This is a genomic window from Flavobacterium petrolei (assembly GCF_003314435.2).
GTDB classification, from domain to species: Bacteria; Bacteroidota; Bacteroidia; order Flavobacteriales; family Flavobacteriaceae; genus Flavobacterium; species Flavobacterium petrolei.
In genome coordinates, this window is record NZ_QNVY02000004.1 from 288,358 (window position 1) to 346,028 (window position 57,671).

Annotated in this window: 47 protein-coding genes (2 of these 47 only partly in view); 14 read left to right on the top strand and 33 right to left on the bottom strand. The window is 36.0% G+C overall.

All coding sequences use genetic code 11. The features are described 5' to 3' along the window. The 3 genes from DR871_RS13030 to DR871_RS13040 all read left to right on the top strand — a co-directional run. Window positions 1–814, top strand: the 3' end of a protein-coding gene (locus DR871_RS13030) for a SusC/RagA family TonB-linked outer membrane protein (protein WP_129752545.1). The gene continues 2,180 nt to the left of window position 1, outside the view; only the last 814 of its 2,994 coding nucleotides appear in the window; its start codon lies beyond the left edge, outside the window; the stop codon is at window positions 812–814. An 18-nt stretch (window positions 815–832) separates the two neighbouring features. Next, a complete protein-coding gene (locus DR871_RS13035) occupies window positions 833–2,242 on the top strand; it encodes a RagB/SusD family nutrient uptake outer membrane protein (RefSeq protein WP_113667157.1) in 1,410 nt (469 codons plus the stop codon). 64 nt (window positions 2,243–2,306) lie between these two features. Continuing rightward, window positions 2,307–4,829 carry a S9 family peptidase gene (locus DR871_RS13040; protein WP_165355338.1) on the top strand — a complete coding sequence of 841 codons (2,523 nt, stop codon included), beginning with the start codon at window positions 2,307–2,309 and terminating at the stop codon, window positions 4,827–4,829. A 43-nt stretch (window positions 4,830–4,872) separates the two neighbouring features. Here the strand turns inward: DR871_RS13040 and DR871_RS13045 are convergent, their stop codons facing one another. The 4 genes from DR871_RS13045 to DR871_RS13060 form a co-directional block, all read right to left on the bottom strand. Then, on the bottom strand, window positions 4,873–5,151 hold the full coding sequence (locus tag DR871_RS13045; RefSeq protein ID WP_086452579.1) for a DUF6520 family protein: 279 nt from the start codon (window positions 5,149–5,151) through the stop codon (window positions 4,873–4,875). 89 nt (window positions 5,152–5,240) lie between these two features. After that, the gene (locus DR871_RS13050) at window positions 5,241–6,725 is read right to left on the bottom strand and encodes a MauE/DoxX family redox-associated membrane protein (protein ID WP_113667155.1); all 1,485 of its coding nucleotides are present in this window, start codon (window positions 6,723–6,725) and stop codon (window positions 5,241–5,243) included. A gap of 87 nt (window positions 6,726–6,812) precedes the next feature. After that, window positions 6,813–7,733: an AraC family transcriptional regulator gene (locus DR871_RS13055; protein WP_086452581.1), complete on the bottom strand. Its 921-nt coding sequence runs from the start codon at window positions 7,731–7,733 to the stop codon at window positions 6,813–6,815. 37 nt (window positions 7,734–7,770) lie between these two features. Beyond that, on the bottom strand, window positions 7,771–8,154 hold the full coding sequence (locus DR871_RS13060; RefSeq protein WP_086452582.1) for a DUF7793 family protein: 384 nt from the start codon (window positions 8,152–8,154) through the stop codon (window positions 7,771–7,773). Window positions 8,155–8,376: 222 nt separating this feature from the next. Between DR871_RS13060 and DR871_RS13065 the strand changes: the two genes are divergently transcribed. From DR871_RS13065 to DR871_RS13105, 8 genes are all read left to right on the top strand, one after another. Next, window positions 8,377–10,806, top strand: coding sequence for a bifunctional aminotransferase class I/II-fold pyridoxal phosphate-dependent enzyme/GNAT family N-acetyltransferase (locus DR871_RS13065; RefSeq protein ID WP_086452583.1), 2,430 nt, complete (start codon window positions 8,377–8,379; stop codon window positions 10,804–10,806). Window positions 10,807–10,837: 31 nt separating this feature from the next. Next, window positions 10,838–11,671, top strand: coding sequence for an RteC domain-containing protein (locus DR871_RS13070; protein WP_113667154.1), 834 nt, complete (start codon window positions 10,838–10,840; stop codon window positions 11,669–11,671). A gap of 484 nt (window positions 11,672–12,155) precedes the next feature. Then, window positions 12,156–12,464: a helix-turn-helix domain-containing protein gene (locus tag DR871_RS13075; RefSeq protein ID WP_113667153.1), complete on the top strand. Its 309-nt coding sequence runs from the start codon at window positions 12,156–12,158 to the stop codon at window positions 12,462–12,464. A gap of 83 nt (window positions 12,465–12,547) precedes the next feature. Next, complete coding sequence (locus tag DR871_RS13080) at window positions 12,548–14,002, top strand: DUF3945 domain-containing protein (protein ID WP_113667152.1); 1,455 nt, start codon at window positions 12,548–12,550, stop codon at window positions 14,000–14,002. Window positions 14,003–14,023: 21 nt separating this feature from the next. After that, complete coding sequence (locus DR871_RS13085) at window positions 14,024–16,114, top strand: type IA DNA topoisomerase (RefSeq protein WP_113667151.1); 2,091 nt, start codon at window positions 14,024–14,026, stop codon at window positions 16,112–16,114. After that, window positions 16,056–16,334, top strand: a complete 279-nt coding sequence (locus DR871_RS13090; protein ID WP_086452588.1) for an ORF6N domain-containing protein — start codon at window positions 16,056–16,058, stop codon at window positions 16,332–16,334. Before DR871_RS13085 ends, DR871_RS13090 begins: the two co-directional genes overlap by 59 nt. Window positions 16,335–16,495: 161 nt before the next feature. Beyond that, on the top strand, window positions 16,496–16,933 hold the full coding sequence (locus tag DR871_RS13100) for a DUF1896 domain-containing protein (RefSeq protein ID WP_074590612.1): 438 nt from the start codon (window positions 16,496–16,498) through the stop codon (window positions 16,931–16,933). Further along, window positions 16,920–22,316 (top strand): N-6 DNA methylase, encoded by a 5,397-nt coding sequence (locus DR871_RS13105; RefSeq protein WP_113667150.1) that lies wholly within the window; start codon window positions 16,920–16,922, stop codon window positions 22,314–22,316. The genes DR871_RS13100 and DR871_RS13105 overlap by 14 nt, the downstream gene beginning before the upstream one ends. Before the next feature lie 16 nt (window positions 22,317–22,332). On the opposite strand, the gene DR871_RS13110 is transcribed toward DR871_RS13105, so the two are convergent. The 28 genes from DR871_RS13110 to mobA all read right to left on the bottom strand — a co-directional run bounded on the left by DR871_RS13110 (window position 22,333) and on the right by mobA (window position 53,381). Next, entirely contained in the window at window positions 22,333–23,160 is an 828-nt protein-coding gene (locus tag DR871_RS13110; protein ID WP_074590618.1) for an RteC domain-containing protein, read from the bottom strand. A gap of 242 nt (window positions 23,161–23,402) precedes the next feature. Further along, window positions 23,403–24,197: a cation transporter gene (locus tag DR871_RS13115; protein ID WP_113667149.1), complete on the bottom strand. Its 795-nt coding sequence runs from the start codon at window positions 24,195–24,197 to the stop codon at window positions 23,403–23,405. A 5-nt stretch (window positions 24,198–24,202) separates the two neighbouring features. Continuing rightward, window positions 24,203–26,374, bottom strand: a complete 2,172-nt coding sequence (locus DR871_RS13120; RefSeq protein ID WP_074590625.1) for a TonB-dependent receptor — start codon at window positions 26,372–26,374, stop codon at window positions 24,203–24,205. Between the two features lie 87 nt (window positions 26,375–26,461). Then, window positions 26,462–26,773 (bottom strand): hypothetical protein, encoded by a 312-nt coding sequence (locus DR871_RS13125; protein ID WP_113667148.1) that lies wholly within the window; start codon window positions 26,771–26,773, stop codon window positions 26,462–26,464. A gap of 82 nt (window positions 26,774–26,855) precedes the next feature. Beyond that, window positions 26,856–28,892 (bottom strand): heavy metal translocating P-type ATPase, encoded by a 2,037-nt coding sequence (locus tag DR871_RS13130; protein WP_113667147.1) that lies wholly within the window; start codon window positions 28,890–28,892, stop codon window positions 26,856–26,858. Continuing rightward, the gene (locus DR871_RS13135; RefSeq protein WP_113667146.1) at window positions 28,892–29,491 is read right to left on the bottom strand and encodes a methyltransferase family protein; all 600 of its coding nucleotides are present in this window, start codon (window positions 29,489–29,491) and stop codon (window positions 28,892–28,894) included. The genes DR871_RS13130 and DR871_RS13135 overlap by 1 nt, the downstream gene beginning before the upstream one ends. 11 nt (window positions 29,492–29,502) lie before the next feature. Beyond that, window positions 29,503–30,786 (bottom strand): efflux RND transporter periplasmic adaptor subunit, encoded by a 1,284-nt coding sequence (locus DR871_RS13140; protein ID WP_113667145.1) that lies wholly within the window; start codon window positions 30,784–30,786, stop codon window positions 29,503–29,505. A gap of 6 nt (window positions 30,787–30,792) precedes the next feature. Next, on the bottom strand, window positions 30,793–35,160 hold the full coding sequence (locus DR871_RS13145; RefSeq protein ID WP_113667144.1) for a CusA/CzcA family heavy metal efflux RND transporter: 4,368 nt from the start codon (window positions 35,158–35,160) through the stop codon (window positions 30,793–30,795). 234 nt (window positions 35,161–35,394) lie between these two features. Then, complete coding sequence (locus DR871_RS13150; RefSeq protein WP_129752546.1) at window positions 35,395–35,721, bottom strand: DUF6660 family protein; 327 nt, start codon at window positions 35,719–35,721, stop codon at window positions 35,395–35,397. 59 nt (window positions 35,722–35,780) lie between these two features. Then, window positions 35,781–36,188, bottom strand: coding sequence for a Fur family transcriptional regulator (locus tag DR871_RS13155; protein WP_113667142.1), 408 nt, complete (start codon window positions 36,186–36,188; stop codon window positions 35,781–35,783). Between the two features lie 205 nt (window positions 36,189–36,393). Then, window positions 36,394–38,664 (bottom strand): multicopper oxidase family protein, encoded by a 2,271-nt coding sequence (locus DR871_RS13160; RefSeq protein ID WP_113667160.1) that lies wholly within the window; start codon window positions 38,662–38,664, stop codon window positions 36,394–36,396. A 23-nt stretch (window positions 38,665–38,687) separates the two neighbouring features. Beyond that, the gene (locus tag DR871_RS13165) at window positions 38,688–39,137 is read right to left on the bottom strand and encodes a heme-binding domain-containing protein (protein ID WP_113667141.1); all 450 of its coding nucleotides are present in this window, start codon (window positions 39,135–39,137) and stop codon (window positions 38,688–38,690) included. Window position 39,138: 1 nt separating this feature from the next. Further along, the gene (locus DR871_RS13170; protein WP_113667159.1) at window positions 39,139–39,798 is read right to left on the bottom strand and encodes a DUF3347 domain-containing protein; all 660 of its coding nucleotides are present in this window, start codon (window positions 39,796–39,798) and stop codon (window positions 39,139–39,141) included. 39 nt (window positions 39,799–39,837) lie between these two features. Continuing rightward, entirely contained in the window at window positions 39,838–40,359 is a 522-nt protein-coding gene (locus DR871_RS13175) for a DUF305 domain-containing protein (RefSeq protein WP_113667140.1), read from the bottom strand. 19 nt (window positions 40,360–40,378) lie between these two features. Next, a complete protein-coding gene (locus DR871_RS13180; protein ID WP_092908326.1) occupies window positions 40,379–41,257 on the bottom strand; it encodes a DUF3347 domain-containing protein in 879 nt (292 codons plus the stop codon). A gap of 95 nt (window positions 41,258–41,352) precedes the next feature. Continuing rightward, window positions 41,353–41,733, bottom strand: a complete 381-nt coding sequence (locus DR871_RS16495; RefSeq protein ID WP_177190293.1) for a hypothetical protein — start codon at window positions 41,731–41,733, stop codon at window positions 41,353–41,355. A 455-nt stretch (window positions 41,734–42,188) separates the two neighbouring features. Continuing rightward, a complete protein-coding gene (locus DR871_RS13195; RefSeq protein ID WP_113667139.1) occupies window positions 42,189–44,729 on the bottom strand; it encodes a heavy metal translocating P-type ATPase in 2,541 nt (846 codons plus the stop codon). 86 nt (window positions 44,730–44,815) lie between these two features. Further along, on the bottom strand, window positions 44,816–45,379 hold the full coding sequence (locus tag DR871_RS13200) for a helix-turn-helix domain-containing protein (RefSeq protein ID WP_074590661.1): 564 nt from the start codon (window positions 45,377–45,379) through the stop codon (window positions 44,816–44,818). Between the two features lie 215 nt (window positions 45,380–45,594). Continuing rightward, window positions 45,595–46,638 carry an ACR3 family arsenite efflux transporter gene (gene arsB / locus DR871_RS13205; RefSeq protein ID WP_074590663.1) on the bottom strand — a complete coding sequence of 348 codons (1,044 nt, stop codon included), beginning with the start codon at window positions 46,636–46,638 and terminating at the stop codon, window positions 45,595–45,597. Between the two features lie 3 nt (window positions 46,639–46,641). Then, window positions 46,642–47,232: an arsenate-mycothiol transferase ArsC gene (locus DR871_RS13210; RefSeq protein WP_113667138.1), complete on the bottom strand. Its 591-nt coding sequence runs from the start codon at window positions 47,230–47,232 to the stop codon at window positions 46,642–46,644. Between the two features lie 43 nt (window positions 47,233–47,275). Continuing rightward, on the bottom strand, window positions 47,276–47,740 hold the full coding sequence (locus tag DR871_RS13215) for a DUF6428 family protein (RefSeq protein ID WP_074590668.1): 465 nt from the start codon (window positions 47,738–47,740) through the stop codon (window positions 47,276–47,278). A gap of 59 nt (window positions 47,741–47,799) precedes the next feature. After that, window positions 47,800–48,129 carry an ArsR/SmtB family transcription factor gene (locus DR871_RS13220; RefSeq protein WP_074590670.1) on the bottom strand — a complete coding sequence of 110 codons (330 nt, stop codon included), beginning with the start codon at window positions 48,127–48,129 and terminating at the stop codon, window positions 47,800–47,802. An 81-nt stretch (window positions 48,130–48,210) separates the two neighbouring features. Next, window positions 48,211–50,211 carry a conjugal transfer protein MobC gene (gene mobC, locus DR871_RS13225; protein ID WP_074590671.1) on the bottom strand — a complete coding sequence of 667 codons (2,001 nt, stop codon included), beginning with the start codon at window positions 50,209–50,211 and terminating at the stop codon, window positions 48,211–48,213. A 201-nt stretch (window positions 50,212–50,412) separates the two neighbouring features. Further along, window positions 50,413–50,619, bottom strand: coding sequence for a GDCCVxC domain-containing (seleno)protein (locus DR871_RS13230; RefSeq protein WP_074590674.1), 207 nt, complete (start codon window positions 50,617–50,619; stop codon window positions 50,413–50,415). Between the two features lie 6 nt (window positions 50,620–50,625). Further along, the gene (gene merTP, locus DR871_RS13235; protein WP_074590676.1) at window positions 50,626–51,219 is read right to left on the bottom strand and encodes a mercuric transport protein MerTP; all 594 of its coding nucleotides are present in this window, start codon (window positions 51,217–51,219) and stop codon (window positions 50,626–50,628) included. Beyond that, window positions 51,216–51,590, bottom strand: coding sequence for an ArsR/SmtB family transcription factor (locus DR871_RS13240; RefSeq protein ID WP_074590678.1), 375 nt, complete (start codon window positions 51,588–51,590; stop codon window positions 51,216–51,218). The genes merTP and DR871_RS13240 overlap by 4 nt, the downstream gene beginning before the upstream one ends. 73 nt (window positions 51,591–51,663) lie before the next feature. Further along, a complete protein-coding gene (gene mobB / locus DR871_RS13245) occupies window positions 51,664–52,941 on the bottom strand; it encodes a conjugal transfer protein MobB (RefSeq protein WP_113667137.1) in 1,278 nt (425 codons plus the stop codon). A 2-nt stretch (window positions 52,942–52,943) separates the two neighbouring features. Then, a complete protein-coding gene (mobA, locus tag DR871_RS13250) occupies window positions 52,944–53,381 on the bottom strand; it encodes a conjugal transfer protein MobA (RefSeq protein ID WP_113667136.1) in 438 nt (145 codons plus the stop codon). A gap of 695 nt (window positions 53,382–54,076) precedes the next feature. Here mobA and DR871_RS13255 point away from each other — a divergent pair. The 3 genes from DR871_RS13255 to DR871_RS13265 are packed head-to-tail and all read left to right on the top strand — an operon-like array spanning window position 54,077 to window position 55,928. Beyond that, the gene (locus DR871_RS13255; protein WP_113667135.1) at window positions 54,077–54,844 is read left to right on the top strand and encodes a ParA family protein; all 768 of its coding nucleotides are present in this window, start codon (window positions 54,077–54,079) and stop codon (window positions 54,842–54,844) included. A 4-nt stretch (window positions 54,845–54,848) separates the two neighbouring features. Further along, window positions 54,849–55,289, top strand: coding sequence for a DUF3408 domain-containing protein (locus DR871_RS13260; protein WP_113667134.1), 441 nt, complete (start codon window positions 54,849–54,851; stop codon window positions 55,287–55,289). Window positions 55,290–55,292: 3 nt separating this feature from the next. Next, window positions 55,293–55,928 carry a conjugal transfer protein TraD gene (locus DR871_RS13265; protein WP_113667133.1) on the top strand — a complete coding sequence of 212 codons (636 nt, stop codon included), beginning with the start codon at window positions 55,293–55,295 and terminating at the stop codon, window positions 55,926–55,928. A gap of 19 nt (window positions 55,929–55,947) precedes the next feature. Here the strand turns inward: DR871_RS13265 and DR871_RS13270 are convergent, their stop codons facing one another. Then, a protein-coding gene (locus DR871_RS13270; protein WP_113667132.1) for a UvrD-helicase domain-containing protein crosses the window boundary here: on the bottom strand, window positions 55,948–57,671 show its 3' portion. The gene runs 82 nt beyond the window's last position; the window shows 1,724 of its 1,806 coding nt (coding positions 83–1,806); its start codon lies beyond the right edge, outside the window — the gene reads right to left on this strand; its stop codon occupies window positions 55,948–55,950.

Here is a 57,671-nt window from a genome sequence, read left to right on the forward strand (position 1 = left end):
TCCTATGCCAGCTACAACAGGTTTCTTGTCATTGAATGCGAATCTTGATGCTACCGTTGAAAATTCAGGTTTTGAATTTTCCGTACGAACCCTAAATATTGATTCAAACTCTTTTAAATGGTCAACGAACTTCAATGTGGCCGTTGCAAAAAATAAACTACTTTCTTTTCCAAATCTTTCAGGTTCCACTTTTGCAAATCGGTATGTGATTGGACAATCAATTGATATTGTAAAATTATACCAAAGCAAAGGTGTTAATCCACAAACAGGATTATACGATTTTGAAGATTTAAATGGGGATGGAAGCATAACAGCAGGCGACAAGCAAATTAGCAAGGACTTATCTCCTAAATATTTTGGAGGTATCCAAAACCAATTGGACTATAAAAATTGGCAATTGGATTTTTTATTGCAGTTCGTAAAAAGAGACAATTACGATTACATTTCAAATGTTCCGGGAGGTGGTCAAGTAAACCAAAGCAACACTAGTGGTGACGCTTGGCAGCAAATTGGGGATCAAAGCAGTTCGCAACTGCACACTACGGGACTAAATGGTGCAGCGGTAAGCACCTATTATAGGTACATAGAAAGCGATGCTGTAATTACAGACGGCTCTTTTATCAGACTAAAAAATATTTCACTTTCCTATGATATTCCGTTACAAGCGACCACTAATGTAAAATGTAAACTTTTTATTCAAGGTCAAAACCTACTGACATTTACATCTTACAAAGCAGGTGATCCCGAGTTTAAGTTCTCAGGATTCCTCCCTCCACTAAAAGTGATCAGTGGCGGAATGACATTAAACTTTTAATCCTCAAAAAATAGTAATATGAAAAATTTACAATTTATAACGGTACAAACAAAGCCATTTCAGGTGTATCGCATTCTTTTGGTTTTGACAGTGATACTTTTTTCAAGTTCCTGTAGTGATTTTGTAGAGGTTCCATTACCTAATTCTCAGCTTACAGGAACTACAGTGTTTGAAAGTGAATTGACAGCAAATGCATCAATGGCACAAATCTATGCACAACTTCGTGACGGCGGCATCCTATCTGGGTTACCTACTGGTGCATCTGTTAGAATGGGATTGTACGCGGATGAATTACAGGATTATACCAACTCTACAATTGCCCTACCTATTTACAACAATGCGCTTACGGCTGATAATGCTACTGTGGCGTCACTTTGGACTTCAAGCTATAGTCAAATATATAACGCCAATTCAGTTATTCAAGGAGTTGAAAATTCGACCGGGTTACCTATTGCGGTTAAAAACAGAGTGTCGGGTGAAGCACTATTCGTTCGTGCTCTAGTACATTTTTATCTATTACAAATTTATGGTAGCATCCCCTATATTACAGGAACCAATTATGAAATTAATAGAAAAGTTATGCGTAGTGCTGCGGATGAAGTATATGCAGCAATCGTGAAGGATTTAGAAAGCGCCAGTTCAAGATTACCTGAAAATTATAGTTCTTCGGATCGTGCAAAACCCAATAAAATGGTGGCCAAAGCCATGCTGGCCAGAGTATATTTATACAGGAATAAAAATACAGAAGCAGCAAATGAAGCAACTACTGTTATCAATAGTCCGCTTTATGCTTGGGAAACGGATTTAAACAAAATTTTTCTAAGAAATAGTAAAACTACTATTTGGCAATTAGCATCAGCAACAGCGGTACGAAACAGTAATGAAGGTACAACTTTTATTTTCGTATCAGGTCCACCACCAGTTTGTGCGCTTCGTACCGATTTTATGAATGCATTTGAAACAGGCGACCAACGCAAAGTGAATTGGACAAAGTCAGTTACCACCGGACTAAATACTTGGAATCATCCCAATAAATACAAACTGCGCACCGCAACAACAAGTTCGCAGGAATATTCTATTGTGTTGCGCTTAGCAGAACAATATTTGATTAGAGCCGAGGCAAGAGCAAAACTAGGCGATTTAGCAGGCGCAAAAGAGGATTTAAATAAGATAAGAACGACCGCTGGTTTACCAATAATTACCTCAACTATCGCCACTGAAATTTTATCTGAAATTCAAAAACAACGAAGATTTGAGTTTTTTACTGAACATGGGCATCGCTTTTTTGATTTAAAGCGCAGTGGAACAGTCGATGGAGTACTATCTGTTTCAAAACCAGGTTGGAACAGTGCAGATATTTTGTGGCCTATTCCAGAGCTAGAATTGAATGCAAATCCAAATTTACAACCTCAAAACACAGGATATTAAAGTTATGAAGCTATTAAAAAAAAATAGTACTATCGCTTTCAGTTATTCTTGTAAAAAAACAATTTTGTCATTTTGGATAGTATTATCCTGCTCTATTTACGGGCAGGATAATTCCAAAAAGAATATTGCTGTAGCAGAGTATGAAAGGTGGGGCAAATTAGAAAACAGAGCTATTTCCCAGAAAGGAAACTGGATATCATTTGATATGCAGTACAGCAATGGTTCAGATACATTATTTGTAAAACATACGCAGCAAAAGATTGGATTTAGTTATCCACTAGGAACACAAGGCAAATTTGGTGGTGAAATTGCATTTGGTGCCTTTCAAGGAGATAAAGTAATTGTTACCATCTTAGAAAATAGTGAAAAAATTATTATATCAAATTGTACTGCTTTTGAATTTGCAAATAGTGGGAAAATTATTGTGAGCTATTCCAGTGATGGGGAATTAATCATGAGAACAATAAAAAACAAAGAAATCATTTGTGTTCCAAATGTAACAGAATACCAATTGGATCAGCCTAACAATATCCTGTTTTATCACACTATCCATGAAGGGAAAAGTAGTTTCGGAACAATTAATCTTAGGACAAACCAAAAAACAGAATATTACACAACGACACATAAGTTATCTGGTCTGACATTAGCAGGATATGGAAAAGGTGTTTTTTGGCTCGAAGAGGGCATCAACGGGAAATACACAAAACTGAATTTCTACAAAACCCAAGATAAAAGTATTCAAACCTTTGAACCAAAATCATTCTTAAATTTTCCAGAAAAGCATGAAATTGTTACCACAAAATCTTTCAAAATTTCAAGTGATGGTAAAAGAGTGTTTTTTGGAATCGCGAAAGTCAAAGAAGAGGCAACACCAAAAAAAGACGATGTCGAGGTTTGGGATACAGAAGATTTATGGATTTATCCAAAAGCAAGCAGAGAAAATCTTGAGGGGTACGCCACTTTATCGGTTTGGTTTATTGAAGAAAAGCGGTGGAATACGATTACAAATAAAGAACTTCCTTTTGTACAGCTTAACGGCAGTAAATCAGTTGCAATACTTTACAATCCAACTGCATATGCACCTCATTTTAAGCGCTATGGAGAGGTTGACTATTTCTTGTACAATCTGGCTGATGGCACCAAAAAGTTATTTTTAGAAAAGCAACCTGGTGAAAATTACTTATTGTCTTTTTCTCCAAATGGAGCATACATATGCTATTTTAAAGATAAAAATTGGTGGCTGTACAATATAAAAACACAATCTACGGTGTCAATTGTTCCACCTGCAGGTTCCGAATGGGTTTCAAATGATTTAAAGTACATAACAAGACCACATGTTTTTGGAATGAAAGGATGGAGTGATAATGGAGAATACCTTTTGCTACAAGACGAATTCGACGTCTATCAATTTAACATCAAAACAAATAAACTAAAACGCATTACTAATGGACGAGAAAGCGGTACCTACTTCACTGTAGATGGTTCAAATATCAAGCAAATAGGAAATGACAATTACAATGGTTGGGCTCTTACTGAAATTAATTCAGCTAATAATTTAATCGTTTCATCAAGAAATGCGGCCACCAAGTCACAACAATTTAAATTAGTTTCTACATCCAACACTTTAATTCCAGTAGCAAATAATGCTACAAAATCAGATGAACTGCGTAGAGCCAATAATGAAGTCTATGTCTATCGAGAACAATCACATAATGAGTCTCCCAGAATTGTATCTTTTAAAAACGGTGTAAATAAGGTTCTGTTTGAAAGCAATAATCATGATAAAAACTTTAATCAAGGAAAGGTAGAACTAATTTCATTTTCGAATTCAAAAGGAGACAAACTGCAAGGATTATTATATTATCCGGTAAATTATGAAGTAGGCAAAAAATATCCGATGATAACCAATGTGTATTCGCAAATTACAAACTCATTGCACGAATATAGCATTCCGACTTTATACAACGATACCGGTTTTAATGTAAAGCATTTTGTGCAACAAAATTATTTTGTATTATTACCAGATGTGAAATATTATGAAGGAGAAACCGGAAATAGTGCACTGGATTGTGTTGTTGCTGCAAACAATGCCGTTGTAAAAACAGGAATGATTGACTTAAAGCATATTGGCTTAATAGGGCATTCTTTCGGAGGTTATGAAACAAATTACATTATTACAAAATCGAATATTTTTGCAGCGGCAGTATCGGGTGCAGCAATTTCTGATATGGTAAGTTGGTATTTTAGTAACTCAAAAAGTCTCAATATCCCAGAATTATGGCGAAGTGAATCGCAACAATGGAGAATAGGAAAATCTATTTTTGAAGACAAAGAGTTGTACCTAAAAAATTCACCAATACTTTATGCAGATAATATTACTACACCATTACTGTCTTGGGTGGGTAAAATGGAGACTAATTTACCCTACGAACAGAGTTTACTTTTTTATAATGCATTGAGAAGAGCCAAGAAGAAGAATGTTTTATTGGTATATCCAAAAGACCAGCATGTAATTGTAATCAAGGAGAATAAAATGGACCTTACAAAACGAATTACCGATTGGTTTGACCGATATTTAAAGGAATAAAATAAATAAGTGCAGTTTGAAAAAACTGCACTTATTCGTTAATCTACGGATTAACAGTTCTAAAAAGCGGCGTAGAACAGGTCGTTTCACTATCTTTATCGAATACTTGTGAAGAACCACTCATACAAAAAGCATTTCCAGTAACATCGCAATCTACGTTTACCAGTTTACAACTGGAAGGGAGTGGTGAATGGATATAACCATTAATAATTGCAGTAGCCGTTTGGCTTTCTTTAGCCGTACTAGTGGTTACAGCAGCAGCACTAGCCAATGAGAATGCTACCATTGGAAGCACCATCAATTTTAAAAAATCTGTTTTCATAATAAAAAAATTAATAATTATTATTTCGATCTACTCTTTTCTACAGGTTTTCGATCTTACCCCTGATACCGGCCAGTATATCTTTCATTTTATTTTTTTAGTTGCGTTAACATTGGGGTCCCAAAAGTATATTTTACAATTTGATGTCCTACTATTGCATACAAGGCCTTTTCAGTTATCAATAAATCACTCATTTTCATTTTATTTTCGTGGTAGATGTAGAAACTGAATAAATAGATTTTATTCGTAATATCATAAACATCAATTATAGAAGCATGGTCCCAGTTTTTTTTACTTTCGTAACGACCACGAAGCCCTGATTGATTAAACAAAAGTTCATTAAAGGCAGCACTTCTTAAATTAACAGTATAAGGCGGAGCTGCAAGTTTACTATCCCCTGATTTTTTGACTCTGACTACTTTTAATTTAGCTCTGGTAGTGGTATCTATAGTCGTAACGTGATGGACAAGTTGCAAAGCTGTATCGGCTACAATAAATTGATTCCGATAGAAATACGTATAAACGATTTTCTTTAAACCCTCACTGTAAGTCAGGGTTCCGTCCGTGTCAAAAATACCGTCTATTTGTTTTTGTAATAAGTGCTTTTGCTTTCTAATTTTTAAAGAATCATCTAAAGCTATTGTACCCAATATATTTTCGTAAGTACCTAATTGTTGCCCTCTAAATACACAAAGAGTAGAATCAATTGGCTGTAATGTAGTAAAGTAAGGTTTTTTGGTAACCCAAATGGTAGCTTTCCAATCAGAAACTAAACCCCGATAAATGATAGGAATAGAACCATCATAAAGAAAAAAATGAGCACCCAAAATTTTTGTTTTAACGGCTCTAAAAGGTAAAGTATCCGGAGTAAGTTGAATAGAATATTGTTTTTTATGTTGCAATGTGCTGTCAAACTCAATGATAGTTAAAGGAGAAATGGTATTTCCTAAATAGATATTTCCTTTAGAGTGGCCGACAAAGTAAAATCCATAATTATTTAAGTTTTTTGTTAAAGTCCTTGATGCAACGTTAGGAGTAAATCGACGAATAAATGGATTTTGCTTCTTCATAGTATCCTCTGATGATAGAAATAAAAAAACAACGAAAAGCACACTTGATACTACTATTAATAACAGTGAGATAATCCCTTTTTTATCATATTGATGAAGCAACAGACTACAACTACCTATGAAAATGAAAAAAAGGTTGAAAATCAAGTGTTCATTCCATCCTAACTTTTCTAAAATTCCACCACAAGAGCATGGAATAAACGAACTAAAATTCAAAATCAAAATAATATATGTAGTAAAAACAGTCATTAAGCCCACTGATAAATAAAGGGCCTTTATTCGACTTACTCGCAGAGATAAAGCAACTACTAGTCCCAATTCCGCAAAAATTACAAGAAACGAGATAGAAGCAGCATAAGCACTTAAAAGTGGAGACTGGCCTAATTGTGTTTGAAAGTTTTCAAAATCAATTAGTTTACTGATTGCAGCATACGTAAACAAAATGATATACAGGAAGCAGACCATCTCTAAAAATACATTTTGTAATTTAATATTCAGTTTCATAGTACTTTTTATTTAAAGCAAAATTCTGAATTATAAAATGACTATAGTTGTCTTTTTGGGAGTAAGAGATGACTAAAACGGATAACTTTAATCCTCAACTGACGAAATAAAACCAACTTCATTTCGCTTTAATTCGTTGGGAGAAAAACCAAATTGTTTTTTAAATGATTTTGAAAAATTTGGATAATTATTAAAACCATTCATGACAGAAATATTTTTTAACGGTATTCCAGTATGTTCAATCATAAAGAAAGCTCTTTTGAGACGCTCTTGATTATAAAACTGATAAATACTAGTCTTAAAAAAATGGCGAAAACCATCTTTTAATTTATGTTCATTAGTACCAAATTTAGAAGAAAGCACCTTTAAGGAGAGAAGGGGTTCTTCAAGGTGTGCTAAAATATAATCATAAAGTTTTTGAATCAATAACGCATCTGCCTTTCGAGTTTTATTATGTTTCTCGTTTTCATTCCCATACAGTAAAGGACTATAAGTATCTTGACGTGCAGGAGTAACCAGATTTATTATAATTTCCGAACCATTAACCAACCTTACAATGTTACTGGCAACCGAAATAGGTAAATGTTCTTTAGGTGTAAAATCTAATGTAATAGTTGTAGGCAAAGTACTATTTGCATCAACTACTTCTTGAAGTTGTTCAAAAGAAGCTGTAGTAATAATGTCCGCCAAAGATAGGTTGATCAACTCAGATTCGGAATGACCCAAAAAGGAAGTAACTTCAGGAGTAAAGCTCTTGATTAAAAAAGACGAATCTAAAACAAATGTGCTTAGAGCTGTAACTTGAAGGGTCTTATGTGTATTAATGTAACCAATTTGAAAAACCGACTCCTGCATTTCTTCCGCTACCATATTAATTAAAACAACTAGCGTTTCCAATTGTTCATCATTTGAACTTAAAGGAATGCGCGTGTTGAAATTGCCACGTGCCATCTCAAATAACATTTGATGAATTGTAACAATACGCTCTTCGTTGTATGTTTTATTCATAAGATTCAACTTTTAATTTTTTATCTTATAGTAAACGCTAAACAAACCCTTTTAGATAAATTAAAGCGTCATCTTCTTTCGTGAAAATTTGAGTAGGTACAGAGGGCTTACTAATCTCTACATAAAAAGTACTAATAATCAAGGAAAGTTTTTCATTTACAATAAGTGCTACTGCTTGCGTCAAAATAGAGCCCGACTGTGCTAAATGATCTCTTCCAGCTTTCTCAGTAGCAACAACACCCCTAATATCACATAAAATAGGATAAGTACATTCGTTTTGAAAATGAATTCTATCGGTTACAACGCACTGGGCTACCCTTAAATCAATAGTAGTATTAGGCTTGTATTCAAAAAAGAGAATGCCCCCAGAGATCCAAAACCTGGCAAAATCATTCTCATAAAAATCATGTGCTGCAATCATGTTTTACGAATTTAATTTTTCTAATTTAACAAAAATATAAACATCTATTAATAAGACACTTGCCAATTTGGGATTATTTGTTGCAATTTGGAAGTTTTAGTTGTCAATTCGGGACTTTGACTTGTTATATCGGGAGTATTGAGGTATTGGATGAAATAACTTTCAATTTTTATGATGAATTTTAGATATCTAAATTTTTAAAACAACTTAAACAATTTAAAAATGGCAAAAATTAAGCACAATAATTTCATAGACACAGTTGATGAGGTTTTATCAGGAGCAAAAAAAGAAGGATTACTACATCTATATGCAGAAGACAAAAAATTGACAGGTAGGACAATCCAAGTTAAGGGAAAGGAAATGTTTCATTTTGGTACAACAGGTTACTTGGGACTCGAACAAGACATTCGGTTGAAAGAGGCTGCAATAGCAGCCATAAACAATTATGGTACACAATTCCCACTTTCAAAGTCATATATTTCGCATCCGCTTTACAGTGAACTAGAGCAAAAAATTGAATTAATGTATGGTATACCACCCATTATAACAAAGAACAGTACATTAGGACATTTAGCTGTTATCCCGACATTGATAAGAGATGAAGATGCCGTAATAATGGATCATCAAGTACATTGGAGTGTACAAAATGCGTGTCAGCTTTTAAAGCTACGGGGAATTCCAGTGGAGATGATCAGACATAGTAATTTGGAAATGTTAGAAGATAAAATCAAACAATTAACTACCAAATGCAATAAAATCTGGTATATGGCTGATGGTGTATATTCCATGTTTGGTGATTATGCACCTATCCCAGAATTATTGGCTTTGACTCAAAAATATTCTCAGCTTAATCTCTATTTTGACGATGTTCATGGTATGAGTTGGCGAGGTAAAAATGGAACTGGTTTTATTTTTGATATGATAGAAGAACTTCCAGAAAATTGTATTGTGGTGAGTACATTAAGCAAAACCTTTGGAGCCAGTGGTGCGACGGTATTTTGCAGGAATCAGAAACTAAGAGATAAAATCAAAAATTTCGGCGGTCCATTAACTTTTTCCGCTCAGTTAGAACCTGCATCTGTAGCAGCAGCAATCGCTTCGGCAGACATTCATTTATCTCCTGAAATAGAATTGAAACAAAAAGTGCTAGCGGATAAAATCGATTATTTTAACCAGTTATTATCAAACGGAAACCTCCCCATAATTTCAAAAAATGATTCGCCAGTGTTCTTTTTGGGTATGGGTACGCCTGCAACAGCTTATAAGTTTGTGCATCGCCTATTTGAAGAAGGATTTTTTCTGAACTTGGGAATTTATCCAGCAGTTCCAATAAAGAATACAGGAATCAGAATAACATTATCGAGCCACAATAAGCTAGAAGATATTACAGCCTTAGCTGATGCAATGGAATACCATTTTCCCAAAGCTTTGGAAGAAACAAATAGTAGTGAAATCAAAATCAGACGGGCTTTTGGAATGGACAATAAAAAAGCAGAAAATATTTCACAATCAAAAGAGCAGGAGCTTTTTATCGAAGAAAAAAATACCATTCAAGATATTGAAAAATCAGCATGGAATCAATACATGGGAAAACAAAATATTTTCGATTGGGATGGTATTGTTTATTTAGAAAAAACATTTAGTCAGCATCCAGACCCGACTAACCAATGGGATTTTTACTATTATATCATTAAAGACAACAAAGGTATCATAGTATTAATGACCTTTGTTACCTACGGTCTTTGGAAAGACGACATGCTGGCTACTGAGTCGGTTTCTATCCATTTGGAAGAAATAAGAAAGACTAATCCTTTATACCTCACCTCAAGAGTATTGGGTATGGGCTCTCTATTTACCGAAGGAGAACACTGCTTTATCAATCAGGAACATCCTTTGGCAGAAAAAGCATTGAAACTATTATTGGATAAGCTAGAAGAAAAATTCAATGACTTAAATGCAGACATGTTAGTTTTAAGAGATTTCGAAAAAGACAACAGCTACAACAAAATAATAGTAGATCAAGGTTATTTCAAAATAGACATGCCGGAATCCTGTGTAATTGAAAATCAAGTTTGGCATTCACACGAAGAGTTTACAAAAACATTATCGTTGCGTTCCCGTAAACATTTCAATAAAGAGATAGAACCTTATGAGAAGTACTATGATGTTGTAATAAAAGATAAATTGAGCAAATCAGAAATAGGAAGAGCATATCAACTCTACAACAATGTAAAAGACAATAATTACGCTATCAATACATTCCGATATACCCAAAAAATTTTCGAAAACATGAATGAAAGTCCCAACTGGGAATTTATAGTATTAGCCCTGAAAGTAGAGCCTGAAAATCCATTTGTAGGAGTTATGTTTTGCTACAAAAATGACAATCATACCTATGTACCGGAATTAATAGGTATGGATTATAAATGGGCGAAAGAATACCAACTGTACAGGCAATTGTTATTTCAAACCATAAAAAGAGCTAATGAGTTGCAACTTCAAAAGATAGATTTTGGAGTGTCAGCCTCATTTGAAAAAAGAAAATTAGGAGCTAGGATAATTCCAAAAGTAGCCTATGTTCAGGCAAGAGACAATTACGCAATGGAACTTATGAATACTTTGCAAAATGATTACAAATCAATTGCAAAATGACGAAAGATATTGACAACTAATATTTAAAAAGATGTTTGAAAAAGCGATTGAATCATTTAATGCTGTCTGCAATGAAATTTTAGAGGCAAACGATACAATGCAAAATAAGGCTTGCAATGGAATTGTATTGTGTAATAAAACATTAACGAACTTAAAAGAGATAGTTGATAAAAATGATTTCAACACCGTTCCGGAGGAGATCGATTTTTTCAAAAATATCAAACCCGTTCCTATGAGTTTATTGATCTATTTTACAGAAGTGCGTTCCTGCGAGCTAAGAATGCCAAAAGCGGGAAACACTTATAAAGTCGAATTCCTCCAAAAAGAATTGCGGAAAATTAATAAGTTCTTTTACAGAAATGCCGATTTTGTGCATTATATGGAACAAGGATACAGTTATCTGGATCATCAATTCTTTACTCGAAACCATCGCGATAATTTTCCCTTTACACCTATGACTGATTATTACCAATTTCCGGAATTTTCAACATCGCAAGACATGCTCTGGGCAAAAGTAAAGGCGATGTATCGATTTATTCATTACATCCGACAAGCACTAAAAAGACTAAAAGTGGATGATTCTGATATTTTTGAAGAAAAAAAGCATAAAGTATTGGTATGGACAGGGCCAAAAACAGCTTTGACAGAATTAATCTACGCCTTGTTTTCTAATGGAACAATCAATCATGGTGCGGCAGATATTAATATGATAACGACATCATTTGAAGATTTTTTCAACATCAAACTAGATAACATTTATAAAACCTATACTGAAATTAAAGCACGTAAAAGCAGTAAGACAAAATTTCTGGAGGAATTAACGCTAAACCTACAGCAAAAAATGTATAGAGAAGACCAAGAATAAAGCCTTAACCACTATGCCCACAAGCAGTAAATCCTGATTTTAAAAGGATATACTGCTTTTTTTTATGCCAGAATCAATCAAAGAACAATTATCAGAAAAATTAAGGTTTTTACTTTTTTCATACTACGAAAGCCATGGGGATAAAATCCAATAAAAGCTGCTGAATTTTATAAAAACATACTAAACAGTACTAATCTAAAAACAGAAATCATGGTTTCACTCATTTTTCATGAGAAGATCACTCAAATAATTGGAGCCTAAAAAGAGAATATTTTAAATCGAATAAGAAATCATCATTTTATGGAGAATTATTTTCCAGTAAAACCAAGGCTTTAAGAATTTTAAATGTTAAAGTTTTTCAGTACTACGAAAGCCATTGGGATAAAATCCAACAAAAGCAACTGAATTTTGTAAAAGCATTTTAAACAGTACCTCTATCTGGAAGAATTGCTACATACTGCGTATTGAACCTAAATTTTTGATTATGAATATCGACAGAATAGAATTTATGGCTTGGATGGAGCGAATCATGGAGCGATTTGACATCCTTATGGAATTGGCAATTGGGACTAAAAATCAACATGCGATTATTGATGGAGAAGAGCTGTTGGACAATCAGGATATTTTACAAATACTGAAGATAAGCCCACGATCCTTGCAACGTTACCGCTCTTCCGGTAAGTTACCCTATTATACAATTAGTGGAAAAATTTATTATAAGCTCTCAGATGTGCACCAGTTCATCAGAGAAAGCTTTACCTCTCCCTTGTCCAAAGCAAAAGTCAACGGCTGACAAATGATGTCAATTAAAGCCAACCAAAGAGAAACAGTGGCAGCTTCTTTACTTTCGGCATAGAAATAGAAAATATTCAGATTATGAGCGAACAAACTTTAGATACACCAAAATCTCCCGAACAATTATCTGAGATATTATTGGTACTGGATAAAGAGAAAAAGAAAATTCAGGCTGTAAAGGGCATTGATAAAAATGGCAAGCTGGAAACCGTTGAACCTATAAAGAAAAACCAGAACCAGTTTATGCGGGTGGATAAGAATGGCGATTTATTTTCTAACTTTTTTTCTAATTTTTTCAGCCAATTAAAGGATCCTACTCGTTTTTCCTTTTTCAAAGTTACTGAACCTGTCGCTATTGATATGGCAAATGAAATGCAAAAACAGATGGATAGACCAACTCCCGAAGTAGAACAGCTGATGAAGCAACACGAAGTGAAAGCAGAACCTGATAAAAATAATAATAAACAAGAAAATAGAAATAGTATGGAAACAACACAGACAACATCGGAAACAGGTGGATACCGTTACAAACCAGAACAGATTGACTGGGAAACAATGAACAATCTAGGATTGAATAAAGAAAAACTTGAAAAGATGAACCTCCTTGATCCTTTATTGAGAGGTTTTAAAACCAATGAGCTTGTACCAGTAAGCCTTAATCTCGGCACTGCCGTTACTCGGATGGATGCACGACTGTCTTTACAACAAAATGATGAAGGAGCGGTTGTGGTTGCTATTCATGGTATCCGCAAAGAACCTAATCTGAATTTTGCTTTTTTCGGTCATGAGTTCAGTAAGGAAGATAAAGAGAACCTGCTCCAAACAGGCAATATGGGGCGTGTGGTCAATCTGATCAATCCTAAAACTAATGAGACCATTCTCTCTATTGTCAGCGTGGATAGGCTGACTAATGAGCTTATTGCTCTGCGAACAGACAAAATCAAAATCCCTGATGAGATCAAAGGCGTGAAACTGGATGATGTACAAAAGCAAACCCTTATGGAGGGTAAGCCGCTTCATATAGAGGGTATGACTTCCAAAAAAGGAACTTCGTTTGATGCAGAGGTACAATTCAATGCCGACAAACGTTTTGTAGAGTTCTTGTTTGACAGGAATAATACCAATAAGCAGGTACAAGGTAATGAGAAAAAACAATCGCTGGAAACTCCGAAAACTTTTAGAGGTAAAGAACTGGATAATGAGCAGTATCAAAAGTTCAAAGACGGTCAGACTGTCTATGTTAGTGGATTGGTGGATAAGAAAGGTAAAGAATACAATGGTTACATCACTTTCAACAAGGGGACAAACAAAACAGATTTTTCTTTTCAAAACCCGAACAAAATCAAAGAAGAGGCAAAACCTACCGAAGCTCATAAAACACAGACGGCAGTCAATTCTGAAGGGAAAACTAATGAAGCGACCAAGAATATCAAAGAGCCTTTAAAATCAGGACAAAAAAATCCCGACAGCAAGGAACAGCTGGAGGAACAAGAAGCAGCCAAAGCACCGGCCAAATCTAAAGGCATAAAAAGGTAATTACTAAAAATGTATTGAATTATGAAAGTAGTGATTGCAGAAAAACCAAGCGTAGCCCGTGAAATAGCAGCCCTGTTAGGAGCCACCGAAAAGAAAGATGGCTACCTAATGGGCAATGGCTATTATGTTACGTGGGCTTTTGGACATTTGGTAGGATTGGGTATGCCGGAAGATTACGGAATTTCAGGATTTCAGAAATCATACCTGCCGATACTTCCAAATCCTTTTTTATTGACCGTCCGAAAAGTCAAAAAAGACAAAATCTATGTAGCAGATACAGGAGCGTTAAAGCAGTTAAAGGTAATTGAACATGTTATCAACCTTAGTGAAGAGATTATTGTCGCAACCGATTCTGGGCGTGAGGGTGAACTGATATTCCGCTATATCTATGAATACCTCAAAAGCTACAAACCCTTTGAACGTCTTTGGATTAGTTCGCTGACCGAAAAGGCAATCAAGCAGGGCTTTGACAACCTAAAACCTGGTAGCGATTTTGACGGATTATATCAGGCAGCGCAGGGCAGGAGCCGAGCTGATTGGCTTTTGGGCATAAATGCTTCTCAGGCATTAAGCATTGCCGCAGGCAACGGGATTTATTCGCTTGGAAGAGTTCAGACGCCTACACTTGCTTTGATATGCAGGCGTTATCTGGAAAATAGAAATTTTTCGGTACAGCAATACTGGCAAATACAGGTGTCCCATACAAAAGAGTTCATAGACTTTAAAAGCCTTTCCAAAAACAAATGGCAAGATAAAAAGCTGGTGGAAAATATATTAAAGTCCATGGAAAGAAATGGCAATACAGTTACGGTCACCACTGTAGAAACCAAAAATGTGACGGAACAACCGCCTTTGCTGTTTGATCTGACTGGCTTACAAAAAGAAGCTAATAAAAAGTTGAATCTGACGGCTGAAGAAACCTTGAACATTGTCCAAAGCCTGTATGAAAAGAAATTTATTACTTACCCACGCACTGGGAGTAAGTATATTCCTGAAGATATGTGGGCAGAGATTCCAAATCTTATCAGGGCTTTGCAGGAAATGGTAGCCTTCAAGCGAGCAATAACCAAAGTGAAATGGGGGCATTTCAATAAACGTATCGTAAACGACCTTCGTGTTACAGATCATCATGGTCTGCTGATTACGGACAAAATCCCTTCGGCATTAAAGGCAAAGGAAAATGCCGTTTACAATATGATTGCCTTTCGACTACTTGAAGCAATTTCACAAGCCTGTACAAAAGAGATAACCGATATTACTTTACAGGCTTTGCATTATGATTTTGCCCTGAAAGGCTGCAAGATATTGGAACCAGGTTGGCGGTCCATCAAAGGCAGTTTTTCAGATAATGATACTGGACCTATGCAGGAATTACCCGAACTAAAAAAAGGTGATGAACTCAAAATCAAAGATGCTTCGGTTTTGGAAAAGAAAACCAGACCACCTGTGCTTTATACTGAGGCCGGACTTTTATCAGCTATGGAAACGGCAGGAAAGGAGATTGAAAATGAAGAGGAGCGAAAAGCAATGCAAAACGTAGGTATTGGTACACCAGCCACAAGAGCCGCCATTATTGAAACCCTGTTTAGCCGTAACTATATCCAAAGGGAAAATAAATCCCTGATACCTACCGGTAAAGGATTGCAAGTCTATGAACTGGTCAAAGACAAGAAAATTGCCGATTTAGCAATGACCGCAGAGTGGGAGCTGGCTTTGCAGAAAATTGAAAACAACGAAAGTAATGCGGAAGCTTTTCAAAAAGAAATGGAAATCTATGCCACATCTATTACCAATGAATTGCTGCAAACGGCCATTGCACAAGAAAACACGCCTACCCTTGTTTGTCCTAAATGCAAAAAGGAGCAACTGATTATTAGGGATAAAATTGTTAAATGTCCTGATGAGGTCTGCAACTGGGTACAGTTCCGAAATGTATGTGGTGTGCATGTAAGCATAACTGATATAGAAAGTCTTGTCAATACTGGCAAAACTTCTCTTATAAGAGGAATGAAAAGTAAAGCTGGAAAGAAATTCGAGGCCTATATTGTATTGAATGAAAAAGGGGAAAGCTCCTTTGAATTTGAAAAATCTAATTTATCAGGTAGAAACTAAAGTCTTTAATCAGGCTGTAAAGCGGAATATAGACCGCTTTCCTGAAAACTTCCGTTTCCAGTTGACCCAAGATGAATTTGATACTATAACCTTGAGGTCACAATTTGTGAACTCAAGTTTGAATTATGCGGGAAGGCGTTATCTGCCTTATGCTTTTACCGAACAAGGTATCGCTATGCTCTTATCTGTGCTCCGCAGCTATACTGCCGTAAAAGGATGACCACGACCGTTTTCTCATAATTATAATACCGAACTCTATCATATTGGAGTATCATTTAAAGATCTGGGTAAAAAATGGTTTGCCTTTTCAAGAATGGATATTGAGATTGGCAGAATGCTTCAAATTTTATCCGTTTAGCAAAATTATAAACAAAATATAGTATGGATACACAACAAAAAGAACTGTCGTATTTTAGATTACGACTACAAGAATTATTAAACACCAGCTTTCCAGAAAAGGCTCATGACGAAAAATTTATAAACCAGCGTTCCTCTTGGGCTACCAATGCCTATGAAGGTGCTTTTCAATCGGGAAATGATATTGAAAAATGTAACGAAATCGCCAATTATATTCTATTTGACGGTTTACATTTTTCTAAGTTCGATACCGTGTTTCAGGTGGTTTGTAATGAGTTCGACACCATAATGGCAGATGAAGAATTGCGACCATTTACTTTAAAAATGTTCCGTGTTTGTGAACCTATTTTCTCCAACTATGAACTAACTGATGACTTCGCTTATGGTTATGAGTATGACCAGCTCTACACCGAAATAACCGGAACCATCGCAATATGGATAGCGGAAAATGGGCTTCAGTAAAAAGCAACATCTCCAACAGAACATTGATGCCTTACGAATTGCTTTCAAAATTGAAAAGGAGAACCGACAAGCTACCATAGGCGAAAGACTGCTAATGATGCAATACAGCGGATTTGGCGGTCTTAAATTCGTTTTGAACCCCATAGAAAATGAAATAGACATCAATAATTGGCGAAAAACTGAACACGATTTATTTCCACTTACACAGGAGCTCCACCAACTATTAAAAGAAAATTCCGAAGACGAAAAGCAATACCGCAGGTATGTGGACAGTATGAAAAGTTCGGTGCTGACGGCTTTTTATACACCGCCACAGGTTATAGATGCAATTTCTTCAACATTGAGTGATAGCGGTTTGAACATTCAAAAATTCCTTGAACCTTCCGCAGGTATCGGCTCTTTCATACAATCCTTTTCCGAAAACCAGCAACCCAATGTAACTGCTTATGAAAAGGATTTGCTTACTGGAAAGATTTTAAAACAGCTTTATCCCGAAAGCAATATCCGTATAAGTGGTTTTGAGGAAATACCCGAAAAGGAACAAAACACTTATGATGTAATTGCAAGTAATATCCCTTTTGGCGATACTTCCATATTTGACCTTTCGTATTCCCGAAGTAAGGACGAAGCAAAAATACAGGCATCCCGAAGCATCCACAATTATTTTTTTTTAAAAGGAACGGATATGCTCCGTGACGGTGGCTTGTTGGCATTTGTTACCTCGCAGGGTATTCTAAATAGCCCAAAAAACGAACCGATACGCAGGGCGTTGATGCAGAATAGTAATCTGGTTTCGGTTGTTAGATTGCCAAATAATCTGTTCACTGAATATGCAGGTACAGAAGTTGGAAGCGACCTGATTATCCTACAAAAAAATACGGCAAAACAAAGTCTGATCGAAGTGGAAGAACTGTTTTGCCAAAGTAATACAACAGAATATAATACACCAAACAATGCTTTTTTTCAGGATAGCACAAGAATTGTTCATACAGATAGAAAATTAGACACCGACCCTTATGGAAAATCAGCCTTAATTTATACGCATAAAGATGGCGTTACTGGAATTGCCAAAGACCTTAAAAAAATGCTTTCAGAAGATTTTGAAAATCATCTGAATTTGAGTTTATACAAAGGCGAGCCGAACATACAAATTCCAATTACAACAACTGTTACAGCTCCCATTGTAGAGCCTATAACGATTAAACCAACACCTGTAACCATTCAGGAAAATCCAAATGAATTAAAACAATTAAGCATTTTCGACTTGTTTGAAAATGTGGACGAACCAGTAGCGGTTATTGCTCCACCAAAAAAAGGTACTCAAACTCAAAGGCAAACTTCCACGAAGCGAAGAGCCAATATTGTTCGCCAAGCAGACTTGTTCAGTTCGGCGATACAACCACCTTATATCCCTCCAATTTCAAATGGAAATACCAATGGAAATACTTCAACTGTCAGCAAAAAAGAGGAAGTTATCGGCGACCTGTTTTCGGGCTTAAACGGAAATGGTCAGGCTCAAAAGCAAACCGTTGTCAGTACCATTCCCGAACCTGCTCTATACAGCAAAGGATTACAATCATTTCATCGAAGTGATTGTCTTGTTATAGATAATGGTTGGGTTGGTCATTTGCAAGATGTTGATAAAAATGGAGCAACGGCAATGTTCCATCCCTTGCAATTACCATCATTCCAGAAAGTAAGAGCCGAAGCCTACATTTCAGTAAGAGATAGCTATCTCGATTTGTATCAAAAGGAAGCCGAAAAGCAAAACGAACATACAGTAGAAAGGGAAACGCTGAATAATTTGTATGATGTTTTTGTAAAAAGATATGGCAATTTGAACAGTGCCGAAAATATCAAATTGATTAAAACAGACAGTGCAGGGAAAGAAATTCCTTATCTGGAACGTGTAGTTGGTGGTGTGGTGCATAAGGCGGATATATTCAGTCGTCCCGTTACTTTTTCTACTACCATTTTAGCAACAGACAATCCCGATGAGGCTTTAGCATCATCACTGAACAAATACGGCAAGGTGGATTTGTATTATATGTCCGAAATCAGCAGTATGCCTGCCGATGCTTTGAAAGAAGCCCTACACGGTCGTATTTTCTATAATCCTTTACAAAAGGAATATGAAATAGCCGAACGATGGATTGCTGGAAATATAGTAGAGAAATCTGAAGAGGTCAAAGCCTATCTTGAAAGTAGTCCCGATGATGCAGAAGCCAAAGTAAGTCTTACGGTTTTGGAAGAAGCCAAACCAAGACGCATTGAGTTTGAAGAACTGGATTTCAATCTCGGCGAACGCTGGATACCCACAGGGATTTATGCCCGTTTTGCTTCGCATTTGTTCGATACGGAAGTCAATATCCATTATTCCGAAAGTTCGGATGATTTTTCGGTAAAGTGCAATCAAAAGAATGTGCATATATGGGATAAATATGCCGTAAAATCAGAGAGTAGAACCTTTGATGGGATTGCTTTGCTTAAACACGCACTCGTAAACACCACACCAGACATTACTAAAAAAATCAAGGTTGGTGACCAAGAAGTCAAGGTCAGGGATATGGAAGCCGTACAGATGGCGAACACCAAGATTGACGAAATCCGCACCGCCTTTACCGATTGGCTTCACGCTCAAAACGATGAATTTAAAAATAGGTTGACTGACCAGTATAACAACACATTCAACTGTTTTGTACGACCGAATTATGATGGAAGCCATCAGGAATTTCCGGGTTTGGATAGAAAATCATTAGGTATTGAAGACTTGTATTCGAGCCAGAAAGATACTGTTTGGATGATAAAGCTGAACAACGGTGCTATTTGCGACCACGAAGTTGGCGCTGGGAAAACATTGGTAATGTGTACGGCTTCACAAGAAATGAAGCGTTTAGGTCTGGCACACAAACCGATGATTATCGGGTTAAAAAGTAACGTTCACGAAATTGCAGAAGCTTACAGATCCGCCTATCCACACGCAAAAATTCTCTATCCTGGCAAAGAAGATTTTACGCCCAAAAAACGCTTGCGGATTTTCGGGGATATTAAAAACAACGATTGGGATTGTGTGATATTAACCCACGACCAGTTTGGCATGATACCGCAATCGCCCAAAATGCAAAAGGAAATTCTCGAAATTGAATTAGACAGTGTAGAGCGAAATCTCGATGCTCTAAAATCAGAAGGCAGTGAAGTTACACGAGGGATGCTTGCGGGTGCTATCAAACGGAAAGAAAATCTTGAGGTAAAACTGAAAACCCTGCAACACGATATTGATAACAGAAAGGATGATGTAGTAGACTTCAAAATGATGGGCATCGACCATTTGTTTGTGGACGAAAGCCATCAATTCAAAAATTTGATGTTCAACACACGCCACACAAGGGTTGCAGGATTGGGAAATGTAGATGGAAGCCAAAAAGCAATGAACCTGCTTTTTGCAATTCGAACCATTCAAGACAAAATACAAGCGGATATGGGTGCGACTTTCCTTTCCGGAACAACAATCAGTAATTCACTTACGGAATTGTACCTTTTGTTCAAATACCTGAGACCAAGAGCGTTGGAAAAGCAAGGAATTAACTGTTTCGATGCTTGGTCTGCTATTTATTCAAGAAAAACTACGGATTATGAATTCTCGGTTGCCAACAATATTGTAGCAAAAGAACGTTTCCGATACTTTATTAAAGTGCCAGAATTGGCACAATTCTACTCTGAAATTACAGATTACAGAACGGCAAAAGATATTGGCATTGACCGCCCTGAAAAGAACGAAATACTGTATAACATTCCACCAACACCCGACCAGACAGCATTTATCCAAAATCTGATGGATTTTGCAAAATCGGGTAATGCGACTTTGCTGGGAAGAGCACCTTTATCGCAACGAGAAGAAAAAGCAAAAATGCTTATCGCTACCGACTATGCCCGAAAAATGTCTTTAGATATGCGAATGGTTGGCGGTAGATATGATGACCATCCCGACAATAAAGCATCCCATTGTGCGACAAACATTGCGAAATATTACAACAAATTCAATGCACAGAAAGGTACACAGTTTATCTTTTCCGACCTCGGCACCTACAAGCCTAGCGAATGGAATGTATATTCTGAAATAAAACGCAAACTTGTGGAAAATCACGGTATTCCGGCACACGAAGTCCGTTTTATACAGGAAGCCAAAAACGATAACCAGCGTAAAGGACTTATCAAGGATATGAACGAGGGTAAAATTCGTGTGATTTTCGGTTCTACAAGTATGCTTGGAACTGGCGTGAATGCACAGAAAAAAGCCGTTGCAGTTCATCATTTAGATACGCCTTGGCGACCAAGCGACCTTACCCAAAGGGATGGAAGAGCAATACGAAAGGGTAATGAAATTGCTAAGCATTTCGCAAACAATAAAGTGGATGTAATTATTTATGCTACAGAAAAATCGTTGGATAGCTATAAGTTCAATCTCTTGTACAACAAGCAACTTTTTATAGACCAGCTTAAAACTAATAACCTCGGCAAACGTACCATTGATGAAGGAAGTATGGACGAAAAATCGGGAATGAATTTCTCGGAATATGTGGCTATCCTTTCAGGAAATACAGACTTGTTGGATAAAGCCAAATTAGAAAAACAGATTGCCGGATTGGAAAGCGAAAAACAGGCTTTCAACCGTTCAAAGTATAGTGCGAAGTACAAATTGGAAGACTATACGGCTGAATTGGACAAAGCCCAATCCCGATATGACCGTATGAGCCTAGATTGGAATAATCTGCAAGAACGTATCCAAAAACGTTCTGACGGTATTATTACCAATCCTGTTCAGTTGGACGGTTTACCGCCCAATGCGGATATAAAACAAATCGGTGCAAAACTCAACCAGCTTGCGGATAAAGCCCGTACAGGTGGTGATTACGAGGAAATCGGAAGTCTTTATGGTTTTCAGCTTTTGGTAAAAACGGAAATGTCACAAAAAGACGGTGTGGATATTCGTGTAAATCGTTTTTTGATGCAAGGCGAGGGAAATATCAAATATACCTACAACAATGGTCTAATCGCTAAAGATGAAAAGCTAGCTGCTATGAACTTCCTTAACGCACTGGAAAAATTGCCTGGATATATTGAGCAGGAGCAAAAGAAAATTACGGAAATACAAAAAGACCTACCTATTCTTCAGGAGGTCATAAATGGTACGTGGTCTAAGGAAAGCCGATTGAGCGAACTCAAAACCGAACTGGCCGCCGTTGAACGAAAGATACAGTTATCAATTACGCAGGAAACTAAAGAGGAACCTGCGGAACAAACCGAAAAACAAAAGCAAACGCCAAGCATTTCGGAGAATATTGTACGGATAAAAGGTGTTCATTTACCACGTGGAGTATTGTAATATGCAAAAGAATTTGCTACATTTCGTCCTGTTCGTCCATTTTTCTAATCAAAGCATCCCGTAAGCTGTCAAGGAATTTGGTGCTGTTTATTTTTCGGGATTTAAGTTCCATAAATGTATGATAAAAGTCGCCTAAATCAAGATTAAAAGTACGTTCAAATGTTTTGGCAATAACCTTAATATCTGCATTTCCATTGTCAAACACACCTTGCGAATACAGTGCATAAATCAATTCTATCATTGCTGTTTTGCTCCCTGTCCAATTTAATTTCGGCAGGTCTGTTGATTTATCTCTATACGCCGTGTTGTGAAGCTGGTCTTCAAGATAGACTTGTATCAGGTCGTTGGCAATAATTTTTGCAACTTTGTAATCGTGTGAAGTAGAAAAACTATGGTCTGCTTCAAAATAAAATGTGTCTAAACTTAGCTTAATATCGTACTTGCCCCGAACAAACAGCTTATCATCAATAAATGAGTTATTCGTCCGGTAGTATTTATAAAATTCAAGGTTGTTGTCAAAATACCTTTTAAGTTTTCTCAATTCATCATTAAGGTATTTTTTAATAGGTTTTGAACCGTAAGGCTTTTTTGTTTCGATTTTATAAATGGCATTATAATAAATTAGTTTTGAAACGATAGTAGGTTTTTGATATTTAAAAAAATGGATTTCTTCCCCAATATTCTTAAATCCTCTGTTTAGAACATATTTCTTTACTTCCGACAAGTATTTTAGAATGATATCTATAACGGCTTCTATCCGTTGTATAGAGTGATCGGTTTCAATCTCCAAATCGTTGATTTCTGTTTCCAGCTTGTGTAGTGTTTCTGTATAAAATTTGTTCATCTGGCTATTTTGAAGTCTATATTTGAGTTAGTGAAAAAAAATAAACTGTGTAATTTGTAGGCTATATCACATCTAATGATTTTTTTTGAAATTATTATAGAGCCTATTTGCAATAGCTTAGCTTCTTCCATAATCGGTTAAAAGATTTCAGGAATGTTTATTAGAACAATTCCTGAACACTCTTTTTTTATTTCTATTATCTCCTATTCTTCTAAGATAAAGGCAACTATAGATATAGGGATTTACTTCGCTAACTTCAATATTCTGTAAGCTCCCCTTGCTACAATTACAAATACAATAGCCCCAATAATCAAATCAGGATAACTTGAATTGAGCCAATTAACTAAAAGACCAGCAACAATAACTCCCGAATTGATAATGACATCATTTGATGTGAATATCATCGAAGCCTGCATATGCGCTTCTTTACTTTTGTTCTTTTGTAAGAGATAAAGGCAAAATACGTTTGCAATCAATGCTAAAACTGAAACGACAATCATTGTTTTGAAATCGGGCATAGCTTCAATTCCAATAAAACGCCTGATCACTTCAACGAAACCTATAATAGCCAGTAAGACTTGGAAGTATCCTGCAAATCTGGCGATGTTCTTTTTTAGGGCGATTGTTCCACCAACAGCGATTAATGCCAATGCGTAAACGACACTGTCTGCAAGCATATCCAAGCTATCGGCTATCAATCCCATTGAACCTGAAAAAATACCGAATAACATTTCCAATCCAAAGAACAGGAAGTTGATAATCAACACGATCCAAAGTAATTTCCGTTGCTTGTTGCTTGTATCTGTTTCAACAACAAAATTGCTTTTTTCAGTTGAAACCAATGTCGTATTTAGGTTCAGTGTTCCCAAAGCCAAAAAAATTGGCTCTGGGTTTCCATTGTGATAAACGTCCAATTTTCTATTGGCTATATCAAATTCCAATCCTTTTACCGTATCAAAGTCTTGCAGTTTCATACGGATTAATTGCTCCTCGCTTGGGCAATCCATTTTAGTTATATTGAATATGGTTTTTTCCATTTGTTTTAAAGCTTGAATTTTATTCCTCCGTTAATCACAAATCCGTCCAAAGGTGCATAAATGTCTTTAAAAACCGGATTGGTTATTGTTCCTGTATAAATGCTACCAAAGCGTGTTTGTCGGGTGTCAAGGAAGTTTTCAAAGTTGATGTACAGAGAAAATCTTTCCCAAATCTTTTCAGCCATAAATCCGGTAATAAAGTAACCTTCGCCCGTAGTTCCATTATTCAGTTTTTGAGGACTGAAGTAATAGGCTTCCAGACCAACTTTCCATTTGTCTTCTATTTCATACATCAGGATGGAATTAATGCGGTGTTTTGGCGTTAAAGGACTTTCTACAGTCGTTCCATTTTGGTTTAATCGAGCATCTGTATAAGTGTATCCCAAAAATAATTTCAAATCATCGTAACCAATTTTAATATTGGTTTCTGTTCCTTTGGTATGGATGTAGCCCGGAGAATTAACGAACTGATACAGATTTGCCGAGGAATTTTCAAGTAACAAAGGATTATCCAAATAGGTGTAAAAGAATAATTGGTTTATGCTAAATGACCAATCTTCTCCAATATAGGTGCGGTAATTGATGTCTGCATTTGCTCCATAACTTTTTTCCAATTTATTGGTCTTGTCGTCAATAGGCATTACATTTTGATATTGTAGGCGTTCACTTTCTTCTGTAAAAATGGTTGGTGTTTTATACCCAAATCCACCTCCAATACGTGAAGTCAATCCGTTTGCAATCTTAAACAATGCCGATACTCTTGGTAAAAATACAGCTCCGTAATCTATCACGTAATCCGTTCTTAAACCTGCTTCTAATTGAAGCCAATCAGTAGCCTTAAAAGAATTTTGAACGAAAGCTCCGAATGTGTTTTGGCTGTAATCCCTCAACGGAAATGCAGTAATCTGCTTTTCTTTAAAATTGTCCGTCCAAATATTAACCCCTGCTACCCATTCCGATTTTTCTGTACTGTTGGTGTAGTTGGCTTCGGTAAAACTTGCGGTTTGTGTTCCCTCAAACTGATAGCTTGGAATGGTTGTATTTCGATTAAAATAACTCACGCTATTTTTAATTTGAAAAGAACTTTTTTCATTAATTAAGTGGTCGAAAACAAATTGAGTGGAATAGCGTTGTGTTTTATTTTCCTCAAAATATTGGTTTGTATTATCTCCTTTTCCTTTGATGTAAAGCATATCACCTCCCAAACGGTTTTCGATAGTTGTATTGACACCGAAATTCATTTTTGTTTTATCATTGAAATAAACAAACAATTTAGGGTTCAGTACAAAACGTTCAAATTTTGGAATGGCAGAAAAACCAATTTTTGCAGGGTCGTAAGCTCCGTTTCTATTATGCGAAGCAAATATGGTTGTTCCGATTTTCTTAAACTTCTGTCCGTAAAAACCGTTGATGTCTAAACCTCCGCCTGATGTTCCGTTTAAATGAAAACGCAAATCCCTTTCTTCCGTTGGTGTCTTGGAAATCAGGTTTACCAAACCTGCTATTGCTCCACCACCATACAGCGTAGATGTAGAACCTTTGATAACTTCAACCTGCTTTAAGTCAAGCGGTGGAATTTGCAACAAACCTAACCCACTTGAAGCACCCGAATAAATAGGAAAACCGTCTTTTAGAATTTGCGTATATCGTCCGTCAAGCCCTTGAATACGAATACTTGCATTGGCACTTGTGGGCGATGTGGTTTGTACGTGAATACCTGTACTTTCCGCCAAAAGCATACGAATATCCCCAGGTTTCATATTTCCTTTTTCTCCCAATTCCTCACTTCCTATAAATTCAATACGGGTAGGAATATTTTGTATGCTCCTTGTACTTCTTGTAGAAGATATAACCACTTCATCCAATTCTTCTGAATTTTCTTTGAGTAAGATTTCAATAACGCTGGTGTCCTTTAATGGAAATCCCAGTGTATCAATACGTTCATAAAAGCCTACGTAACTAAAATGTATTTCCTGTACACCGTCAGGAACATTTACTATTATGATTTGACCGTTTTCGTTTGATGTAGCAGCAAGCGAGGTCCCTTTTATAGATGCTGTCACACCAATCAAAGGATTTTTGTTTTCACTGTTTCTAACAACAGCATTAAATGTGTTTTGTGCAAAGACACAGAGATTTAGTGTCATAAAAAATGACATAAAGAGTATTTTTTTCATTATATGAAAAATTATTAATGTTTAAAAAATAAGAATTGACGGTTTGTAGCACCGCAATTTGTTATTGTGCCGAAGACACTAAAAACATTAATTAATCTTAGGCGGTTGCCAAATGGAAGAGAGGAAGTCTGAAACAGCTGAGGCAGTTATTACACTTAATTTATTTTCAGGTTGTTGGGCAGAATTTGTTGTTAAAGCATAAAAAGAGGTAATTACAAATCCGGTACAGGTATTGCATTTAGAAAAAGGCGAGCAACATTCCATACCGCAACCGTCGCTATCTTCTTCCTGACTATTTGTTGTTTGATGTACGAGGTCAAAACATTTATCTTTCATAAAGCCTGGCAAGGTCGATAAGACCAAGACCATTAATGCTAATATGGATGATAAATGTTTCATTTCCCAAAGATATTGAAAACTACGTTACAAACTACTACCCCTGTTATCATTACTACCCATTTTGTATAAAACCAACTATTCTTTAAAATTTCATTCGTTGTATTCGTACCGCATTCAGGATAGCCAATAACGCAACGCCTACATCGGCAAAGACTGCTTCCCACATCGTAGCCAAACCTCCGGCACCCAATATTAATACAATGCCTTTGACCACAAATGCCAACGTAATATTTTGCCAAACGATTTTTTTGGTTTGCTTACCGATATTGATTGCCATCGGTATTTTGCTCGGTTTGTCGTCCTGTATTACTACATCTGCGGTTTCAATAGTAGCATCACTACCTAAACCCCCCATTGCAATACCTACATCGCTCAATGCTACCACAGGAGCATCGTTCACACCATCGCCTACAAATGCTACGGTTTCGTTTTTGGATTTGATTTCTTTTACTTTATTTACTTTATCTTCAGGTAGTAAATCGCCAAAGGCATTATAAATTCCTAATTTATCTGCAACAAATTTTACTACGGTGCTTTTATCTCCGCTCAACATTGTGGTTTTTACTCCTAATGCTTTTAACTTGTCAATAGTTAGCTGTGCATCTTCCTTTATACTGTCGGCAATGGTAATGTAACCTGCAAATTTTCCATCGTAAGCAATGGCAATTAAGGTATAAACAATTGTGGTTGGGTCTAAATCATAATTGATGTTGAATTTATCCATCAATTTAAAATTTCCTACCAATAATTCTTTTCCATTTACATTGGCTTTCAAACCGTGGCCTGCAATTTCTTCTGTATTTTCTAACTTTATCGAGCTATCAATTTCACCTACATATTTATGGATAGCGGTAGCAACCGGATGTGTACTTTGACTTTCTAAAGCATTTACCATTTTCAGGATTTCCTCTTTATTAAATTCCGGTTTTAATACCACTTCTTGTACCTTGAAAACGCCCTCGGTCATTGTACCCGTTTTGTCCATCACTACGTTTTTAATATCGGCAATGGCATCTAAAAAGTTGCTTCCTTTAAACAAAATTCCATTTTTGGAAGCTGCTCCAATTCCACCAAAATAACCCAAAGGAATACTGATAACCAAAGCACAAGGACAAGAAATAACCAAAAATACCAATGCTCTGTACAACCACTGACTAAATACATAATCGCTCACAAAAAAATAAGGAATTATGGTAATTAGCACTGCCAACAATACAACAATCGGTGTGTATATTTTTGCGAATTTTCGAATGAATAATTCTGTTGGTGCTTTTTGTGCAGTGGCATTTTGTACCAATTCCAAAATTTTAGAAAGTTTGCTATCAGTATAAGCAGTCGTTACTTTTACCTGTGCAACGGTCGTTAAATTTATCATTCCCGCCAATACGGTTTCACCTTTGGTTTTGGTGTCGGGCTTACTTTCTCCTGTTAGTGCTGCTGTATTGAATGAAGCGGTTTCGGATAATAATTCTCCATCTAGTCCTAATTTTTCTCCGGGTTTTAATTGAATTATATTGCCAATACTTGCGGTTTCTGCTTTTATGGTTTTAGCTTGATTATTTTCTAAAATAGTTACTTCATCTGGTCTTTGATCGAGCAACGTTTTAATGTTAGCTTTCGCTCTTGTTACAGCTAAGGTTTGGAATACTTCGCCAACGGCATAAAACAACATTACAGCAACACCTTCCGGATATTCGCCAATGGCAAAAGCTCCGATGGTGGCAATACTCATCAATAAAAATTCTGAAAACACATCGCCTTTTCTGATGCTTTCAGATGCTTCTTTAATGACGGGTAATCCAACAGGTGCATACGCTACCACATACCACACAATTCTTACCCAACCTGTAAACCAAGATTGAGGAAGCCAATTATCGAAAGTTATGGCTATCATCAATAACACAAAACTGATGATAGCAGGTAAAAACATTTGAAAGGTAGATTTATCGGTGCTTCCGTGGTTATGACCGTCATCATCGGTGTGTTCGTGGTTGTGTCCATCATCGTCGTGATGTTTTTCTAATAGCATTTTAGCATCGGCATCGGTATATATTTTTTCTTCTTGAGGTGTGCAACAAAGCTGTTTGCCTTGTGCATCATATTTATGTTTGTGTTCCATTATAGTAATCTTTTAGTAGTTTGTTTATAGGATAAATATTCTTGTCCGTGTTGTTTTTCTAAAAATTTTTCTTCCAATCTTATCTGAATTTGGATAACGATGTAAGTGGATAGCATCAGGAAAAATGTAATTGCATTGGGCAGTATGAAAAATATTCCGGTAACGCTGACTATCATTCCTAAGAATATCGGGTTTCGGCTATAAGAATATAAGCCTTTTGTTATTAATTCGGTTTTATTGTTTTCATCTATACCAATACGCCAACTGTTGCTCATTTGATATTGAGCTACCGAAATCCAGAGTAGTGAAAGATGTATCAAGATTAATCCAACTGTCATAAACACTTCTTTCATTAAATAAGAAATGGGTACTAGATACTGATATGCTTTATCGCTGAATGAATAAATGAATACCGCTATAAAAAGCAAGGCTATCAATACTTTCATTACAAAACCGATGTAATCGTGTGCGTTATCCGTTTTGCCAAATGTTATCGGATTGATGCCTGTTTGCTTATAGGTGCGGTATGACGGTAGCACAAAAGCTACCATCATATACAACACCAAATACAAAGGCAAATAAAAATTTAGCCAAATCATAGTTTCTTTTTTTAGTGTTCGTGACCACCAGTATTGCTCAATTTTGCGTTTACAAAAAAGGCTCCTTTTACCACAATTTTTGCATTTGCAGGAATTTCGTTTACAAAGGTTACAGCGGTATAACCCATATCAGATACACCTTTCAGCACTTCTACTTTTTCAAAATTCTTACTGGACTTATCTTCCTTATGTTCTTCTTCACTCTCTTTATGGCTTCCTTCTTTTTCGCCTTCTTCGTGATGCTCTTCTGCTTTTTTATCGGTTTGCACAAAAACATAGTATTTGCCATCAGCATTTACAATAGCATCATTGGGTACAGCAGGAGTAGTTACGTTGTTAAGGCTTACAATGGCAGTAACATTCATTCCGTCTATAAGTCCTGTTTTATTGCCTTGTACCACGGCGTGAGTGGCAATTGTTTTGCTTTCGTTTTCAAAAGATGAGCCTATTGCAAATATTTTAGCATTATAGTCTTCTACTGCATTGTTGGTTATTCTAAAATGAATAGTTTGCCCTACTTTGAGCATCGGCATATCTTTTTCAAAAACATTCAAATCCAAATGCAAGGAACTGTTATCTACAATTTCAATAACAGGAGAAGATACATCTACATAGCTTCCTATTTTAGCGGAAACCTTACTAACCGTACCATTCAAAGGACTGATTACAACCAATGCTGATTTTAGATTACCATTTGAAACAGAGCCTGGATTGATGCCCATTAATTGTATCTGTTGTTGCAAAGATGCTCTTCTGGTACGTAAACTATTGAGTTCGGCTGTGGCACTTTGTAGATTTTTTTTCGCTCCTGCATTGCCTTCGAAAAGTTCTTTTTGCCTTGATAATTCTTGTTCTGCAAAAGTAATTCTGCTGGCAGTACTCAAATATTCTTCCTGCAATTGTATAAACTGCGGATTGGCAATAGTGGCTATTACTTGTCCTTTTTTTACATAATCTCCAATTTGTACGTTCAGTGTTTTTATTACACCACCATACAAAGAAGTTGCGTTGGCTTTGTTGTTATTGGGAACTTTCAGCAAACCATTTGCTCGGATGGTTGCCGTTAATTCTTTTTGCTCTATTACGCCTAATTGTATGCCTACCGTTTTTATTTGTTCTTCAGTTAGTGTGGCAATGGTTGGTGCTTCTTCCTCGTGAGGAGCTTCAGCTTTTTCGGTTGCTGCTGCTTCTGTAGATTGACCTTCGTTTTGCTTATCGTTTTTACAAGCCGAAAAGCTAAATATTAAAACAACTATCGTTGCTATAAACGTGATTTTATTTATATTGAATTTCATTTTTTCTTATTGATTGATGAATGAATAAATAGTGATTACAGATTGGTTTACCTGCTGAATACTTTTGAGGTAATTCAGCTGAATATCGGTGGCAGTTTGCAGCGCAAAAAGATATTCTACATAACTGATTTCGCCTGTTCTGTAACCCAATTGTGCTGCTGATACAATTTCCTTGGCATTTGGCAATGCTTCTTTCTCAAAATAATTGAACTGCTGTAGGTCTTGCTGGTATTGTTGCAAGGCATTTTGCATTTGCGTAGCCAATGTTTTTTGCTGTTGCTGTGCATTGGCTTCGGCTGCTTGTTTTCTGTAATCTAAAGATTTTATTCTGGCTTTGGTAGCACCATAAGTGATGGGAATAGCAATACCAATGTTTACAGAACTAAATCGGTTTCCGCCATTGAAAAATTGTTCGTCTCCGTTTACATTTTGAAAACCAATTAAAGACTGATTGACGTAACCAATGGTGAAATCGGGCAAACCTTGCGAACGTTCTACCTTTTTGGTTTGCTCGGCAATAATGGCATCCTGATACAAAGATTGAATGGCAGGATGATTTTCTACGACTTCATTATCCAACAAATTACTGATTTGTAGAGGCTGAAATATTCCGTTTTCTGCAATGGTAAAATCGTCTTTTGTGTTCATCAATGTTTTCAGATTGGCAACAGCATTGGATAAGAACACTCCATTTTGTTTTAGCAATAAATTGATTTCGCCTTTCTTAGCTTCCGCTGTGCTGATGTCCACTTTTTTGGTGTCGCCAGTTTTATAACGAAGCTGGGCTATTTTAATAAAATCGTTGTACAAACTATCCAATTGCTGTAACTGTTTTTCATTGTGTTGCAAGTACAAAATTTGATAATAATAAGTACGTACTTGATTTTTTAACTCCAATACAGTAAGGTTTTTTTGCAATTCTTTACCTTTTATTTCGGCATTAATCAGTTGCTTTTTAGCTCCGAATAATGATGGAAACGGAATGGTTTGTGACACCTGAAAAGACTGGTCGAATTTGGTACTGTTGTACTGTCCCAACTGTGCATTAAAATCAAGTTTTGGTAATTCTCCGGCAGTTTTTTTCAAAGCTTTGCTGGCATCAATTTCTAAATCTGAAGCTTTTAAGGTTTGATTATTTTGAAGTGCAATATTTATCGCATCGTCAACGTTAGTTAAACTTTTTGTCTGTGCATTTGCTGTAAAGCCTACCATTGATAAAAGCAATACAATTATGGTTACAATGGGTTTCACTTGTGGCTTTCTTTTTAATTTAATTTTTGAATTGAAAATGATATAGAGTAATGGCAGTACAAATAGGGTAAGGAATGTTGCTGTAACTAATCCGCCAATTACTACCGTGGCTAAAGGCTTTTGTACTTCTGCACCAGCACTACTGCTTAATGCCATTGGTAAAAAACCTAAACTGGCTACAGTTGCTGTCATCAATACTGGTCGCAGTCGGATTTTAGTTCCTTCTATTACTCGTTTGAAAACATCTTTTACACCTTCTTTTTCTAATTGGTTGAAAGTGCCTATCAATACAATTCCGTTGAGAACTGCCACACCAAACAAAGCAATAAATCCAATTCCTGCACTGATGCTGAACGGCATACCACGAAGTAATAAAGCCAATATACCACCGATCGCACTCATTGGGATAGCTGTAAATATTAAGCCTGCCTGTTTAAAGGAACGGAACGTGAAATAGAGCAATACAAAAATCAATAACAAAGAAACCGGAACGGCTATCATTAATCGGTTACTGGCTTCCTGCAAGTTTTCAAATTGACCGCCATACGTGAAATAGTAGCCCGGTGGTAATTTTACCTGTGTATTTAATTTTTGCTGAATTTCTTCTACCACACTTTGTACATCCCTGTCTGCAACGTTGAACCCGATTACAATTCTACGTTTTCCTGCTTCACGGCTTATCTGTGCCGGTCCTAATTTGTAATCAATAGTTGCTACTTGCGAAAGCGGAATTTGATTACCAGTTGAAGTTGGTATCATCAAATTGTTTACATCTTCGATACTGTTACGGTAAACACTATCCAACCGAACTACCAGTTCAAATCTTCTTTCGTTTTCATATACTACACCAGCACTTTTTCCTGCAAATGCAGTGCTTACTACATTGTTTACATCTTCTACCGTTATCCCATAATTGGCTAAACGTGTACGGTCGTATTCTATATTTATTTGCGGTAAACCACTCACACGTTCTACTTGTGGAGATGTAGCACCTTCTACTGTTTGTATAACCTTACTAACCTTATCAGCATTCAAGGCAAGCGTATCTAAATTTTCTCCAAATATTTTTACTGCTACATCTTGCCTAATACCTGTCATTAATTCATTGAAACGCATTTGTATCGGCTGGTTTTTTTCAAAGAACACACCAGGTATTGCCTCTAATTTTTCATTAATTGCATCCGCCAATTCATCATAATTTCTACCACTTTTCCATTCGCTTTGAGGCTTTAGCAATATCATCATATCAGTAGCTTCGGGTGGCATTGGATCCGTTGGCACTTCTGCCGCTCCAGTTTTACCTACTACCATTTTTACTTCATCAAATTCTTTAATAATTCTTGAAGCTTGCATAGAGGTTTCTATACTCTGGCTCAATGAACTGCCTTGTGGTAAAATACAATGGAAGGCAAAATCTCCTTCCTGTAATTGTGGTATAAATTCGCCACCCATTCTGCTAAATAAGAAAAGACTAAAAACAAATATACCAACGGTAATTCCTACTAGCCAATATTTTATTTTGATGGCTTTTTCTAATAATGGTTGATACATTTTTTGCAACCAATTCATCATTTTATCCGAAATGGTTTCTTTGAGCATCGGCTTTTTAGATAAGAACAAAGCGCACATCATCGGGATATATGTTAAAGATAATATCAATGCTCCGAATATTGCAAAACCTACTGTTTGTGCCATTGGACGGAACATTTTACCTTCTACACCTACCAATGTAAGAATAGGAATGTAAACTATAAGGATAATGATTTCACCAAAGGCTGCACTATTACGAATTTTGGAAGCTGAGGTAAATACTTCATTATCCATTTCTTGCTGTGTGAGCCTTTGTGTAGATTTCCTTAAACCTAAATGATGCAATGTGGCTTCTACAATAATTACCGCACCATCTACAATTAATCCAAAATCTATTGCTCCCAAACTCATTAAATTGGCACTTACGCCAAACACATTCATTAAAGCCAATGCAAACAACATCGCCAAAGGAATAGCGGATGCTACAATCAATCCTGCCCTAAAATTCCCTAAAAAAAGCACCAATACAAAAATGACAATCAGTGCGCCTTCTATCAGGTTCTTTTCAACGGTACTCATAGCTCTGTCAACCAAATCTGTACGGTCTAAATAGGGTTCAATAATTATATCTTCGGGTAAGGATTTTTGAATAATAGGCAATTTTTCTTTGATGCGATTTACAACCTCATTGCTGTTCTCGCCTTTCAACATCATTACCACACCGCCAACTGCATCTACTTCGCCGTTGTAGGTCATTGCTCCGTATCGTACAGCACTTCCAAAACGAACATCTGCCACATCTTTAATAAAAATAGGAATACTGCCGCCATCATTTTTTACACTGATATTTTTTACATCATCCAATGAAGTTACCAAACCTATACCTCGGATGAAATAAGCGTTTGGTTTTTTGTCGATATATGCACCACCAGTATTTTGATTGTTTTTTTCTAATGCGGTAAAAATGTCGGTAACACTTACCCCCATAGCTTTTAAGCGATTGGGATTTACTGCTACTTCATATTGTTTCAGTTCGCCACCAAAACTATTTACTTCGGCAATTCCGGGAGTTCCATATAATTGTCTTGCTACAATCCAATCCTGCATTGTGCGTAGGTCTTTTGCATTGTATTTTTTTTCACTGCCTTTTTTCGGATGGATGATGTATTGATAGACTTCTCCCAATCCGGTACTTACTGGTGCAAGTTCTGGCTTGCCAATACCTTTAGGTATATTTTCCTCTGCTTCTTTTAGTTTTTCATTGATAAGCTGACGGGCAAAATAAATGTCTACTTTATCTTTAAATACTACTGTAATTACCGATAAGCCAAATCTTGAAATACTCCTTGTTTCTTCTATATCTGGAATATTGGCAATGCTTTGCTCAATAGGGAAGGTTACTAATTGTTCTACTTCTTGCCCTGCCAATGTAGGGCAAACCGTAATTATTTGCACCTGATTATTAGTAATATCGGGTACGGCATCAATGGGTAGTTTTGTGGCACTCCACACTCCCCAAATGATGAGTAACAAGGTCATTATCCCAATGACGAGCTTGTTCTGAATACTAAATTTTATAATGTTATCTAACACGTGTATCTGTTTAATTTTTTGATAAATAAATTATTGCCTCTTGCCATAAGAAGCCAACAGATAATCAAATAACTATCGGATGAAGTGGATTATGCCTGTAATTATTTCTATAAACAAACATTCATAGAAAATACATAACACGAACAGGCTAGCAGTACCGTAAAGCCAATAAAAGGCATACAATTACTGAGGCTTGCAACAAACCATCAATAGCATTAAGAAAATCTGAAAAAATTAAACAGTAAATTTAGGAGGATGCCAAATACTTCCTGAGTAGAAGGAAATTAAAGTAAAATCACGAAGTGTAATTTTTTTAACAACAAGAGTGGGTTTAGGTTGCTTGATTTCAAAAGGTTTGAAATGGTAAGTAGCAATACTTATACTACAACAATTGCAATAACAAAAAGGACTGCAATTGTCATCGCTATCTTGGTTGTGGTCGTGAGATTGAACGGTTTCAATTTTAGGAATGGTATCCTCACACTGATTGCTTCCATCGCTACAAGGCAATGAAAAAAGTACCATCAGGTAAAAAGTCCATATTGTGATTATCCATCTCATTTATAGTGCAAATATAGAAAAATAAACTTTGCAATCGGATTGCAAAGTTTCATAGTATTTTAGTTGCATCTGTCACACCGTCCTTTAAGTACCAAATTGACACCTTCTAATTTAAAATTTAGTGGAATATTGATGTTTGGAATTTCGGTATCGGTAAGACAAAAAGTTCGCTGGCACTGGGAGCAATGAAAATGCGTATGCTGTTCTGAAGGTTTGCAATTGCAACCCGATTGACAAAGTGCATATTTTACAACTCCTGTTCCGTCGTCAATAGTATGGATAAGTTTGTGCTCTAAAAAAGTTTTCAGCGTTCTGAATAGCGTAACATTATCTGCATTTTCAAACTGTTCTGCTAATTCCTTATGACTGATGGCATATTGCTGTTTCAACAATTTTTCTATTACCAACAAACGCATTGCTGTGGGTTTAATATTTCTTTGTTGTAAAATATTTTCTTCATTTTTCATAATGATTAATTTCTATTATCATTTATTTTAAATTGAGAGCTATGTTAAAAGGGTGTTCAAACTAAGGGTTCTGCTATTTAGTCTACAATATAATTTCTTATTAAATACGAATTAAGGGTTGGATTTTAATAGTTATGGTTTTGCAATAAACCGCAAATTAATTGATGGTTTTAACCCTTAATTCGTATTATATATACACTGTTTACTAATAATTCAATGCGAGCCCCACTCCAAAACCCATATCGCTATCGTAATGTGTACGGATACCAATGTTTTTGTTGATAATGTACTTTAGGTCTGCCATATATTCCATATCAGTATTAACCATAAATCCTCCTCTTAATCTTTTAGAAATAGGAATATCTTCACGCATTAATGACAAACGAACAATGCCATCGTGATATACCTCTGCCTGAAAATTGACTAACATTGGCAATGTGTACATAAAACCTAAACTAAAGGCTCTACGTGTATCCTTCTCATTTTTTTGCCCAAACAAATTTGTTTCGTGTTCGTCCATTCCCATTTTACGATAACGCCAATCAAAACCAATAAACGGCATAAGCCATTGCGTTTTTCCTATATATCTTCCTAAATGGGTTTCCACCTCGTAACCGTGCATATCATTGTAACCTAAACGCCATTCTGTCCCTAAAGACCATCTTGCATTTTGAACCATTGCATCACCATCATTTCCATTGGTTGCAAAATCGTTTTGAGCCATAAAATGTGGCATATTGCTTTCTCTTTGCAATTTATTGTAGGCTTGTTTTTTGTTGGGTAAGTATGGGTTTTGGTAGTCATCCACTGCAAAAACTCTATTCATTCCGCCCATCATATGATAAAGGATATGACAGTGGAAAAACCAATCTCCTTCTTCGTTTGCTAAAAACTCAATGGTATCAGTTTCCATTGGCATTATATCCAACACATTTTTTAAGGGCGAATTTTCGCCTTTGCCATTGATTACCCTAAAATCAAAACCGTGCAAGTGCATCGGGTGGCGCATCATCGAGTTATTATGAATGGTAATTCGTAGAATTTCGCCTTTTTTAACAGGTATTTTATCAACTTCTGAAAGTATTTTATTATCCATACTCCACACATAGCGGTTCATATTTCCTGTAAGGGTAAATTTGAGTTCTCTTACTGGTGCATCTTTTGGTAGTGTAGTGTTGTATGGTGATTGCAACATTGTATAGTTTAAGGTTTTGATTTCTCCTAAAGCATTAGCATTATAACGGTTGGGGTCGTTGTCCATATTCATATTGTGTTGGCTATGGTCTTCTTTCTGGTTACTATCTCCTGTGATTTCGGGATACATTACCACATTCATATCCATTTGGTTCAGGCTCATTTTCATTCCCATATCGTCAAGGTTGCCGTCCATCTTCATCATATCGTTCATCATCTTCATCCCTTCAAAATATTTCAATTTGGGAAGTGGGGAAATCAGTTGTTTGATGCCATTGCCCACAAAATAGCTTGCCGACTGTGTCCTGTCTTCGGTGGTGGCTAAAAATTCATAGGCAACACCGTCATCAGGAATGATTACTACAATATCGTAAGTTTCAGAAACTGCAATGATTAATCTATCTACTTCCACAGGTTCTACATCGTTGCCGTCATTTGCAACTACTGTAATTTTACCGCCTGCATACCGCAACCAAAAATAGGACGAAGCACCACCGTTTGAAACTCGCAATCGTACCTTATCGCCTGCTTTTAGCGTTTTGCCGTCAACAGTTTTTAAATCGGTAGTATGATTTCCATTGATTAAAATTTTGTCATAATAAACATCGCTTACATCCATTGCCAACATTCGTTTCCATTCGTTGGTTAGTTTTGTTTTGAAATGACCTTCTCTGATGGCTTCTGCGTAAGACTGTGTTGCATTTTTTTTGATGGCAGACCAATCGTTGGCATTATGCAACATTCTGTTAATATTATCTGGGTTTAGATTTGTCCATTCACTTAAAATGATGGGTACAGTCGGTAAATCGTCAATTCCTTTTCTAAAGGTTTTATCATCATCCTTTTTCTTCATTATAAAACTGCCATACATCCCAATCTGCTCTTGCAATCCCGAATGTGAGTGATACCAATGTGTTCCGTGTTGAATAATAGGAAAACGATAGGTATATGTTGTGCCTGCCTTAATAGGTTTTTGTGTAAGCCAGGGCACACCATCTTCTTTGTTGGGCAGGAACACTCCGTGCCAATGCAATGATGTACTTTCTTTTAATTGGTTGTGTACTACAATTTCGGCAGTATCTCCCTCCGTAAATGTTAGGGTAGGCATTGGTATTTGACCATTTACAGCAATGGCTCTTTTTTCTTTGTCTGCATAGTTTACAAGTGTGTCTTTTACATAAAGGTCATAACGGACTACCTTTTGTGCAAAAAGAGATTGCGAACACAACAGTATGAAAACTGCCTGTAGCAATCTGATAGTAATATTTCTGGGTATATTCATTTTAATATTTTTATTAATGAAACTTATTCCTGCTTTTTTAACCAATTGGTTAATACTTTGATTTGCTCATCATTCAGTTTTGCCTTTTTATGCATTATTGTATATGATGATAAGGGCATTTGTTTAGTCTCGATTTGTTCTTTAATTGAGTTTAATAATCTTTCCTGCTTCCTATTTGAATATGTACCCCATTCGTTGAAATTCAAATCCTCTTTTGCGTTTTTGATGTGATTTTCAACTAATGCTCTCATAGGTTGCACATAGTCATACCAAACATAATTAGTATTGTTACTATGACAATCGTAGCAAGAGGTTTGAAACATCGCTTTTACTTGAACAGGCATTTTATAGGCTTGGGTAAAATCGGTTGTGTAAACCTGCCCTTTATCTACATTAAGGGCAGGCTGATAAAATTGTATTCCAATAAAAATAAACAGCACTATTGTCAATATTATCTTTAATACTTTCTTCATTTTAGAACTCTTTTTTTACAGAGCCACAGGTAAGCATTTTACCGCCATAGTAAGGGTTTTTGATAGCTTTAGCTTCGCTAATCCAAACCGCACCTTTACCATCGTTATACATTGGACAATGGTCTTGATATAATTTTTGTGTAGTTCCAAATAATACTATAAGATCGGAAACATCTTTGCTTAATGATGCTAAATGTTCTCTTTGATGGTCTATTTTGCCTGCATTATCACCAATGTGTTCTGCATTTTCCTTAGCATTTTCAGCTATCTCCATATATTCTTTATGTTTGTTGGCAGGAATGGATTTCATATTTACATTGTTTAAAGTTGTAAATAATTGCTTCCCTGCATTAGCAGCTGCTTGGTCGTTATCTGAGACAAGTGCATTTTTTAAAGTCAAATAATCCTTAATTATAGGTGCGATAGTAAACTTTTGAGCTTGCTTCACATCGGATTTTTCTGCCTCTTGAGAAGACGTATCCGTTGAAGTAACAGTTGCTACCGTATCATTGAGTGTAGGTGATTGTAACTCCGGAATTGCAGCAATTGTTGTGCTATCATTAGCTTGCTGGTCGCTATTTTTATTTGAAGATTGATTGCAGGAAATTGTTACCGCTGCAACTGTTACTAATGTAATGATTGAGAAAATTATATTTTTCATTTTATTCATTTTTGATATTATTGAAGAAATTTATCTTATTTATTTGTTTTCAAATTCATTTAGCTTATGCTTCATAAATTCGATTTCTTGTGCCTGTGTTTCCAGTATGTTTTTTTGTAACTGTATCAATTCGGGGTCGGTAAGCTTAGCCTTTTCAGACATCAATACTGCTGCTGCGTGATGTGGTATCATACCTTTTACAAACTCCTTATCGCCCACAAATAATTGCTCCCGAATACCAAACCAACAAAAGATGCCAATCGCAAAGGAAACCGTTATGATTGCCCAATTGATTTTTTTGTTTTGATACATTCCTTTCATTATCCATAATTCAATTACCAACATTGCCGAAACCATTAGTAGGGTCATATATAAATTATTGATGTTGGGGATAAGGTTCTGCAAACCGTCAATCATAGCATACATAATAAAATACATAGCTACAAACATTGCAACAGCCATTACAGCAAAACGTTTGTACATTGCTAAAGAATGATTGGGGTTATTTTCTTCACTCTTTTGGGTATGTTGCATTCCGTGTTGGTTTTTCATACTTTCCATAACAATAGCGTTTTATTTGTTATTTAATAGTTTCCTGCACACTACCGCAGGTAAGCATTTTAGAACCGTAATATGGGTTTTTAACCACTTCTTCCTTACTTAACCAGTTTGCACCTTTCCCATTATTGTACATAGGGCAATGCAGATAATAAACAGGTGCTTCTTGTTTTGATACCTTAGTTAATTCATACATATTCTTAGAAAGCAAAGCGAAAGTTTCTCTTTGTTTTGCCACATCTTTGGTTGTAGCAATTTTTTCAGCATTTGCTGTTAAATCCTTCATCACTTCCATCCAAACGTTATGTTCCTTGGTAGAAAGTTTTGTCATTTCTACCGCTTTAATGGCTTTTACCAATTCAGCGGCTTTTGCAGATGAGATACCTGCATCAGTTTTTACTAACGCATCTTTAACCGAAAAGTAGTTCTCGAAAACGGTTTTTAATTGCGGTACATTTTGCGTTTCAGTGGTGTTTTTTTGAGCCATATCGCTTTGGTTATGGTTGGCGTGTTCATTTTTCATATCCATACCTGCATCTTTGGTTTTTGCAACTGGTTTTAGTTCCCTTTTATACTGGCAACAGTCGGATAATTTTGCATATACATCATCTGGAGCCAAAAATTTCTCGCTGTCATAACCTGCCAAAGCAATACGTTTCAGTATTTCATCCTGATTTGTTTTTTTATCATCGTATTTAAGTGTAGCCATTTTGGTGTCTTTATTCCATTCTACTGTGGCTACATTTTTTAAATTTCCTGCTTTTTCGATGGTTGTTTTACACATTTCGCAGTTGCCATATATTTTTACGGTTTCTGTTTTTGCATTTTTGATTTGTGCAAAACTGTTTACAGCTGATAGTAATACGGTGATTACCATCAATATTTTTGATATTGATTTCATTTTTATTTTTTTTTATTTAATAAGATATACGAAGAGTTTGCGAAAACTGGATTCAGCTTTCGACAAGGCACACGTATGGCTAACAAGCCATCGTTTTAGCTTATTTTAGGTGGTTGCCAAATGGAAGAGTAGCCTGAAGAATAGTAGGCTTCTTTGAAACCGAATTTTTGCTTTTTAATTTCAGCAAAAGGGTCAGCTGTTTTTAAATCTACTGGTATTGGTAAGCTTACAGAAGATGAAGAAGTGCTGCATCCACAAGAACTGTGCTTACAATTGCCGTCGCAGTCGTGACCATCTTTGCATTTTTTACAGGACTTGTCCTTGCAACTGCTTTTATGTTCTGCTTTTGCAGATTGATCTTTTGAGCAGGACTTTTGCTCTGTCTTAGTTGTTTTTTTTGCACAAGCATAGCTTATGCTTGGCATTAGGAAAAAGCCCAAACATAGTAAGATGACAAAGCTGATATGTTTACTCAAATTTTTCAACACTACAAAATTATGAAATTATTTCTTTTAATTGCTATATTTTGCACTTTCGTGAACTGCAAACACAGAATTATAGATAAAATGTCTAAATCACTAGTCTGCATAGTCCTTTTTATGCTTATTAAAATAAATATACAGTGAATTACCTAAAGTGTTTGTTATAAGTTAAATAACTAAACAGGTATTAGGATAAGTAAATTATCTTTGTTTAATGGTTCTATTTTAAAACCTGCTTTCTGTACAGTTTCAATTTCCTGTTCTTGTGTAATTCCTTCTGATTTTACGGTAAGCACCTTGTCTTTAGTTGTATCTACTTCCCAATGTCATATACCATCGGCATTATCCAAATGAGGTTTTACAGATGCTACACATCCACCACAGTTAATATTTGTTTTGAATCGTAAGTCTTGATTATTCTTTTCCATTTTGTTTATTGAATAATTCATTTAAAGTTTAAAACTGCGTAATCGCAATGCATTTACGATTACCGATACAGAACTTAAAGACATTGCTAAAGCTGCAATCATTGGAGATAATAAAATTCCAAAAAACGGATATAAAATACCTGCTGCAATTGGAACACCAAGCACATTGTAGAAAAAGGCAAAGAATAAATTTTGCTTGATGTTTTTCATAACAGCATGGCTCAAATTTTTTGCTTTAACGATACCTAATAAATCGCCTTTTACTAAAGTTATTTTGGCACTTTCTATGGCTACATCGGTTCCAGTTCCCATAGCTATTCCGATATTGGCTTGTGCTAATGCCGGAGCATCATTTATACCATCACCAGCCATAGCTACAATTTTCCCTTCTGCTTGTAAACGTTTAATTTCGTTGAGTTTATCTTCGGGTAAGCATCCTGCTTTATAGGAAGATAAACCTAATTCATCCGCTACTGCTTTGGCTGTATTAACATTGTCACCAGTAAGCATAATTACTTCTACACCTTGAAGCATTAGTTCTTTTATCGCTGCTGCACTCGAAGTTTTTATCGCATCGGTAATTGAAACAAAACCAACTGTAACACCATCAACAGCAATGTAAGAAACCGTTTTACCAAGTTTTTGTTCTGCAATAATTTTGTTTTCTAAATCGTCAGAAATAGTTGCCTTAACCTGTTCCATTAGTTTTTTATTGCCTAATGCTACTTTTCTATTGGTAACCGTTCCTGTAACTCCTTTTCCTGTAACATTTTCAAAATCTTTGACTCCAATTAATGAAATAGATTTTGTTTTGGCATAATTGACTACTGCTTGTGCCAATGGATGTTCACTGTATTGGTTTAAGGAAGCTATATTTTGCAATAAATCATCCTCGTTATTAGTTGATGCGTAAATTTTTTCTACCGAAGGTTTTCCCTCTGTTAGCGTTCCTGTTTTATCTGTTATTAAAACATCCACCTTATTCATATTTTCTAAGGCTTCGGCATTTTTAATTAATACTCCAGATTGTGCTCCTTTGCCCACACCCACCATCACAGACATCGGCGTGGCTAAACCTAAAGCACAAGGACAAGCTATGATTAAAACTGCAATGGCATTTATAAATCCATAAACCTTCGCTGGTTCTGGACCAAATAGTGCCCAAACAAAAAAGGTAATTACTGAAATGATTACTACAATGGGTACAAAATATTTAGAAATACTATCGGCTAATTTTTGAATGGGTGCTCTTGAACGAGAAGCATCGTTAACCATTTGTACAATTTGAGAAAGTAATGTTTCAGAACCTACTTTTTCGGCCATCATTACAAATGATTTGTTCCCGTTGATTGTTCCCGAAATTACATTATCGTCTTTCTTTTTGTCAACGGGAATTGGTTCTCCTGTAATCATTGCTTCATCAATACTGCTTTCACCATCGGTTATTTTTCCGTCAACTGGAATTTTATCTCCTGGTTTTACGCGTAATAAATCACCTTTCTTAATATCATGAATGGAAATCACTTTATCGCCCCCTTCACCAATCAAAGTAGCTTCGGTTGGTGCTAATTGTAATAACGCTTTTATAGCTCCACTGGTTTGGCTATGTGCTCTTGCTTCTAACAATTGTCCCAACAAGACCAGTGTAATGATTACTGTTGCTGCTTCAAAATAAAGATGAATGGTTCCGTGTTCGGTTTTAAATTCTTCCGGAAAGATATTCGGAATCAGCATTCCTACAATACTAAACAAAAATGCAACTCCAGTTCCTATTCCGATAAGGGTAAACATATTTAGATTCCAAGTGATTATGGATTTCCAAGCTCGTACAAAAAACATCCAACCAGCATAGAAAACAACAGGAATTGAAAACAGAAATTGCACCCAGTTCCACATGTTGCTGTCCATTATTTGAAATAACGGATTGTTATGTACCATTTCCATCATGGCAATAATAAAAATTGGCACCGTAAAGAGGGTTGCAATTTTCATTTTTTTAAGCAAATCCAGATAGGTTTTTTTTTCTTCGGAATCGCTTGGTTCCATGGGTACTAAATCCATTCCGCATATAGGACATGAACCCGGACTATCTTGAATAACTTCGGGATGCATTGGACAGGTGTACATCGTTTTCTTTACATCCAATTCTGCTTCTTTTACCAAATGCATTCCACAAACAGGGCAATCGCCAGCTTTATCATAGGTTTTATCGCCTTCACAATGCATTGGGCAATAGTATTTGCCTTTTATATTGCTAGTCACTTCGATTGTTTTTTTATCATCGTGAGAATGAGCGGAACAGCAGGATTTTGCCACTGGTTCATTTGTCGTGGTATGTTGTGGGCTTTTGTTATTGCTCATTTCTATGGTATATTTTCCAACAGCAGTTAATGCTTTTTGCAATTGTGTAGTTGGGATGTGTTTATCCATTGTCAGGGTAGCTGAGTTTTCATCTTTTGAAACTTCAACATTTGTCACATTTTCAACCTTTAATAAAGCCGATTTCACCTTTGCTTCGCAACCTCCACAGGTCATACCTGTTACTTGATATTTGTGTACCATTTTGTATGAGTTTTATTATGATACAAAGTTCCATATTGTTTCCATTTTTTCGTTGTGGAATTTTGGGAATGATTTGTAAGATTTACTTAGACCTTATCCAAAGGTTTTCTTTTATCCTCTCGTATTTGCTTGAAATAACTTGTGGTAAGTCCTGTTACCTTTTTGAATTGGTTGCTTAAATAGGCTACACTTGAGTAATTTAAACGGAAAGCAATTTCACTCAAAGATAGTTCATCATATACCAATAATTCTTTTACCTTCTCTATTTTTTGGGCAATAAAATATTTTTCGATAGTAGTGCCTTCTACTTCTGAAAACAGGTTGGATAAGTAATTATAATCGTGGTGCAATTGACTGCTTAATACATCTGAAAGGTTAGTTTTGGTATTGTTGTCCTGATGATGAACCAAGTCAATAATGACGTTCTTTATCTTTTCGATAACCCTGCTTTTTTTATCATCAATGAGTTCAAATCCTAATAGAATTAAGGCTTTATCCAATTTATTTTTTTCATCGGTTGTTGGCTCTTTATCTAATGTTACTTCGCCGAGCTTTATATTTTTTACGTCTAAGCCAAGCTTGTCCAATTCATTCTGCACTACCATAATGCAACGGTTGCAAACCATATTTTTTATAAAGAGTGTTGTCATATATTTTGTGCTTTATTTGAAATTAGCTTAAAATAGGCTCTATAAAATTACAATTAATATTTTCTTGTAATTGTAGAACAGTTGTCAATTGATGTATTTATCCACTGCGTTGTCCAATTCTTCATTTTTAATATTGCTTAAATTTGTATCTACCAAATGAAAAACTGGCCAAGTAGTTTGCTGACTTTCTTTATCCCATTTCTTTATTCAAAGCATCAATGAGCATTTTGGTCATAATATTTTTTCTTTAGCCACAAACTTGCACGTACCAATAATATCAGTACAGGAACTTCCACCAATGGGCCGATAACGCCCACAAATGCCTGTGGCGAATGAATACCGAAAACCGATATTGCTACGGCTATTGCCAATTCAAAATTGTTTCCTGTGGCTGTAAATGCGATGGATGTGTTTTTATCGTAAGGAACTTTAAGAGATTTATTGATAAAGAAGCTCACGAAAAACATAAGTATAAAATAGATGATTAACGGTATTGCTACTTTTACTACATCCATTGGCAACTCTACTATTTTATCGCCTTTCAGACTGAACATCAATACTATGGTAAACAGTAAAGCATACAATGTAATGGGCGATATTTTGGGTACAAATTTCCGATTATACCATTCTATACCTTTTGATTTTACAAGGAAGTAGCGGCTTAAAAAACCTGCCAAGAATGGAATACCCAAGTATATCAGTACGCTTTCGGTAACATCTTTCATTGATACGCTTACATTGAAATTGGCTAATCCTAATTTTGCAGGTAATACGTTGATGAATAACCAAACTAAAAAACTGTAAGTAAATATCTGGAAGATACTGTTTAATGCAACTAACATAGCTGTATATTCTCTGTTTGCTTTAGCTAAGTCACTCCAAACGATTACCATTGCGATACATCTTGCCAAACCTATCAGTATCAAACCTGTCATATAATCGGGTTCATTCCTTAAAAATAAAACGGCTAACCCGAACATTAGCACTGTACCGATACCCCAATTCAGTAATAAGGATATACCAATTACTTTTTTATCCTTAAACGCCATAGGCAATAATGAATAATCAACCTTTGCTAATGGCGGATACATCATCAATATTAAACCTATTGCCAACGGAATATTTGTAGTGCCTACGGATAGCGCATTTGTAATTTTTGAAATACCGGGAAAAATATATCCCAATCCTATACCTACTGCCATTGCAAGGAATATCCATAAGGTAAGGTATCTGTCTAAGAATTTTAGTTTTGGTTGCATCGGCTACATTTTAATCATTGAAAAAACATAGAACATTTCCGTTGCTATCTGTAAACTTCTATCAGCATATACCTTTGATTGTTCCTGTGTATTGTCTGAAATTTTAGGGTCTTCAAATGTGATAGGTATTCTCTTTTCTGCTCCTGCAATAAAAGGGCATCCGCCGTCTGCCTGTGAACAGGTCATAATAGCTACAAACGCTGATACAGGATTGAAAGGGCTATCATATTTTTTGGAAAAACCAACAATCGGCAAAGAATTATCACTATACTTTATGGCATATACAGGATTGTCGGTATCTGCTATTTTGAAAATACTTAATCCCTGATGTGTCAATGTTTCTGCCACTTTCGGGAATAATGCCGTTTCCTCTGTTCCGCCTGAATAACAATGTACATTTGGGATAGTATAGTACGCTGCTGCTACCTGTGCCCAAACCTGCGACAAATGACTTCTTCGTGAATTATGGGTACAAATGAAGTTGATACTTATTTCCTGACTATTGTTTACTTTTTGCTGTACAAAATCTATCAGTGGTCGTAATATATTTTTGCGTTCTTCACTGATGTTTTGAAAAGTAGTAACATTGTTTATTGTTTCAACTAAATTCTTTTACATTTTGATTGATTTAAAGGGTTTAACAACATCCTGAATTAGGTGTGCAGGAAGCATTATTCAACGCTGATAATTTTATTTTTTGCTTTTCGACAGGAATACCGCAAGCATCCTGAGCAAGACAAGCTGTTGTTTTACTTTTCAGTACGAATGTTTTTCCGTTGAAATCCAAATCATATTTCCCGATAGTATCACTTTGATATTCTACTTCAATTTCAGCATCTTCCATGCCTAATTTTTCTTCGGATAGTTTGATGATGTTTAATAGCTTGGTTGGCTTCAATCTATGTTCGAAATCGTCAGCATTCCACAACTGAAAGTTGACTACTTTTTCATTGCGGATTACACCGCCACAATCAATAAATTTTTTATTGATTTGCCCCACTTCGGTAACGTGGAAATGTTCAGGAACAAATGTTCCGTTCTCTAATTGAAATTCAACATTCTCTAATGTTGGTAAGATTTCTTTGATTTTTGATAGTTTCATAATTCCATTATTTAATTGTTATATTGCATTGTTACGATTAATTTAGTCAAAATAAATGCTTAGCAACATTTATCAATACCTATATCGTCAACGAAGAAAGTGTTGAGTTCCTTCTTAATCTGCTGCCAAACATTTTCATCAATGCAGTAGCATACACTGGTTCCCTCTATATTTCCTTTAATAATACCAATGTTTTTTAGTTCTTTCAAATGCTGCGAAATGGTAGCTTGTGCCAATCCCAATTCCTCTACCAAGTCATTACAAATACAGGTATTTTGTTTAATGATATATTGTAGGATAGCTATGCGTGCAGGATGAGCCAATGCCTTTAGCGAAGTTGCTAAACGGTTCTGCTGTTCCGTAAATATTTCAGTTTTTGTAACTCCCATTTTTATCTATAATTATACATCGCAATATTACGATTAATATTTTAACTGCCAAAATTGTTTAAAAAAAATATTTAGTGAAGTTTACCCCTGTTGCACCAAATGTTGCAAATTCGGATCATTCTTAATCCTTTCCAATTCAGTTGCAATAATTAGAACAATGTCTATTTTTATCTGACGGTAATTACTTTCAATTTGCTGTTTCATTTTATCTTCCCCGTGTTCATCAACAAAGGATAGGATTTCCGGTATCTTCTGATATACTTTAGTTTCTGCGGCAACTTTTTCATTGTCCACGACAATTTCAGCGTGGAAAATCTTTTGCTCGATGCGTTCGTCAAAGTTGTCCGAAACAGCACCTACAAACATACCTTGGGTTAATGTTGAGATTTTGGAAGCCGGAATTAAACTATCTAATTGTGTCGATATTGAAGTTGAGGTATCATTTCTATTGATTGATAAACTTTGACGTTTCTGCAAAACTTTTCCGAACCTTTCCGAAAGGCTCTTTGCCGTTTCGCCAACTACCTGACCCGAAAATATATTGCCCACAGTGTTTTGGATAACCTTTGCTTCTTTATCGCCATAATCCCTTATCAATTGCGAAAAATCCTGAAAGCCTAAACAAACTGCCACTTTATTACTTCGGGCAGTTGCAATAAGATTATCTAATCCCCGAAAATAAATAGTGGGCAACTCATCAATAATAACAGAACTCTTTAATTGCCCTTTTTTATTAATGAGTTTGACAATCCTTGAATTATACAATCCCAAAGCTGCCGAATAAATATTTTGACGGTCGGGATTATTACCAACACACAAAATCTTGGGTTCTTTGGGATTATTAATATCCAAAGAAAAATCATCGCCAGTCATTACCCAATACAATTGTGGCGAAATCATTCTTGATAAAGGAATTTTTGCTGATGCAATCTGTCCCTGTAATTGGTCTTGTGCGCCACTTTGCCACGCATCCATAAACGGCGAAAGATAATTTTCCAAATCAGGATATGAAGTTAAAATAGTAAATACGTCCGAATACTTTTTATTCAGCAATTCAATGGCGTGTGGGAATGTACAGTACTTACCGTCCTCATAGATTTTCAGATACCAAATAATAGCAGCCAATAATATAATCGGGCTTTCCACAAAGAAATCGCCTTGCTTCTGTATCCAGCTACGATTGAGGTTCAGCATTATGGTATATGCGGCTTCGTAAGCATCGGAAATGTCCGTCATAAAGTTGGGATTGAGAGGATTGCAACGGTGGCTCTTACGTGGATCGTCAAAATTGATGATGTAGAGTTTGGGTTGAACTTTGTACTTGTCCCGATGCTTCAGTAAATGATTGTAGGCAATGGTGGAAAGGTCATCAAACTTAAAATCGTAGATGTACATTGAGAACCCTTTCTCAATCTGTTGCTTGATATAGTTGTTTACGATAGCATACGATTTTCCGGAACCTGGCGTTCCTAAAACAATGGTTGCCCGAAAAGGATTGACGATGTTTATCCAGCCGTTATTCCATTTGTTTTTGTAATAAAATTTTGTGGGAAGATTGACAGAATATTCATTTTCCATCAATTTGGTTTCCTGCTGAAAACTCTCGTTCTCATTATTGAAAACATCGTCCATAAGGTTAGTACGAAGCAAACGGCTCATCCAAACACCTGCCATCAGCAAAGCGATATAACCTAACGAGATAGTAAGGATATACAGGAATGTGCTTATTACCGGAGATAGCTTTAACAACGGTGTATTCAGGAAGAACAGCACAAAACCAACGCCCAAAGCTACGTAAATTTTAGTCCAGGTTATCTTTTCATTCTTTACGCCTTTAGTTCCCAAGCAGCTCAAAGCCAGCAATACAATTGCAAAAACTTTGGTATATAAGGTATGCGAAAACAAACCAGCTGTTCGTTGGAAATTGCCTAATATTTTATTGATTACTTCTAAAGTCCAGCCACGTTCTATGAAGAAACCGTAGCAGAACCAATAAAGGTGCATCAGTACCAAAAGAATACTGACTGCCCGCATAAATGCCATAATCTTGGCAAGTCCTCTTAAATCATCTTCTCCCTGCATTATTTTAATTTTTAATGTTAGGGCGTGAATTTAAAAGGTCTAAAGAGTGGTTATAAGAATGTGGCACTCAATGGCGGTGCATGGTACTGTTTGGCGGAGAGATAAGAGGTGTAGCTCCTATGACCACTTTGTATAGTAACATTTATAGAGGATCAAAATAAAAGACACTTTTAGTTGCTAACCTTTTTTGTTTTCTGTCCGTTAGCAACATTTTTTGTCTTGCTGAATGGGTGGACAAGGAACATTTCCGTAACTGCAATAAACACAACAGTCTCCTTGTTTTGGTTTAAGAACTTGTTTGCACTTTTCACATTCGTAGAAATATTGGCAAGCATCTGTCGGCATTGTTTCTTCTTTCTTGTGTTCGCAGTTGGGGCAGATTATTGTTGATTGCAATTTGATTTCCATTTCATTTTATTTTTTGTCGGTTACAGAATATCCTGTCGAGTTTATTGCTTTTTCAATTTCAAAAATGTTAGTTTTTGAGTTGTCAAATTTTACGATTGCGTTTTCTTTTTCGTATGAGGCGTTTGAACTTATTATTCCTGTCAATTTATTTACTTCATGGTTTACGTGTTCGCCACAACTTGCACAAGTCATTCCGCTAATCGTAAATTCTACTTTTTGAATATTGGATTTGTCCACCACTATAATTTGCTTTTCTGTCTTTGGGTAGAAAATGCTTGAGTAGTATGGAAAGACAAGCATTACGATTGCAAATGCTGTTACAATTCCTAAAAACATTTTTGACTGAATGAATTTTGGTTTTTCTTCTGTCTCACAATTGCAATCTATTTGCTTTTTGGGTTTCAACTTTTGATACCAAGCAAAACCAAGAACCAAAATTGTCAACCCAATAAAATACGGTCGAAAAGGTTCAAGCCAAGAAAAAGTGGAAGTAAGACCGCTTGTTCCTGCAATAAGAGCTAATACGGGTGTGATGCAACAAAGAGAAGCTGCAATTGCAGTCAAAAGTCCTGCACCAATTAATTTTTTGTCTGTTTTCATATTGTTTCCAAAATTTTGTTTTCGCCAAGGATTTTGAAAAACGGGTTCAGCATTTTTTCATACTCTTTAGCCAATGAGTAAAAAATGGTTTGAGCTTCTCGTTCTGCTTCAATGAGTTTTCTGTCTTTGAGTTTTCGTAAGTGCTGTGAAACTGCTGAAATTGTCATACCAAGTATGTCGCTTATGTCACAAACACAAAGCCGTTTTTCTTCATAAAGCAGAAAGAGGATTTTCAGCCTTACATTGTTTCCCGCTAATTCAAGTCCGTTCGATAAATAGTCAAACGAACCATTGAGTTCTGAAACTCTGTCTTTACAACGGTTTATTTGTTTAATGTCCGCTTGTTGTCGTATGCAAGAATTATTGTCCATAGTGCAAAGATAGCTAATTCGTTTATTTAAGCAAGTACTTAAATATAACAAATAGAATTAAAAATCTAACCTATTACAGTCTTCTTTTTTTCTTCTTCATTTTGTTAGCAAAATCCTGTTCCTCGTAATCATCGCCCTGGGCTTCGGGAAGCAAACCGCCTAATGCCTCAATCAAACCGTCTTCGTGTTTTTCAGAAGTATTCAGGAAGTCGAACAAATGATGTGGTTCTTCCGCAGGAAGATCTGCATCATTCGGTCTTGATATTTTCGATTGTAGTTCAACTGGTTCTTTAATGTCGGGTTTGATATTATTGTTCCAATAATCATTAAAGGTATTGGCAGAAAGTTCTGTTCCTAAACGGGAACCGTTCCAAACCGCTTTGGAATTGTGGTCAATAAATGTGATACCATAAATACGCCCTGTATCATTCCGGCGCACTACTACGTTAATGCCCTGTTCCGTTAACTGCTTTTTAAATGCCTGTTCATCGCTCGTGGTTTTCAGGGCAATGGTAATGGCAGCTTTGATAGTTGGCTTTGTCGGGTGGTCTTTCAAAGCCTCTTTGCATTTCGCAAAATGCAATTCCAAAGTCGGAAGCCCTGCGCTCTTTCCGAAAAGCGAAGCCTTGAATGGATGTCCGGCCCTTTCTCCTTTTTCATTTAACGGAATATACAATAAACCCTGCTGAGATTTTCCCTGCAATTCGTCCTCAACTTTTTCAGTAGTAATATTGAATAACGAAAGCAATGCGTTGTATTCGCCCAATGTCTGGTATTGGTAATAGTTCGGTAAATGGCGAATTACCGAAGCTATCTGACTTTTTACATCACCTTTCTGGTAATTCACAGGGCTAAAAATCTTATCGTTCTGCTTGTGTTCCTTATCTGTTGCAGATACCAATCCGTGTTGCCTTTCGAGTTCTCGGCACACATTCATAGACCGCATTTTCTCAAATTTATCTGAAATCTTTTTGCCTTCTTCATTCACACAAACCGAAACAATATGTATGTGCGTTCTGTCGATATCAGTATGCTTGAACACGACAAAAGGCTGTTCGCCATAACCCATTTCACGCATATACTGCTCTGCCAACTCCCTAAATTTTTCATCACTAACATTATCTTTCGGGTCTGGATTGAGCGAAATATGCAACGTATGTTTTTCGGTATTTCGATTTGCAATAAGATAAGGTGTAAAAGATTGGCTTAATTGTGCTACAGAATAATGTCCGCTTGGTGTTTCAATTATCTTATTAGCAAACAGAATTTGTCCGTTTTCCTTTTCCACTTTAAGATTATTGTACGCCAAAGCACCATATAAATTACTGCTTCTTCCAATTTTTGCTATCATTTTTAGACCTGTTTTTTCAGATGTTTTGCTTCAAATTCTTCGATTAGATGAATTATTTTTTGGCATAACAATACCATTTCAATCGTCTGTTTTTCCAATTTATAGAGGTAGGCAGATCCTTTTTTCTCTGAAAAATTCTTGTACAATAGCTTTACAACTTGGTTATAATTTACACCTACCGAGCGAAATTGACTGTGAAACGAGGTCAATCGCATATAGAAATCAACTGTTCCTTTATCAATTTGAATGGTTTTTATCTTTTTTTCAAAGATGCAAGAGGTTATAAAATGTGCCTTTACCTGCATTCCCGATTGGTCAAAGAGCGAAAGAAATCGGCTGTGCTCTTCTGCATTAAAGGAAATTGTATATCTAATCTTCGCCGGGTCTTCTTTAGGTCGGCGTCCGGTCTTTTTTAATTGTTTTCTGTTGTTTTCGTTCATCACAAATCCATTTATAATTTACACAAAACCCTGACTTCGGAAGGTGTTTTTCAGCCCCCGGCAGGGCAAGTTGTTTTGAGCATCCGAAATCGTTTCGAGATGCTCAAAACACAACTTGCCGTGTTCTGATGAACACAAAAATCCGCCCTGCGGGACGGATTAAATGTAGCAGGGAAAATCGGCTCGATGCCGTTCTGCTTCGTGTCCATTTTATCAAGATGCTTTGCATAAATCCGTTAGTAAAATTCATTTTACAAAGTAACCAACTGTTGATAAGAGTATTGCAATGTGATACTAGGACAAACTCTGCCTTTAGAAGCCAAACACTACCACGATAATGTAAACACCTATTTATCTGCATTTATTTGTACTTACAAACACATATAGAGACATAGTTAGCTATGCAGGTAACAACGTAAGTACTTCATTACCGATGTAAATAAATACAAATGTGAAGATGTAAAAAAGCACCCATTGAAATACTTGAATATGCAATTGTGTACGCAAAAAAGCAGGTATATAAATAAGTAATTATGGTTGTACAAATCTATTTGCCTACAGCCATAAAAAAGTATTCAAGTACATAAATAGCCTAGTGCGTAATTACCTGTTTATCTCTATAATTCTGTATAGAGCTACAAACCTATATGCGCACCTAAGTAATTGAGGATATAAATTTAAAAAACAGTTGAAATATGAATGCAAAACACAAAACAGTATTTATCGCCTTTTCATCTCAAAAAGGCGGTGTGGGAAAAAGTACATTTACAACATTGGTTGCAAGTACGATGCACTATCGGTTGGGCTATAATGTAGCCGTATTTGATGCCGATTTTCCCCAGCACAGCCTGATGAAAATGAAGGCTCGTGATTTGGCGATGGTAATGGAAAACGAAGCTTTAAAAAAGCTGGCTTACAAACAATTTACCACCATCAACAAAAAAGCCTATCCGATTATGCAATCCAAAGCTGATAGCGTATTGGAAACCGCTCACGAATTTTTAAGTAGTTCTTCAGTACCTATTGATGTGGTCTTTTTTGACCTGCCCGGAACGGTTAACACGCCTGGTATTTTGAATGCATTGGCAGGAATGCACCACATTTTTACACCTATCACGGCAGACCGAGTGGTAATGGAAAGCACACTGATTTTTACACAGCTTTTGCAGGATGTGATTATGAAAAAAGGCGAAACTTCCATAGAAACCATCAACCTGTTTTGGAACCAGGTTGATGGCAGGGAAAGTACACCTTTATATGAGGTTTATAACGAGCTCATCAAACAATTAGGATTAAGCCTGATGCAGAGCCAAATCAAAAACAGCACCCGTTTTCGCAAAGAAAGTGAAGTAAACAGCAAAGCCGTTTTCCGTTCTACGGTAATGCCACCTGATGAACGCTTGATGAAAGCCTGTCAGTTAGATCAATTTGTAAATGAATTTTTAAGAATCATTCAATTATAGTCTAATGGAAAAAGAAAATAAGAAAAAAAGTACGCCCGATATTAACGAGGAACTGATGATGAGCCTGATGGTAGATGGCGTAAAAAGAGAGGGATTACAGTTACCCACAGAACAAACTGTTGAAGCCCTCGAAAAGGAATATGTTCAGCCCGAAAAACTACCATTGGAGAAATCTGCTGTGAAGGAAAAGACCAAAATTAAAAAAACAAACGAAACAGATTACGAAAGCCTCTTTTTCAAAAGAACAGACACGAATGCCCGAGATGGAAAAACGGTATATATCCGACCAGATTTTCACGAAAAATTGTCACGTATTGTACAAGTGATAGGCGAAGACAAAATAACCATTTACGGTTATTTAGACAATTTACTGGACTACCATTTTCAGGAATTTGGCGAGCAGATTACCAAGAGTTTTAATGATAAATACAAACCTATTTTATAAGTTATGGAAATAGTAATTGTGATATGCCTGCTGATTTTGATTGCCCTGCTTGTGCAGGACAAGATTGTAATCAAAAAAAGTTCAGAAAGAAAACCGATACAGGGAAAAAGCAACCCTAAACTGCCCGATATTATGGGGCAACCTAGACCTAAGAGAAGCCTTTCGGTGCCAAACAATGCCACTGAACGCCAAAATGAGGAGCAGGAAGTAAATCCTGATAATTTTGACATAGAATACGACGAAAATGAAAACGTCGACATTCAAATTCCGCAGGAAGAGCTGGACGAAGTTTTCAGTAATATGTCTGATTTTGATGATGAAGAAGATGAATGGAACAGGTACGGAATATCCAGTAGCGATAACGGTTTTGCCCAAGGGGTTACCTTTGAAGAACTAAGCTCCGTGGGGATGTTGCTACAAAAAGAAAAATTGGAGCCGTCTCAAAAGGAAACAGCGATAGCCATAGTTCAGAAAATACAAGGAACCGAATTATTCAGCCTACTGGAAAACTCTATGGAGGGTGCTTCCCAAAAAATAGCAGAGCTATTGGACAGCACATTCTCATCTGAAACGGAAGCCGGTTCTTCCACTTTGCGGAAAAATGATTTGAGAGATTTTGATATTGGGGAGTTTGTGTGAGCAAACTCCCTTTTTTTAGTTACAGAACATGTAAATACTTGAAATTGTAATCAGTTAAATGTGAAGTTGGTGGCTTTCCATCCGGAGCATAAAACTTATGTACGTTTCTATTTCTTTCCGAAATAAGATGTAAATTTTTTCTCGCTCTTGAAGCTAAGACATATAATAGCTTCTTTGAATTTTCAAGACCATTATTATCGTTAAAATGAGGAACATAGCCATCTAACAAGCCAAAACCTATAACTGTATCGTATTCTTCGCCCTTGGTGCCGTGGATAGTGGATACTGTAATTCCATCTCGCTGTCTGAATACTTTTCTGAAATTTTCAATATCACCAATATATGGATTTCCTTCATCAATCAGCCTCTGAATTCTACTTTCAGAACTTGCAAAAAATGAATTGAAATGTTCATCTAACAAAGGAAAATTGGGTGATGCAATTTTCAGTTTTTCACAGATCTGATTAAAAAAAGTCCTTAAATAAGTTAATCCATCTTTCTCGATAATCTCCAAAGAATTACAAATTCTTAAAAATTTCTTACTAGTCATATTTGAAACATCAACTCCTGCGGAATCAAGTTCATTTAAAATTTCATTGCTCCACCTTAATCTTCTTACATACATAAAAGGAGATGGTTCTGTCAATGCAATTCTTGAAACCTTGAACCAAAAATTATCAATATCCCGAGAAAACGGTGCCATCCCTGGTCCGTCAAAACTGAAATCAGGAAGTCGAATGATAAGTTTTCTTGTAATACTTGCTATGTGTACCCATTGTGGTGCAGTGATGCATATTTCATTGGGACTAATCCCTGCTTTCTCAACATTATACAATATTAACTGAGCCAATTCTTCAATTAAATTATCTACTGAAACGGAAGAGTTAAATGTGATTGAACTTGAATAATCTTTTCCATTTCCAAAGGCTACAATTGGGGTATCGAAAGTTTTATAATAATCAAAATAGCTAATAATAGCAGAAGATGACCTATAGTTTTTGTCAAGGCTTAATGGAGTCAATTCAAATCCTAATAATTTTTCTAATTCATCTTTCGGCATCGGATACCCTCCCAGTGAATCGTAAATAGATTGATTTGGATCACCTACGATCAGTGTTTTTGAAGCTCCTTTGCTTACGCTTAATATTTTGGATATAATATGATACTGTATTTCTTTGGTATCTTGATACTCGTCAATTAAAACAAACGGAAATAATTTGCACAAAATATTAGCTATAACTGGTTTTGATTTGAGAATTTCATAAGAATAAAATAAGATTTGCTCAAAATCAATTTGTCGATTTTTTTCAAGAACTTTAAAATATTCTCCAAGAATCTTCTTTAATGAATTATGTTTACCACTATCAAGACAGGTTAAGTAAAAACCATCCGGTTTGGCAAGAATACCACAATCATAATATGTTATTTTCTCTTTCTTATAGGGGGCACATAATTCGGTTAAAATCTTCTCTGAATCAAAGGAATTGATGACCTTAAAACCGTTCTTCAATCTTTCAGAATACAGATGGTATGGTTTTAAAATCCATTCCATACAAAAAGAATGGATAGTGCCTATCCATAATTGGGTTGTATCTACGCCTAATAATTCAACTCGTTCCTTGATCTCATCAGAAGCTCTGTTGGTATAGGTTATAGCAATCACGAACTCTTTGTCTGACTTCAATCTGCTTAACTCATAAGCAATTTTGAATGTCAAAGTTCTTGTTTTACCGCTACCGGGAC

Bases quoted from the DNA above. Each gene is read 5' to 3' on its own strand.
- DR871_RS13035 (WP_113667157.1), top strand. From the start codon at position 833: ATGAAAAATTTACAATTTATAACGGTACAAACAAAGCCATTTCAGGTG.
- DR871_RS13045 (WP_086452579.1), bottom strand. From the start codon at position 5,151: ATGAAAACAGATTTTTTAAAATTGATGGTGCTTCCAATGGTAGCATTC.
- DR871_RS13050 (WP_113667155.1), bottom strand. From the start codon at position 6,725: ATGAAACTGAATATTAAATTACAAAATGTATTTTTAGAGATGGTCTGC.
- DR871_RS13055 (WP_086452581.1), bottom strand. From the start codon at position 7,733: ATGAATAAAACATACAACGAAGAGCGTATTGTTACAATTCATCAAATG.
- DR871_RS13060 (WP_086452582.1), bottom strand. From the start codon at position 8,154: ATGATTGCAGCACATGATTTTTATGAGAATGATTTTGCCAGGTTTTGG.
- DR871_RS13065 (WP_086452583.1), top strand. From the start codon at position 8,377: ATGGCAAAAATTAAGCACAATAATTTCATAGACACAGTTGATGAGGTT.
- DR871_RS13070 (WP_113667154.1), top strand. From the start codon at position 10,838: ATGTTTGAAAAAGCGATTGAATCATTTAATGCTGTCTGCAATGAAATT.
- DR871_RS13075 (WP_113667153.1), top strand. From the start codon at position 12,156: ATGAATATCGACAGAATAGAATTTATGGCTTGGATGGAGCGAATCATG.
- DR871_RS13080 (WP_113667152.1), top strand. From the start codon at position 12,548: ATGAGCGAACAAACTTTAGATACACCAAAATCTCCCGAACAATTATCT.
- DR871_RS13085 (WP_113667151.1), top strand. From the start codon at position 14,024: ATGAAAGTAGTGATTGCAGAAAAACCAAGCGTAGCCCGTGAAATAGCA.
- DR871_RS13090 (WP_086452588.1), top strand. From the start codon at position 16,056: ATGAAAAAGGGGAAAGCTCCTTTGAATTTGAAAAATCTAATTTATCAG.
- DR871_RS13100 (WP_074590612.1), top strand. From the start codon at position 16,496: ATGGATACACAACAAAAAGAACTGTCGTATTTTAGATTACGACTACAA.
- DR871_RS13105 (WP_113667150.1), top strand. From the start codon at position 16,920: ATGGGCTTCAGTAAAAAGCAACATCTCCAACAGAACATTGATGCCTTA.
- DR871_RS13110 (WP_074590618.1), bottom strand. From the start codon at position 23,160: ATGAACAAATTTTATACAGAAACACTACACAAGCTGGAAACAGAAATC.
- DR871_RS13115 (WP_113667149.1), bottom strand. From the start codon at position 24,197: ATGGAAAAAACCATATTCAATATAACTAAAATGGATTGCCCAAGCGAG.
- DR871_RS13120 (WP_074590625.1), bottom strand. From the start codon at position 26,374: ATGAAAAAAATACTCTTTATGTCATTTTTTATGACACTAAATCTCTGT.
- DR871_RS13125 (WP_113667148.1), bottom strand. From the start codon at position 26,773: ATGAAACATTTATCATCCATATTAGCATTAATGGTCTTGGTCTTATCG.
- DR871_RS13130 (WP_113667147.1), bottom strand. From the start codon at position 28,892: ATGGAACACAAACATAAATATGATGCACAAGGCAAACAGCTTTGTTGC.
- DR871_RS13135 (WP_113667146.1), bottom strand. From the start codon at position 29,491: ATGATTTGGCTAAATTTTTATTTGCCTTTGTATTTGGTGTTGTATATG.
- DR871_RS13140 (WP_113667145.1), bottom strand. From the start codon at position 30,786: ATGAAATTCAATATAAATAAAATCACGTTTATAGCAACGATAGTTGTT.
- DR871_RS13150 (WP_129752546.1), bottom strand. From the start codon at position 35,721: ATGAGATGGATAATCACAATATGGACTTTTTACCTGATGGTACTTTTT.
- DR871_RS13155 (WP_113667142.1), bottom strand. From the start codon at position 36,188: ATGAAAAATGAAGAAAATATTTTACAACAAAGAAATATTAAACCCACA.
- DR871_RS13160 (WP_113667160.1), bottom strand. From the start codon at position 38,664: ATGAATATACCCAGAAATATTACTATCAGATTGCTACAGGCAGTTTTC.
- DR871_RS13165 (WP_113667141.1), bottom strand. From the start codon at position 39,137: ATGAAGAAAGTATTAAAGATAATATTGACAATAGTGCTGTTTATTTTT.
- DR871_RS13170 (WP_113667159.1), bottom strand. From the start codon at position 39,798: ATGAAAAATATAATTTTCTCAATCATTACATTAGTAACAGTTGCAGCG.
- DR871_RS13175 (WP_113667140.1), bottom strand. From the start codon at position 40,359: ATGGAAAGTATGAAAAACCAACACGGAATGCAACATACCCAAAAGAGT.
- DR871_RS13180 (WP_092908326.1), bottom strand. From the start codon at position 41,257: ATGAAATCAATATCAAAAATATTGATGGTAATCACCGTATTACTATCA.
- DR871_RS13195 (WP_113667139.1), bottom strand. From the start codon at position 44,729: ATGGTACACAAATATCAAGTAACAGGTATGACCTGTGGAGGTTGCGAA.
- DR871_RS13200 (WP_074590661.1), bottom strand. From the start codon at position 45,379: ATGACAACACTCTTTATAAAAAATATGGTTTGCAACCGTTGCATTATG.
- arsB (WP_074590663.1), bottom strand. From the start codon at position 46,638: ATGCAACCAAAACTAAAATTCTTAGACAGATACCTTACCTTATGGATA.
- DR871_RS13215 (WP_074590668.1), bottom strand. From the start codon at position 47,740: ATGAAACTATCAAAAATCAAAGAAATCTTACCAACATTAGAGAATGTT.
- DR871_RS13220 (WP_074590670.1), bottom strand. From the start codon at position 48,129: ATGGGAGTTACAAAAACTGAAATATTTACGGAACAGCAGAACCGTTTA.
- mobC (WP_074590671.1), bottom strand. From the start codon at position 50,211: ATGCAGGGAGAAGATGATTTAAGAGGACTTGCCAAGATTATGGCATTT.
- DR871_RS13230 (WP_074590674.1), bottom strand. From the start codon at position 50,619: ATGGAAATCAAATTGCAATCAACAATAATCTGCCCCAACTGCGAACAC.
- merTP (WP_074590676.1), bottom strand. From the start codon at position 51,219: ATGAAAACAGACAAAAAATTAATTGGTGCAGGACTTTTGACTGCAATT.
- DR871_RS13240 (WP_074590678.1), bottom strand. From the start codon at position 51,590: ATGGACAATAATTCTTGCATACGACAACAAGCGGACATTAAACAAATA.
- mobB (WP_113667137.1), bottom strand. From the start codon at position 52,941: ATGATAGCAAAAATTGGAAGAAGCAGTAATTTATATGGTGCTTTGGCG.
- mobA (WP_113667136.1), bottom strand. From the start codon at position 53,381: ATGAACGAAAACAACAGAAAACAATTAAAAAAGACCGGACGCCGACCT.
- DR871_RS13255 (WP_113667135.1), top strand. From the start codon at position 54,077: ATGAATGCAAAACACAAAACAGTATTTATCGCCTTTTCATCTCAAAAA.
- DR871_RS13260 (WP_113667134.1), top strand. From the start codon at position 54,849: ATGGAAAAAGAAAATAAGAAAAAAAGTACGCCCGATATTAACGAGGAA.
- DR871_RS13265 (WP_113667133.1), top strand. From the start codon at position 55,293: ATGGAAATAGTAATTGTGATATGCCTGCTGATTTTGATTGCCCTGCTT.